The 55,498-nt window shown below is 73.2% G+C and carries 53 protein-coding genes, 1 other RNA gene and 3 pseudogenes (1 of these 57 cut by a window edge); 27 read left to right on the top strand and 30 right to left on the bottom strand.

Annotated features, from left to right (window positions below):
* The 3 genes from IH80_RS0128655 to IH80_RS44950 form a co-directional block, all read right to left on the bottom strand.
* Positions 1–555: the 5' portion of a class I SAM-dependent methyltransferase gene (locus IH80_RS0128655; RefSeq protein WP_030964352.1), read on the bottom strand. The gene continues 87 nt to the left of window position 1, outside the view; 555 of the gene's 642 nt are visible here — the first part of the coding sequence; the start codon lies at positions 553–555; the stop codon falls past the left edge of the window.
* A gap of 92 nt (positions 556–647) precedes the next feature.
* Entirely contained in the window at positions 648–782 is a 135-nt protein-coding gene (locus IH80_RS46945) for a hypothetical protein (RefSeq protein WP_267883527.1), read from the bottom strand.
* Entirely contained in the window at positions 779–1,021 is a 243-nt protein-coding gene (locus IH80_RS44950) for a hypothetical protein (protein ID WP_030964351.1), read from the bottom strand. Before IH80_RS44950 ends, IH80_RS46945 begins: the two co-directional genes overlap by 4 nt.
* Before the next feature lie 71 nt (positions 1,022–1,092).
* Here IH80_RS44950 and IH80_RS0128640 point away from each other — a divergent pair, with 71 nt between their 5' ends.
* The 5 genes from IH80_RS0128640 (at position 1,093) to IH80_RS0128620 (ending at position 7,778) form a co-directional block, all read left to right on the top strand.
* The gene (locus IH80_RS0128640) at positions 1,093–1,359 is read left to right on the top strand and encodes a DUF397 domain-containing protein (RefSeq protein ID WP_030964350.1); all 267 of its coding nucleotides are present in this window, start codon (positions 1,093–1,095) and stop codon (positions 1,357–1,359) included.
* Positions 1,360–1,394: 35 nt separating this feature from the next.
* A complete protein-coding gene (locus IH80_RS0128635) occupies positions 1,395–2,993 on the top strand; it encodes a serine/threonine-protein kinase (protein WP_030964349.1) in 1,599 nt (532 codons plus the stop codon).
* A gap of 373 nt (positions 2,994–3,366) precedes the next feature.
* Complete coding sequence (locus tag IH80_RS0128630) at positions 3,367–4,128, top strand: hypothetical protein (protein WP_030964347.1); 762 nt, start codon at positions 3,367–3,369, stop codon at positions 4,126–4,128.
* A gap of 308 nt (positions 4,129–4,436) precedes the next feature.
* Positions 4,437–6,569: an acyl-CoA dehydrogenase gene (locus IH80_RS0128625; RefSeq protein WP_030964346.1), complete on the top strand. Its 2,133-nt coding sequence runs from the start codon at positions 4,437–4,439 to the stop codon at positions 6,567–6,569.
* 12 nt (positions 6,570–6,581) lie between these two features.
* Positions 6,582–7,778 carry a thiolase C-terminal domain-containing protein gene (locus tag IH80_RS0128620; RefSeq protein ID WP_030964345.1) on the top strand — a complete coding sequence of 399 codons (1,197 nt, stop codon included), beginning with the start codon at positions 6,582–6,584 and terminating at the stop codon, positions 7,776–7,778.
* Between the two features lie 200 nt (positions 7,779–7,978).
* Here the strand turns inward: IH80_RS0128620 and IH80_RS44945 are convergent, their stop codons facing one another.
* From IH80_RS44945 to IH80_RS45440, 4 genes are all read right to left on the bottom strand, one after another.
* Entirely contained in the window at positions 7,979–8,407 is a 429-nt protein-coding gene (locus IH80_RS44945) for a hypothetical protein (protein WP_030964344.1), read from the bottom strand.
* Between the two features lie 123 nt (positions 8,408–8,530).
* Positions 8,531–8,815, bottom strand: coding sequence for a hypothetical protein (locus IH80_RS0128610; RefSeq protein ID WP_037881341.1), 285 nt, complete (start codon positions 8,813–8,815; stop codon positions 8,531–8,533).
* A complete protein-coding gene (locus IH80_RS0128605) occupies positions 8,802–9,344 on the bottom strand; it encodes an RNA polymerase sigma factor (protein WP_030964341.1) in 543 nt (180 codons plus the stop codon). The genes IH80_RS0128610 and IH80_RS0128605 overlap by 14 nt, the downstream gene beginning before the upstream one ends.
* A gap of 159 nt (positions 9,345–9,503) precedes the next feature.
* Positions 9,504–9,857: a DNA-binding response regulator gene (locus IH80_RS45440; protein ID WP_234432411.1), complete on the bottom strand. Its 354-nt coding sequence runs from the start codon at positions 9,855–9,857 to the stop codon at positions 9,504–9,506.
* A 217-nt stretch (positions 9,858–10,074) separates the two neighbouring features.
* On the opposite strand from IH80_RS45440, the gene IH80_RS0128590 reads away from it, so the two are divergent.
* The 3 genes from IH80_RS0128590 (at position 10,075) to IH80_RS0128580 (ending at position 13,067) form a co-directional block, all read left to right on the top strand.
* Positions 10,075–10,929 (top strand): MaoC/PaaZ C-terminal domain-containing protein, encoded by an 855-nt coding sequence (locus IH80_RS0128590; protein ID WP_030964339.1) that lies wholly within the window; start codon positions 10,075–10,077, stop codon positions 10,927–10,929.
* A 29-nt stretch (positions 10,930–10,958) separates the two neighbouring features.
* Positions 10,959–12,035 (top strand): Zn-dependent alcohol dehydrogenase, encoded by a 1,077-nt coding sequence (locus IH80_RS0128585; RefSeq protein WP_030964338.1) that lies wholly within the window; start codon positions 10,959–10,961, stop codon positions 12,033–12,035.
* 90 nt (positions 12,036–12,125) lie between these two features.
* The gene (locus tag IH80_RS0128580) at positions 12,126–13,067 is read left to right on the top strand and encodes a 3-oxoacyl-ACP reductase (protein ID WP_030964337.1); all 942 of its coding nucleotides are present in this window, start codon (positions 12,126–12,128) and stop codon (positions 13,065–13,067) included.
* Positions 13,068–13,071: 4 nt separating this feature from the next.
* Here the strand turns inward: IH80_RS0128580 and IH80_RS0128575 are convergent, their stop codons facing one another.
* Entirely contained in the window at positions 13,072–14,157 is a 1,086-nt protein-coding gene (locus IH80_RS0128575) for a hypothetical protein (RefSeq protein ID WP_030964336.1), read from the bottom strand.
* A 224-nt stretch (positions 14,158–14,381) separates the two neighbouring features.
* On the opposite strand from IH80_RS0128575, the gene IH80_RS0128570 reads away from it, so the two are divergent.
* Genes IH80_RS0128570 through IH80_RS0128560 form a run of 3 tightly spaced genes read left to right on the top strand, consistent with a single transcriptional unit; the run spans position 14,382 to position 17,325 of the window.
* Positions 14,382–15,239, top strand: coding sequence for a Nif3-like dinuclear metal center hexameric protein (locus IH80_RS0128570; RefSeq protein WP_030964334.1), 858 nt, complete (start codon positions 14,382–14,384; stop codon positions 15,237–15,239).
* Positions 15,236–15,979 carry a zinc ribbon domain-containing protein gene (locus IH80_RS0128565; RefSeq protein WP_199819320.1) on the top strand — a complete coding sequence of 248 codons (744 nt, stop codon included), beginning with the start codon at positions 15,236–15,238 and terminating at the stop codon, positions 15,977–15,979. Before IH80_RS0128570 ends, IH80_RS0128565 begins: the two co-directional genes overlap by 4 nt.
* Positions 15,979–17,325: a bifunctional RNase H/acid phosphatase gene (locus IH80_RS0128560; protein ID WP_030964332.1), complete on the top strand. Its 1,347-nt coding sequence runs from the start codon at positions 15,979–15,981 to the stop codon at positions 17,323–17,325. The genes IH80_RS0128565 and IH80_RS0128560 overlap by 1 nt, the downstream gene beginning before the upstream one ends.
* Positions 17,326–17,399: 74 nt before the next feature.
* On the opposite strand, the gene IH80_RS0128555 is transcribed toward IH80_RS0128560, so the two are convergent.
* The gene (locus IH80_RS0128555; protein WP_030964331.1) at positions 17,400–17,747 is read right to left on the bottom strand and encodes a hypothetical protein; all 348 of its coding nucleotides are present in this window, start codon (positions 17,745–17,747) and stop codon (positions 17,400–17,402) included.
* Positions 17,748–17,915: 168 nt separating this feature from the next.
* Positions 17,916–18,318, bottom strand: an RNA gene (gene rnpB, locus IH80_RS41070) — RNase P RNA component class A.
* Positions 18,319–18,395: 77 nt separating this feature from the next.
* Here rnpB and IH80_RS0128550 point away from each other — a divergent pair.
* The 3 genes from IH80_RS0128550 (at position 18,396) to yaaA (ending at position 20,852) form a co-directional block, all read left to right on the top strand.
* Positions 18,396–19,130: a MerR family transcriptional regulator gene (locus tag IH80_RS0128550; RefSeq protein ID WP_030964330.1), complete on the top strand. Its 735-nt coding sequence runs from the start codon at positions 18,396–18,398 to the stop codon at positions 19,128–19,130.
* Positions 19,127–19,957 (top strand): hypothetical protein, encoded by an 831-nt coding sequence (locus tag IH80_RS0128545; protein ID WP_030964329.1) that lies wholly within the window; start codon positions 19,127–19,129, stop codon positions 19,955–19,957. Before IH80_RS0128550 ends, IH80_RS0128545 begins: the two co-directional genes overlap by 4 nt.
* Positions 19,958–20,048: 91 nt before the next feature.
* Positions 20,049–20,852 carry a peroxide stress protein YaaA gene (yaaA, locus tag IH80_RS0128540; protein WP_030964327.1) on the top strand — a complete coding sequence of 268 codons (804 nt, stop codon included), beginning with the start codon at positions 20,049–20,051 and terminating at the stop codon, positions 20,850–20,852.
* Between the two features lie 91 nt (positions 20,853–20,943).
* Here the strand turns inward: yaaA and IH80_RS0128535 are convergent, their stop codons facing one another.
* Both IH80_RS0128535 and IH80_RS0128530 read right to left on the bottom strand, forming a co-directional pair.
* Positions 20,944–21,693 (bottom strand): bifunctional DNA primase/polymerase, encoded by a 750-nt coding sequence (locus IH80_RS0128535; protein WP_030964326.1) that lies wholly within the window; start codon positions 21,691–21,693, stop codon positions 20,944–20,946.
* Positions 21,694–21,863: 170 nt separating this feature from the next.
* Positions 21,864–22,475, bottom strand: a complete 612-nt coding sequence (locus tag IH80_RS0128530) for a TetR/AcrR family transcriptional regulator (protein WP_030964325.1) — start codon at positions 22,473–22,475, stop codon at positions 21,864–21,866.
* A 105-nt stretch (positions 22,476–22,580) separates the two neighbouring features.
* Here IH80_RS0128530 and ddaH point away from each other — a divergent pair.
* Positions 22,581–23,435, top strand: a pseudogene (ddaH, locus tag IH80_RS0128525) (dimethylargininase); the annotation flags it as partial.
* A gap of 46 nt (positions 23,436–23,481) precedes the next feature.
* Here the strand turns inward: ddaH and IH80_RS0128520 are convergent.
* Together IH80_RS0128520 and IH80_RS0128515 are read right to left on the bottom strand one after the other, a co-directional pair.
* Complete coding sequence (locus IH80_RS0128520) at positions 23,482–24,489, bottom strand: small ribosomal subunit Rsm22 family protein (protein ID WP_030964322.1); 1,008 nt, start codon at positions 24,487–24,489, stop codon at positions 23,482–23,484.
* A gap of 58 nt (positions 24,490–24,547) precedes the next feature.
* Positions 24,548–25,867, bottom strand: coding sequence for a Bcr/CflA family multidrug efflux MFS transporter (locus IH80_RS0128515; RefSeq protein WP_037881338.1), 1,320 nt, complete (start codon positions 25,865–25,867; stop codon positions 24,548–24,550).
* Positions 25,868–25,976: 109 nt separating this feature from the next.
* Here IH80_RS0128515 and IH80_RS0128510 point away from each other — a divergent pair, with 109 nt between their 5' ends.
* Genes IH80_RS0128510 through IH80_RS0128500 form a run of 3 tightly spaced genes read left to right on the top strand, consistent with a single transcriptional unit; the run spans position 25,977 to position 28,259 of the window.
* Positions 25,977–26,738 carry an SDR family oxidoreductase gene (locus IH80_RS0128510; protein ID WP_030964320.1) on the top strand — a complete coding sequence of 254 codons (762 nt, stop codon included), beginning with the start codon at positions 25,977–25,979 and terminating at the stop codon, positions 26,736–26,738.
* A gap of 55 nt (positions 26,739–26,793) precedes the next feature.
* Complete coding sequence (locus tag IH80_RS0128505; RefSeq protein ID WP_030964318.1) at positions 26,794–27,657, top strand: PhzF family phenazine biosynthesis protein; 864 nt, start codon at positions 26,794–26,796, stop codon at positions 27,655–27,657.
* Positions 27,654–28,259, top strand: coding sequence for a GNAT family N-acetyltransferase (locus IH80_RS0128500; RefSeq protein WP_234432410.1), 606 nt, complete (start codon positions 27,654–27,656; stop codon positions 28,257–28,259). Before IH80_RS0128505 ends, IH80_RS0128500 begins: the two co-directional genes overlap by 4 nt.
* A 4-nt stretch (positions 28,260–28,263) precedes the next feature.
* Here IH80_RS0128500 and efeU read toward each other — a convergent pair whose 3' ends face one another.
* The 6 genes from efeU to IH80_RS0128470 form a co-directional block, all read right to left on the bottom strand.
* Positions 28,264–29,124 (bottom strand): iron uptake transporter permease EfeU, encoded by an 861-nt coding sequence (efeU, locus tag IH80_RS0128495; protein ID WP_030964316.1) that lies wholly within the window; start codon positions 29,122–29,124, stop codon positions 28,264–28,266.
* A gap of 26 nt (positions 29,125–29,150) precedes the next feature.
* A complete protein-coding gene (gene efeB, locus IH80_RS0128490; RefSeq protein ID WP_030964315.1) occupies positions 29,151–30,458 on the bottom strand; it encodes an iron uptake transporter deferrochelatase/peroxidase subunit in 1,308 nt (435 codons plus the stop codon).
* Positions 30,459–30,499: 41 nt separating this feature from the next.
* Positions 30,500–31,648, bottom strand: coding sequence for an iron uptake system protein EfeO (efeO, locus tag IH80_RS0128485; RefSeq protein ID WP_030964313.1), 1,149 nt, complete (start codon positions 31,646–31,648; stop codon positions 30,500–30,502).
* Between the two features lie 187 nt (positions 31,649–31,835).
* Entirely contained in the window at positions 31,836–32,747 is a 912-nt protein-coding gene (locus IH80_RS0128480; RefSeq protein WP_078906786.1) for a heme ABC transporter ATP-binding protein, read from the bottom strand.
* A 77-nt stretch (positions 32,748–32,824) separates the two neighbouring features.
* Complete coding sequence (locus tag IH80_RS0128475) at positions 32,825–34,252, bottom strand: FecCD family ABC transporter permease (RefSeq protein WP_420708870.1); 1,428 nt, start codon at positions 34,250–34,252, stop codon at positions 32,825–32,827.
* Between the two features lies 1 nt (position 34,253).
* Positions 34,254–35,270: a heme/hemin ABC transporter substrate-binding protein gene (locus tag IH80_RS0128470; protein WP_030964310.1), complete on the bottom strand. Its 1,017-nt coding sequence runs from the start codon at positions 35,268–35,270 to the stop codon at positions 34,254–34,256.
* A 123-nt stretch (positions 35,271–35,393) separates the two neighbouring features.
* Here IH80_RS0128470 and IH80_RS0128465 point away from each other — a divergent pair.
* The 4 genes and pseudogenes from IH80_RS0128465 to IH80_RS0128450 all read left to right on the top strand — a co-directional run.
* Positions 35,394–36,791: pseudogene (locus IH80_RS0128465) on the top strand (HtaA domain-containing protein); the annotation flags it as partial.
* A 365-nt stretch (positions 36,792–37,156) separates the two neighbouring features.
* Positions 37,157–38,590 (top strand): HtaA domain-containing protein, encoded by a 1,434-nt coding sequence (locus tag IH80_RS0128460; protein ID WP_030964307.1) that lies wholly within the window; start codon positions 37,157–37,159, stop codon positions 38,588–38,590.
* Between the two features lie 19 nt (positions 38,591–38,609).
* Positions 38,610–39,275 (top strand): PhzF family phenazine biosynthesis protein, encoded by a 666-nt coding sequence (locus tag IH80_RS0128455; RefSeq protein WP_107056919.1) that lies wholly within the window; start codon positions 38,610–38,612, stop codon positions 39,273–39,275.
* Positions 39,276–39,350: 75 nt separating this feature from the next.
* Entirely contained in the window at positions 39,351–39,668 is a 318-nt protein-coding gene (locus IH80_RS0128450; protein ID WP_030964305.1) for a hypothetical protein, read from the top strand.
* 142 nt (positions 39,669–39,810) lie between these two features.
* On the opposite strand, the gene IH80_RS0128445 is transcribed toward IH80_RS0128450, so the two are convergent.
* Positions 39,811–40,458, bottom strand: coding sequence for a heme oxygenase (biliverdin-producing) (locus tag IH80_RS0128445; protein WP_030964304.1), 648 nt, complete (start codon positions 40,456–40,458; stop codon positions 39,811–39,813).
* Between the two features lie 142 nt (positions 40,459–40,600).
* Positions 40,601–41,458: a type I methionyl aminopeptidase gene (map, locus tag IH80_RS0128440; protein WP_030964303.1), complete on the bottom strand. Its 858-nt coding sequence runs from the start codon at positions 41,456–41,458 to the stop codon at positions 40,601–40,603.
* Positions 41,459–41,551: 93 nt separating this feature from the next.
* Between map and IH80_RS0128435 the strand changes: the two genes are divergently transcribed.
* Entirely contained in the window at positions 41,552–41,788 is a 237-nt protein-coding gene (locus IH80_RS0128435; protein ID WP_030964302.1) for a hypothetical protein, read from the top strand.
* A gap of 14 nt (positions 41,789–41,802) precedes the next feature.
* Here the strand turns inward: IH80_RS0128435 and IH80_RS0128430 are convergent, their stop codons facing one another.
* Positions 41,803–42,408 carry a hypothetical protein gene (locus IH80_RS0128430; RefSeq protein ID WP_030964300.1) on the bottom strand — a complete coding sequence of 202 codons (606 nt, stop codon included), beginning with the start codon at positions 42,406–42,408 and terminating at the stop codon, positions 41,803–41,805.
* A gap of 84 nt (positions 42,409–42,492) precedes the next feature.
* Between IH80_RS0128430 and npdG the strand changes: the two genes are divergently transcribed.
* Together npdG and IH80_RS0128420 are read left to right on the top strand one after the other, a co-directional pair.
* Positions 42,493–43,197, top strand: coding sequence for an NADPH-dependent F420 reductase (gene npdG / locus IH80_RS0128425; RefSeq protein WP_030964299.1), 705 nt, complete (start codon positions 42,493–42,495; stop codon positions 43,195–43,197).
* A 99-nt stretch (positions 43,198–43,296) separates the two neighbouring features.
* The gene (locus tag IH80_RS0128420) at positions 43,297–43,485 is read left to right on the top strand and encodes a hypothetical protein (protein WP_030849047.1); all 189 of its coding nucleotides are present in this window, start codon (positions 43,297–43,299) and stop codon (positions 43,483–43,485) included.
* Between the two features lie 19 nt (positions 43,486–43,504).
* On the opposite strand, the gene IH80_RS0128415 is transcribed toward IH80_RS0128420, so the two are convergent.
* A complete protein-coding gene (locus tag IH80_RS0128415) occupies positions 43,505–44,122 on the bottom strand; it encodes a DUF7691 family protein (RefSeq protein WP_030964298.1) in 618 nt (205 codons plus the stop codon).
* 60 nt (positions 44,123–44,182) lie between these two features.
* Positions 44,183–44,983: a site-2 protease family protein gene (locus IH80_RS0128410; protein ID WP_030964296.1), complete on the bottom strand. Its 801-nt coding sequence runs from the start codon at positions 44,981–44,983 to the stop codon at positions 44,183–44,185.
* A 73-nt stretch (positions 44,984–45,056) separates the two neighbouring features.
* On the opposite strand from IH80_RS0128410, the pseudogene IH80_RS46285 reads away from it, so the two are divergent.
* Positions 45,057–48,273 (top strand): annotated as a pseudogene (locus IH80_RS46285) (AfsR/SARP family transcriptional regulator).
* Between the two features lie 57 nt (positions 48,274–48,330).
* Here IH80_RS46285 and IH80_RS0128400 read toward each other — a convergent pair.
* The 3 genes from IH80_RS0128400 to panB form a co-directional block, all read right to left on the bottom strand.
* Positions 48,331–49,182 (bottom strand): ABC transporter permease, encoded by an 852-nt coding sequence (locus IH80_RS0128400; protein WP_030964295.1) that lies wholly within the window; start codon positions 49,180–49,182, stop codon positions 48,331–48,333.
* Positions 49,179–50,201, bottom strand: a complete 1,023-nt coding sequence (locus IH80_RS0128395; protein WP_030964294.1) for an ATP-binding cassette domain-containing protein — start codon at positions 50,199–50,201, stop codon at positions 49,179–49,181. The genes IH80_RS0128400 and IH80_RS0128395 overlap by 4 nt, the downstream gene beginning before the upstream one ends.
* Positions 50,202–50,357: 156 nt before the next feature.
* Complete coding sequence (gene panB, locus IH80_RS0128390) at positions 50,358–51,227, bottom strand: 3-methyl-2-oxobutanoate hydroxymethyltransferase (RefSeq protein ID WP_030964292.1); 870 nt, start codon at positions 51,225–51,227, stop codon at positions 50,358–50,360.
* Between the two features lie 288 nt (positions 51,228–51,515).
* Between panB and IH80_RS0128385 the strand changes: the two genes are divergently transcribed.
* Positions 51,516–52,544, top strand: coding sequence for an endonuclease/exonuclease/phosphatase family protein (locus IH80_RS0128385; protein ID WP_030964291.1), 1,029 nt, complete (start codon positions 51,516–51,518; stop codon positions 52,542–52,544).
* A 64-nt stretch (positions 52,545–52,608) separates the two neighbouring features.
* Here IH80_RS0128385 and IH80_RS0128380 read toward each other — a convergent pair whose 3' ends face one another.
* Together IH80_RS0128380 and IH80_RS0128375 are read right to left on the bottom strand one after the other, a co-directional pair.
* Complete coding sequence (locus IH80_RS0128380) at positions 52,609–54,363, bottom strand: NAD+ synthase (protein ID WP_030964290.1); 1,755 nt, start codon at positions 54,361–54,363, stop codon at positions 52,609–52,611.
* Between the two features lie 163 nt (positions 54,364–54,526).
* Positions 54,527–55,498, bottom strand: a 972-nt coding sequence (locus tag IH80_RS0128375; protein WP_234432409.1) for a DUF4190 domain-containing protein, incomplete at its 5' end; no start/stop codon positions are given.

Here is a 55,498-nt window from a genome sequence, read left to right as displayed (position 1 = left end):
GTAGATCCGGTACGGGGCCTGGCCGCCGGCCGCCGGGTCGGGGAACACGTCGTGGATGACGAGCGTGCCGCCCTCGGCCACGTGCGGGGCCCAGCCCTCGTAATCGCCGGTCGCGTGCTCGTCGGTGTGGCCGCCGTCGATGAAGACGAAGCCGAGCCTGCCGCCCCAGGCCGCCGCGACCTGCGGGGAGCGGCCGACGATCGCGATCACGTGCTCCTCCAGCCCGGCCCTGTGGAGGGTGCGGCGGAAGGTGGGCAGGGTGTCCATCAGTCCGACCTCAGGGTCCACGACCGTCGGGTCGTGGTACTCCCAGCCGGGCTGCTGCTCCTCGCTGCCCCGGTGGTGGTCCACGGTGATCGCGGCCACGCCGGCCTCGCGGGCGGCATCGGCGAGCAGGATGGTCGAGCGCCCGCAGTACGTGCCGACCTCCAGCAGCGGCAGCCCGAGCGCCCCGGCCGCGGCGGCGGCCTCGTACAGCGCGAGGCCCTCCCGTACGGGCATGAACCCCTTGGCGGCCTCGAAGGCGGCGAGGGTCTCCGGCTTGGGGGTGGCCATGTCGTTCCTCCTGCTGAGCTGCGTGTGGCGGCCCATGCTGCCCTACCGCCGGGTAGGGGTCCATGGCGGGGGGCTTCGCAGGTGCGTGTGGATCAGCGACCGAACAGCCGGGACAGTCCGCCGCCCGGCCCGCCGGAGCCGTCCGCGCGCCGCCGCTCCCGTACGGCTCGCCGGAATTCCGACCGGGTGTCGGAGACCTCCTGGGCCAGCCGTTGGGTGCCGCTCAAGCGGTGATCGTGTCCGGATGCTCCAGGCCCAGGACCCTTACCATGCGCGGCAGAATCCGTTCCAGGTCGGTCGCGGACTGCCGGCGGACCCGCACCGCCCGGTGGTAGGAGGCGCGGACGGTGAGGGGGTCCTGAGCGCCCAGTGCCTCGGTCAGGTCGTCGACCAGCATGGCGAGCCGGTCGGCGATGTCCGCGGGGGAGTCCGCCAGCAGCTGCGCCAGCCGACGATCCAGCATCACGCGGAGGCAGGCTGCCGCCCTCCCGCTGGAGGACTCGGTGGCGCTGATCGCCCGAGTGATGGAGGACCGCTATGGACACCAACCAACACCCGACGGGCGCGAAGGGGCGTAAGTCCTCGTACAGCGCCGACACCGGCGGAGAGTGCGTCGAGTGCGCCCCGCTCGGCTCCCTGGCCTGGCGCAAGGCCTCGTACAGCGGTGACACCGGCGGTGATTGCGTCGAGGTGGCCGCGCAGCCCTGCCTCGTCGCCGTGCGGGATTCCAAGAACCCCGACGGGCCCGTGCTCACCGCCCGCCCTGCCGCTTTCGCCGCGTTCGTGAGGGCCGCCTCTGTATGATCCGCTCCCGACTCGGGGGATGAGGGGGCAGGGGCATGGAACAGGTAGGGCCGGGGGGCCCGACGCACGTGGGGCCGTTCGAGGTCGTCGGCGTGCTCGGGCAGGGCGGGATGGGCCGGGTACTGCTGGCGGCCGGCCCGGACGGGCGGCTCGTCGCCGTCAAGCAGGTCCTTGCGCAGTTCGCCGACGACGAGGGCTTCCGGGCGCGTTTCCGCCGTGAAGTCACCGCCTCGCGCAAGGTGTCCGGCGCCTACACGGCCGCCGTGATCGACGCCGACCCGGACGCGCCCATGCCCTGGCTGGCCTCGGTCTTCGTCCCCGGACCCTCCCTCGGGGCGGTGGTCAAGGCGGTCGGGGTGCTGCCGGAGGACGTCGTACGCCGCCTCGCCGCGGGACTGACCTCCGCCCTGGCCGAGATCCACCGGGCCGGACTCGTCCACCGGGACCTCAAGCCCGACAACGTGCTCCTCGCCGAGGACGGCGTCCGCGTCATCGACCTCGGCATCGCGCGGGCCACGGAGGGCGAGGTCGAGGGGGAGCCCGGGCTGACGCGCACGGGCTGGGTCGTCGGATCGCCCGCGTACATGTCGCCCGAACAGGCCGAGGGCAAGCCGCTCACGCCCGCCAGCGACATCTTCTCGCTCGGATCCGTGCTGGTCATGGCGGTGACGGGCAGCAGCCCCTTCACCGGGGCGTCCACCCTCCGGACGCTGTACGACGTGGTGCACGCCGAGCCCGACCTGCGCGGGGTCCCGGCGGGGCTGCGCGACCTGGTGGCGCGCTGTCTGGCCAAGGATCCCGAGGCCAGGCCGTCCTCGGTGGAGCTGCGCGAGCTGATCGGTCCGGTGACGCCGTCGGGGCGCCAGTGGCCGACGGCCGTGTACGAGATGCTCGCCGCGCAGCGGACCCGGATCGACGGGCTGCTGGACGGCCGCCCGGCAGCCGCCGCCCCGGAGCCGGAGCCGGAGTCGGAGCCCGTATCGGCATCGCAGCCCGTGTCCCTGCCCGTGGCGTCCACGCAGGGCACCCCGATGCCGGTGCCCCCGCTGCCGACCGCGCCGCCCGACGCCCGTCGCCCGGAGGGTCCGCGGCGGGGCCGGCGCAGGGTCGCGGCGCTGGTGGCGGCCGGCGTGCTCCTCGTGGCCGGTACCGGTACCGCACTGTACGTACGGGACCGGATGAACACGCCCATCGCCTACACGGCCGTCCCCCGTTGCCAGGAGGCGCGCGAGAAACTGCCGCTGGACCTGCGGCCGTCGACGGCGGACGCCCGGTCCGAGGCGGCCGACGGCGCGCAGTCGAGCTGCAACGGCGGCGGCGACACCGCCGCGTCGCCGACCGCCCTGGTCCGGTGGAACGTGAGTCTCGGCGGTGACGCGGACGCCAACGCGGCCGCGCAGAGGCGGCTTTTCCAGTCGGAGGCGGCTGGTCAGCGCACGGCGTCCCGCCTGGGGTTCGGCACCGAGGCCTACTGGGGGTCGGCCGGTGCCGGCTGGACCTGCGTCCTCGGTGTGAGAGAGGGCAATCTCTCCGTCCGGGTCAGCCTCCGGGCGAAGCCGTACACCAAGGGCGCCTGCGAGGCCAAGGCGAAGGACGCCGCCCGCGCGGCACTGAAGGCCGCCCCGCGACGCTGACCCACCGCACCGCCGTACCGACCCGCACCGACCCGCGCTGACCCGCACCGACCCGTGTCGTGTCCGGCTGAACCTTGCGAGGCGACCCTGTCGTGACCTGCGGCTCGCAAAGCAGAGCGGGACGAACGCCTTGAGCGCCGTCCAGATGCACCCTGCAAGTTCGGCGGACTCTTCGACCACGGCCGCCACTCGAGAGCGGGCCGGTGTCGGCTGTGGAGGTCACTGCCGGCCTCACTTGTCGCGGGATTCCAACAGCACACGGTGATCTCGTCTCGGTGGAGATGTCGCCGGGAAACGACGGCAGTCGGGCGCGGCGCGGGTATCGCTGGTCAGGGGTGCGTGGCGTGTCAGTAGGCGCTGGCAGTCTTACCTCGTGAAGATCAACGGATTTGACGATGACTCGCTGGTGGCCGGGGAGGAACTGGTCTCCCGCCGGGGTTTCTGGGTCGCATACCTCATGTGGATGTGCTACCCGGAGACGTGCGTGGGGGAGCCTCCACCGACCCCGGAGTGGTTCGGCGCGGACTCGGCCGATGCCTACGCTGTGTCCGACGCGCTGACGGACGAGGACAACCGGCCCGTGTTCCGGGTCCCGTTCGGCGGTGGGCACACCGCGGTGGTGGTGAACGGTTCCGAAGAGCAGGGCACGCACTACCTCATCACCCACCCCGACTGGGAACGACACGGCCACCTCGCGACCATCGACGGACCCCAGGTGGGCCCTGGCCTCTCCTGGCGGGAACTGCTGCACATCGCCGAGACCCCGGACCACGCGTCCCCCGGAATCCATGACCGGCACGCCCGACTGCTGCTCCTGCTGCCCGCGATGAGCGACCAGGAGACGCTGTACGAGCGCATATACGCCATGGCGCCGACGCCGGCGATCGACGCAATCGCCGAGGCGCTGGTCCGGGTCGGCGTTCTGGCGGACAAGGCTGAGCGCATGGCGGAGATCCTCGTGGACCATCGGCTGTGGGACCCGGCCTCCTGGTCGCTGTCCGACGAGCAGCCCTTCGGCGGCATTCTCTACAGCGATGACCCCCGCAGCCCGCGACATGACGTGAGGCTCGCCCAAGGCATCACTCAGGAACAGCACGAACAGCTCGCCCGCGCACTCGGAACATGGCCCATCTGACGTCAAGAACCGACACGATGCCGGAAGTCGGCAACATGACTTTTCCGGTCTACCGGCTGCTCTCGTCCCTGAGCACCCTGTGGTCTCAGCTCTCGCCGATATGGCCACGGTGTCGTGCGCAGAGTCGATGTCAGTGCGGCGCAGGTCCGCTCGCCAGGGAACGCGAGACCTCGCAAGATCCCTCGCAACCTATGCCCGGACTTCGCAGGGTCCGGTGAGACAAGACAACCCGCGCCGGCCGGACCACCCGTGAAGAACACCTTCGTCTGACCTTCCGTCAGATTGGAACGTGTTCTAGTCTGCCGCGCATGGGCATCGGAATCACGCAGGAGCAGCGGGAGTTGGCCGAGGCGGTGCGCGGCTGGGTGGCGCGCGTCGTGCCTCCCGAAGAGGTGCGCAAGCTGCTCGACTCCCCGCCGCGGACCGGGGTGCGGCCCGGGTACTGGGACGCGCTGGCGGAAGCCGGACTGCTGGAGCCGCACCTGGAGGGCGGCACCCTGCTCGACCTGGCCGTCGTCGTCGAGGAGGCGGCCCGGGCCGCGCTGCCCGGCGCGTACCTGCCGAGCGCGCTGGCCTCCGTACTGCTGGACCGGGCCGGGGCCGAGCCGCTGGCCGGCCGGGTCGGGGCGGTCGCGCTGGGGCCGGGGACCCTGACCGCCGTGGCCACCGAGGGCGGCGGTCACCTGCTCGACGGGCTCGCGCCGCCCGTGCTCGGCGCGGGCGAGGCCGACCTCGTGCTGCTCGCCGCGGAGGCCGCGCACGGGACCCGCTGGTTCGCCGTGGACGCTGCCGCGCTGGACATCCGTACGCACGAGAGCGCCGACCCGACCCGTCCCACCGCCGAGGTGCGGGCGCGCGGCGCGGTCGTCCCCGCGGGCCGGCTGCTGGAGCTGGACGCCGCCCTCGTCCGCGACCTCGCCTGCGTGCTCTTCGCCGCCGACGCCTGCGGCACCGCCGCCCGGGCCCTGCACACGGCAGCCGAACACGCCAAGGTGCGCGAGCAGTTCGGCCGGCCCATCGGGCAGTTCCAGGGCGTCAAGCACCTGTGCGCCGACATGCTCGTACGACTGGAGCAGGCCCGGGCGCTGGCCTGGGACGCCGCGCAGGCCATGGACGAGCCGGCCGACGTGCGCTCGCTCGTGGCGGCCCTCGCCGCCGGGACCGCGCTGGACGCCGCGTACTCCTGCGCCAAGGACTGCATCCAGATCCTCGGCGGGATCGGCTTCACCTGGGAGCACGACGCCCACATCCACCTGCGGCGGGCGGTCGTCGCCCGCCAGCTGCTCGGCCCCGGCGACGGGCACCGCGTACGGGCCGTGCGGTACGCGGCGGGCGGGGCGCGGCGCGAGCTGCGCCTGGAGCTGCCGGCGCAGGCCGAGGAACACCGCGCGAAGGCCCGAGCCGCCATCGAGGACGCGCGCGGGCTCGACCCGGCCGCCGCCCGGCGGATCCTGGCCCCCACCGGCTACGCGGCCCCCCACCTGCCGCCGCCCTACGGGCTCGGGGCCGGGCCCGTCGAGCAGCTCGTCGTCCAGCAGGAGCTCGCGGCGGCCGGGGTCGGGATCTCCGACCTCGGCATCGCCACCTGGATCGTGCCCTCCCTGCTGGCCTACGGGACGCAGGCGCAGCGCGACACCTACGTCCTCCCCACCCTGCGCGGGGAGATCACCTGGTGCCAGCTCTTCTCCGAGCCGGGCGCAGGCTCCGACCTGGCCTCGCTGCGGACCCGGGCCGCGCGGCGGGAGGACGGCTCCTGGCTGGTCAACGGGCAGAAGGTGTGGACGAGTTCCGCACACACCGCCGACTTCGGGATCCTGCTGGCCCGTACCGATCCGGCGGCGCCCAAGCACAAGGGGCTCGGCTACTTCGTCGTCGCCATGAAGAACACGCCCGGTATCGACATCCGGCCGCTGAAGGAGATCACCGGCGAGGCCCTCTTCAACGAGGTGTACCTCGACGACGTCGAGCTCCCGGCGGACGCGCTGGTCGGCGCCGCCGACGGCGGCTGGCAGGTGGCCCGCAACACCCTCGGCAACGAACGGGTGCACATGGCCGACCGGATGACCTTCGACACCGGGCTGGAGGCCCTCCTGGCGCGCGCCGCCGACCTCGACGGCGCCCAGCGGGCGCGGATCGGCGCGCTGGCCGCCGAGGCGCACGCCCTGGCCTGCATCGGGCTGCGCACCACGCTCCAGCAGGTGTCGGGGCTGGAGCCGGGCGCGGGCGCCTCCGTGCGCAAACTCGTCCAGACCCCGCACCAGCAGCGGACCGCCGAGCTCGCGCTCGAACTGCTGGGGCCGGCGGGCGCGGTGCGGGAGGGGGCGGGGGAGCGGGCGGTGCACGGGATGCTCATGTCCCGCTGCCTGACCATCGCCGGGGGCACCACGCAGGTCCAGCTCAACGTCGTCGCCGAGCGGATTCTCGGCCTTCCCAGGGACTAGGAGTCATCGGGCATGAAGTCGTACATCGTGGGCGTGGGCATGACGAAGTTCGAGAAGCCCGAGTCGCGGGACTGGCAGTACTGGGACATGGCGAAGGAGGCCGGGGCCGCGGCCCTCGCGGACGCGGGCGTGGACTACGCCCTGGTGCAGCAGGTGCCGGTCGGTTACTGCTTCCAGGCCTCCACCGCCGGCCAGCGCGCGGCGTACGAGCTCGGGCTGAGCGGGGTGCCGGTCTACAACGTCAACAACAACTGCGCGACGGGGTCGACGGCGCTGATGATGGCGCGGCAGTTCGTGCAGGGCGGGCTGAGCGACTGCGTGCTGGCGCTGGGCTTCGAGAAGATGAAGCGGGGCGCGCTGGGCGGGGGAGCCGACGGAGCCGCTGAAGGATCCTTCAAGACCTCGCCGGTGGCCCGGCACTACGGGATCATGGCGGCGGGGCACGGCTTCGAGATGTCCCCGCCCACGGCGCAGATCTTCGGCAACGCGGCGCGGGAGCACATGGAGCGCTACGGGACCACGCCCGCGCAACTGGCGGCGGTCGCCGCGAAGAACCACCGGCACTCGGCGGACAACCCGAACGCGCAGTTCCAGGACGTGTACGCGGTGGAGGAGATCCTGGCGGCGAAGGAGATCCACGCGCCGCTGACGAAGCTCCAGTGCTCGCCGACCTCGGACGGTGCGGCGGCGGCCCTGGTGGTGTCCGAGCGGTTCCTGGTCGCGCACGGGCTGCACGGCAAGGCGGTGGAGATCGTCGCGCAGGCGATGACGACGGACACGGAGGAGTCCTTCGCGTCGGGCTCCTGCATCGACGTGGTCGGCAAGCCGATGACGGCGGCCGCCGCGCGGCAGGTGTACGAGGGGTCGGGGCTCGGCATCGAGGACGTGGACGTGGTGGAGCTGCACGACTGCTTCTCGATCAACGAGCTGCTCACGTACGAGGCGCTGGGCATGTGCGAGGACGGGGCCGCGGGCAAGCTGGTGGAGAGCGGGGCCACGACGTACGGCGGGCGGTGGGTGGTGAACCCGTCCGGAGGGCTGATCTCGAAGGGGCATCCGCTGGGCGCGACGGGGCTGGCACAGGCGGCGGAACTGGTGTGGCAGCTCCGGGGCGAGGCGGGGCCGCGGCAGGTTCCGGGGGCCCGCGTGGGTCTGGCCCACAACATCGGCCTGGGCGGCGCGGCGGTGGTGACGATGCTGCGCCGCTGACCGTGTGGCCCGCCGCCCGGGACGCTGCCGCCGTGCCCCGTGCCCCGTGCCCCGTGCCCCGTGCCCCCTGCCCCGTGCCCCGCGCGGCGTGGGCCGGGCCTCCGTGGCCCGGCCCCGGACCCCGTGCCTCGACCACCGGCGGCGCCGGATCCGGTGGCCGATGCCCACAGCCGGACGTGGGCGAGAAGTGCGGCGCCGGGTCAGAGCTTCTGGATGTCCTTGTGCACGACGTCGGAGCCGGGGTGGTCGGCGGCCAGACGCACCTTGAGGGGGTGTCCGGCCGGTGCCTTGATGATGATGTCGGGGTACTCGACCAGGCCGGTGCCGTTGCAGGAGGGTTCGGTGGTCAGGTGGGACCAGCCGTCCGTGCCGTGCGGGTTGTTCCACGACACCCAGGCGCAGTCGAGCTCGCCGCTGTAGATCGTCACCGACTTGATCCTGACCGAGTTCACCGCGCCGTCGACGCGTTCGTAGAGCACCGTCCCGGTGTTGTGGTGGCGGCCCTTGCCGGCCTCCAGGTCGGCCTGGAGGACCGGGCCGGCCGGGGTGTCGGCGGTGGCCGGAGCCGCGCCTGCGGCAAGGGTCGCTAGGACGAGCGCAGCGGCGGCGGGCAGGGCGGACAAGCGCATGACGGACCTCTCCACGAACCGGGTTGAGGAGCTCCATCCTGGTCCAGTACGCGGTCGGGCGCTGCGGCGGAATCCGTCAACCGGTGGCCCGGATCGGACGGTCGGGCCCGCGCCGTGCCGGGATCACCGGGCCACCGGTTTCAGCTCGCAGCGGCCTTCCGTGCACGTGCGGCGGAGCCGGCCGCGGGAGACGGTCTCGGCGAGGCCGATCGCCCAGCACATGGGGCAGCCGCGCAGGGCGACCACGCCGACGGGGGCCAGGAGCAGGGTGGCCGGGCCGAAAACCGGGATGAGGGCGAAGGCCGCTATCAGCGAGCCGAAGCCCAGCGCGCCGCGTGCCAGATGCCGCGGTACGGACGCGCTCGCGAAGCCGGAGCCGGAGGAAGCCGGGGTGTCAGTGGTGGGCACGGGTGTCTCCCAGGGTGAGCTGGAGGGCCGCGCGGGCCCGGTGGAGCCGCGACTTCATCGCGGCGGTGCTGAGGCCGAGGGCCTCGGCGGTCGTCCGGCCGCTGTGCCCCTGGACGTCGCGCATGATCAGTACGCTCCGCTGGTCGGCGGGCAGTGCGGCGATGGCCTCCGCCACCTGCCCCGCCTCCAGGTGACGCAGCACCTCGTCCTCCGCCGACATGACCGCCGTGTCCGGCAGCGGCGGCCGCTCCCGTGGCATCAGCCGGGCGCGGCGCAGGCATTCGTTGCGGACGATGCGGAACATCCAGGAGGCCAGTGCCCCGGAGGCCCTGAGCATCCCGATCCTGCGGTACAGGATGATCAGTGCCTCCTGGGCCGCGTCCTCGGCATCCTCGCGCGAGGCGCACAGCGAGTGCGCGAAGCGGCGTACGTTCGGGTGCGATCCGGCGACCAGCGCGGTGAGCGAGTCGAGGTCGCCGCCCTGCGCGGCGACGACCAGGTCCTCGCCCGGCCAGGTGCGGTCAGCCACGGGCCCGGCCCCGCCTGCGCAGGACGGCGACGGTGCACGCGCAGAGCAGGACGGCCGCGCCGGCCACGACGAGAACTGTGATCATGTCAAAACCTCCAGGTCAGGTGCCGACCTCGGCGTCGGCAACATACACAGGAGGCGCGGGAAGCCCGAAAGGATTCACCCCAGGGCCGGATCGACCACCGTCTCGCCCGTCGAGGCCCGGCGGATCGCTTCCGCCAGGTCCTCCACCCGGTCGTCCCGCAGGACCAGGCCGGCCGCGCCGGCGGCGAGTGCGGCCTCCCGCAGACCGGGGTGTGCCGAGCCCGTCAGGACGAGGATCCGGCACTCCGGATCGTCCTCCAGCAGGGCGGTCACCGTCGCGAGCTCCTCGACGAGGGCCACTTCGGGGCGGGCCATCGGATCGCGCACGACCTCGATGTCCGGCTGGAGGCCGAGCCGGAGCGCCAGGGCCGGATCGGGAGGGTCCAGCAGGACCCGCAGGGCGCGGCCTCGGCGGTGTTCCACGGGCATTTCGTCCACCGGGAAAGCCTATCTGACGGGGAGTCAAGAGTCTTCCCAAGTGTGGGGGCGTGCGTTATACATTCCCTCACCGGCCGACCCTAGAACGCGTTCTAGAACCGGCCGCCCCGCATACGACCTCGGTGCGGCCGACGGTGCGGACGGCCGCGCCGAGGTCTTCCAGGGCAGCGATTTTCCCGACCCACCGACGACAGGGAGCCGCATCCTCATGCCGATCGATGCCGCCAGGGCCCTCGCCGCAGACCCCCGCCAGGGGGACATCGGCTGGGACCACAAGGACATCCAGCTCTACCACCTCGGCCTCGGCGCGGGCCTGCCGGCCACCGACCCCGACGAACTGCGCTACACCCTCGAATCCAAGCTCCACGTCCTGCCCAGCTTCGCGACCGTCGCCGGAGCGGGCATGGCCATGCTCGGCGGCCTCGCCGCCCCCGGCATCGAGGTCAACCTCGCCCATGTCCTGCACGGCGGCCACTCCATCGAGCTGCACCGGCCCATCCCGGTCAAGGGCCGGGCCACCTCCAGCTCCAAGGTCGCCGCCGTCTATGACAAGGGCAAGGCGGCCGTGATCGTGCTGCGCTCCGAGGTCGCCGACGCCGACGGGCCGCTGTGGACGAGCGACGCGCAGATCTTCGTACGGGGAGAGGGCGGCTTCGGCGGCGAGCGCGGCCCCTCCGCCCGGGAGGAGCTGCCCGGGCGGGAACCCGACCGGGTCGAGGAGCGGCACATCCGCGAGGACCAGGGGCTCCTCTACCGCCTCTCCGGTGACTGGAACCCGCTGCACGCCGACCCCGAGTTCGCCAAGCTGGCGGGCTTCGACAAGCCGATCCTGCACGGCCTGTGCTCGTACGGGATGACCCTCAAGGCCGTCGTCGACACGGCCCTCGGCGGGGACGTCTCCCGGGTCCGCGCCTACCGCACGCGCTTCGCCGGGATCGTCTTCCCGGGCGAGACGCTGCGCATCCGGATGTGGCAGGAACCCGGCCGCGTCCTGGTCTCGGTGACCGCCGTCGAACGCGACGACGCGCCGGTCCTCGCCGACACCGTCGTCGAACACGCGTAACACTCCACACCACCGACAGGAGCCGCACCGTGCGCGCAGCACTGCAGAGCGAGATCGGCCAGGACAAGCTGGAAGTCGTCGACGACATGGAAGCCGTGGGCTTCGGCCCCGGCAAGGTCAGGATCCGCGTCAGGGCGACCGGCCTGTGCCACTCGGACCTGTCCGCGATGAGCGGTGTCCTGCCGCAGCCCGCGCCCTTCATCCCGGGCCACGAGGGCTCCGGCGTGATCACCGACGTCGGCGACGGGGTCACGACCCACCGGATCGGCGACCGGGTGCTCGTCTGCTGGCTGCCGCCGTGCGGCCACTGTCCGTCCTGCAAGCGCGGTCAGGGCCACCTGTGCCTGGAGGCCTTCGGGAACGTCGCCACCCCCAACTTCACGCGGGCGTCGAGCGCCATCTTCGGCTTCGCCGGCACCGGCACCTTCTCCGAGGAGATGGTCGTCCCCGCCGCCTGCGCCGTCCCGATCCCCGACGACGTACCGTTCGACATCGCCGCACTGATCGGCTGCGGCGTCACCACCGGCCTCGGCGCGGCCATCAACACCGCCGAGGTGGAGGCCGGTTCCTCGGTGGCCGTCATCGGCTGCGGCGGCGTCGGCATGTCCGTCATCCAGGGCGCCAAGGTGCGGGGCGCGGCCCAGATCGTCGCCGTCGACCCGGTCGAGTCCCGCCGCGAGGCGGCCCTGAGGTTCGGGGCCACCGAGGCGGTATCCCCGGAGGAGTTCGCCGACGCCAAGAACCGGATCACCGCCGGCGAGGGCTTCGACTACGTCTTCGAGGTCGTCGGCAAGTCCGCGACCGTGCAGAAGGCGTACGAGATGACGCGGCGCGGCGGCTCGGTCGTCGTGGTCGGCGCGGGCGCCCTCGACGACAACTTCCAGATCAACATGTTCTCGCTGTTCTTCGACGAGAAGAAGATCCTCCCGTCGATGTACGGCGGAGGCGACGTGCTCCGCTCCTACGAGCGCACCATCGCCCTGTGGCGGGCCGGCCGGATCGACCTGGCGAACCTGATCACCCACCGGGTGAGCCTGGCGGAGGTCAACGACGCCCTCGACCAGATGCGCACGGGCGTCGCCCTGCGCACCTGCATCGAACTCTGACCCGGCCACCGGTCCGTTCCACCGGTCTGTTCCACCGACCCGTTCCGCAGGTCCGTTCCGCAGATCCGATCTCCGAGGGGAACCGTACGGATGTCACTGCCACTTGAGGGACTCTCCGCCATCGTCACGGGCGCGGGCCGCGGGCTCGGCCGGGCCGAGGCGATCGAGCTCGCGCGGCTGGGCGCGAGCGTGGTCGTCAACGACTTCGGCCAGCCCGGCCGGGACGGCTCCGGAGAGGCCTCGGCCGCCCCGGCGCAGGAGGTCGCCGAGGAGATCCGGGCCGCGGGCGGGCAGGCCGTCGCCCACCTCGGCGACGTGGCCGACTTCGAGCAGGCGCGCGAGCTGATCGGGCTGGCGGTGTCCACGTACGGGAAGCTCGACGTCCTGGTCAACAACGCGGGCATCCTGCGCGACCGGATGATCTTCTCGATGTCGGAGGAGGAATGGGACTCGGTGATCCGGGTCCACCTCAAGGGGCACTTCAACACCACCCACTTCGCGTCCGCGCACTGGCGCGAACGGTCCAAGGCGGCGGGCGGCCCGGTCTACGGCCGGATCGTCAACACCTCCTCCGAGGCCTTCCTCGGCGGCTCGGCCGGCCAGCCGAACTACGCCGCGGCCAAGGGCGGCATCGTGGGCCTGACGACCTCGACCGCCCTGGCCCTGGCCAAGTACGGGGTGACGGCCAACGCCATCTGCCCGCGCGCCCGCACCCGTATGACGGAGGACGTCTTCGCCGGCTTCGAGGTCCCCGAGGACGGCAGGCTGGACGCCCTCGCCCCCGAGCACGTCGCCCCGCTCGTCGGCTACCTGGCCTCACCCGCCTCCGCCCAGGCCAACGGACAGCTCTTCGTCGTACACGGGGGCATCGTGGTCGTCATGGAACGCCCCAGGGTGGCCGCCAAGTTCGACACGGGCAAGGAGTCCTTCTCCTACGAGGAACTCGACGGGGTCCTCACCCCCTACTACGACTCCCGCCCGGCGAACGAGACCTTCGCCGCGCCGGAGGTCCTCGGCCTCAAGCACGGCTGACCCGCTACTGCCGCCCGGCCAGCGGAGCCTGCTGGAGGGGGACCGGGCGCGGCGAGGACGGGGGAGGGGGCGGCGCGTGCAGGTGCACCGGCGGGGGAGGGGGAGCAGGAAGGTTCATCCCGACGATCCCGCAGGGCACCTCCGCCGTCGTGCACGGCAGGTGCAGCCGGCCCTGCGGGCTCCACATGCCCGCACCGCCGAGCCACCCCACCGGGGCGGCCAGCCGGAAGACGTGCCGGTCGGCGGGGCGCCACAGGCCGATGTCCCCCTCGGGCAACCACAGGGCCACCCCGCAGGTCTCCGGCATCAGCGCCTGGCCCGGCTGGACCGCGAAGGGCAGGGCGTCCCCCAGCCGCAGGCACTCCGGGAAGCGGACCGGACGTGAACTGCCCAGCACCCCCCAGCCCAGGCGAGGCTCGCCGGGGGCGTCGGAGCGGATCAGCAGCAGCCCGCTGTCCGGCTCGGCCAGCAGCAGCCGGTCGTCGCTGTCCTCGGTGATCTGCAGCAGCGGGGAGACCTCGCCGCCGCGCCCCAGGTCCACGGCGACGGCCTTGACGGTGCCGTCCAGTTCGCGGTCCAGGGCCAGCAGCCGGCCCGTCCGGTCCAGCCACACGCCGCCGGAACAGCGCCCCGGGATCCGCGCCACCCGCTGCGGCCCGAACGCGCACCCGGCCACCTGCCACAGCGTGGTCACGGTGTCCGACGCGGCCACGGCGAAGGCCCCGGACCCGTCCGGCGCCGGCGGGAGCAGGAAGACCCGTACGCCCTCTTCGGCGTCCACCCCGCCCAGCTGGAGCTCCCCGGTGCGCGGCCCGGCCGCGGCACCCGTCGGGTAGAGCAGGGCGAAAGCGTGGCGGTCCGCGACCCGCCGGTGGATCAGCACGCGCCCGTCGGCCAGCGGGAGGAGCTCGCTGTCCGCCTCCTCGGGCTGTGCGAGGGGCAGCGGCACCGCGTACGGCTCGGGACCGGCGAGGGTCCAGCGTTCCGCGTAGCGCGCCTCGCCGTCCCCGGCGAGCCGGGCGGCGTACGACCCGTCCGCGGAGATCGTGAACGGGGCCGTGGTCGTCATCTCGATGGCACAGACAGTCATCCGGGCCGTCACCTCCGGTGAGGAAGCTAGTTTTCGGGATTCCTGCCGAACAACACGACCAAGGCGGCTTCACACGTAAGGGTGTCCGGGCGGCGATTCGTCTGTGATGGGCGGTGCGATTGTGCTGTGCGGCATCGAAAGGCAGGCGTGACGGGCGGGAGTCCGGCCGCTTCGCAGGGACCGGTGCTGACCGGGCCGGCCGCCACGGACGGTAGCCTTGGCCCGTGCCCCGTCTCTCTGAAGTCATCGCCGCGCTGGACGCTCTCTGGCCCCCCTCGCGGGCCGAGCAGTGGGACGCGGTCGGAACCGTATGCGGCGACCCCGACGCCGAGGTCACCCGGGTCCTCTTCGCGGTGGATCCCGTCCAGGAGATCGCCGACGAAGCCGTGGACCTGGGCGCCGACCTGATCGTCACCCACCACCCCCTCTACCTGCGGGGGACCACCACGGTCGAGGCCGGCACCTTCAAGGGCCGCGTCGTGCACACGCTGATCAAGAACGACATCGCGCTGCACGTCGCCCACACCAACGCCGACACCGCCGACCCCGGCGTCTCCGACGCCCTCGCCGGCGCCCTGGACCTGCGGATCACCGGTCCGCTGGTGCCGGACCCGACCGACCCGGAGGGCCGCCGCGGCCTCGGCCGGATCTGCGAACTGGACCGTCCCGAGACCCTGCGCGAGTTCGCCGCGCGCTGCGCGGCCTGGCTGCCGCCGACCGCCCAGGGCATCCGGGTCGCCGGCGACCCCGACGCGATGATCCGGCGCGTCGCCGTCAGCGGCGGCTCCGGCGACAGCCTCTTCGCCGAGGTCCGCGCCGCCGGCGTGGACGCCTTCGTCACCGCCGACCTGCGCCACCACCCGGTGTCCGAGGCCCGCGAGCAGAGCCCGCTGGCCCTCGTCGACGCCGCCCACTGGGCCACCGAATGGCCCTGGTGCGAGCAGGCCGCCGCGCAGCTCGACGCGATCTCCGAGCGCCACGGCTGGGGTCTGCGCACCCACGTCTCGCGCACGGTCACCGACCCGTGGACGGTGCACGCGCCGTCCGTCCCCTCCCCTTCTATCTCTGGAGCCCCCAACTGAACGCCGAGCCCGCCGACCAGATCCGACTTCTCGATGTCCAGGCGCTGGACGTCCGGCTGTCTCAGCTCGCCCACAAGCGCAAGTCGCTGCCCGAGCACGCCGAGCTCGACACGCTCACCAAGGACCTGACGCAGCAGCGCGACCTGCTGGTCGCCGCCCAGACGCAGGCGAGCGACACGGCCCGCGAGCAGACCAAGGCGGAGCAGGACGTCGACCAGGTGCGCCAGCGCGCGGTCCGCGACCAGCAGCGGCTGGACTCCGGCGTGGGCATCTCGGCCCGGGACCTGGCGAACCTGCAGAGCGAGGTCGTCTCCCTCGCCAAGCGCCAGGGCGACCTGGAGGACGTGGTCCTGGAGGTCATGGAACGCCTGGAGGCCGCGCAGGAGCGGGTCTCCGAGCTCACCGAGCGGGTCTCCGCCCTGGAGGCCAAGGTCGCCGACGCCACCACCCGGCGTGACGCGGCCACCGCCGAGATCGACGCCGAGGTCGCCAAGGTCACCAAGGACCGCGAGGTGATCGTCACCTCGATGCCGGGCGACCTGATGGCCCTGTACGAGAAGATCCGCGTCAAGCAGGGCGGGGTCGGCGCCGCGCGCCTCTACCAGCGCCGCTGCGAGGGCTGCCGGCTGGAGCTCGACATGGCCGAGGTCAACGAGATCAAGGCCGCCCCCCGCGACCAGGTCGTCCGTCACGAGAACTGCGGCCGCATCCTCGTCCGTACGGCCGACTCGGGCATCTGATGCCGCGTTTCGTCGTGGAGGCGGACGGCGGGTCCCGGGGCAACCCGGGGCCGGCCGGCTACGGCGCCGTCGTCCTCGACCCGGCCTCGGGCGAGACGCTGGCCGAGCGCGCCGAGTACATCGGCGTCGCGACGAACAACGTGGCCGAGTACAAGGGCCTGATCGCCGGGCTCACGGCGGCCCGTGACCTCGCGTCCGACGCGGAGGTCCTGGTCCGGATGGACTCCAAGCTCGTCGTCGAGCAGATGTCGGGCCGCTGGAAGATCAAGCACCCGGACATGAAGCCGCTCGCCGCCGAGGCCGCGCGGATCCTGCCGCGCGCGCAGGTGACGTACGAGTGGATCCCGCGCGAGCGGAACAAGCACGCCGACCGGCTCGCCAACGAGGCGATGGACGCGGGCAGGCGCGGCGAGCAGTGGGAGCCGTCGGCCTCCTCGGCCGTCTTCACGACCCCGTCGGCCCCGTCGGGTCCGCCCGGCGACGCCGCCGCGGGTGCCGCGGCGGCCCGGGCGGCCCTGGCCGCCGCCCGCGGCGGTGCGGACGCCGCAGCGGCCCGCGGCATCGCCGGAGCCGACACGCTGTTCGGCGCGCCGACCGACGGGTCGGCGTCCGCGGACGCGGGAGCCGGCACCCTCCTCGTGGTGCCCGGAGCGGCCGATCAGGGCGGGACCGCCGCCACCGCCGTCGCCCCCGCGGGCGGGCAGGGCTGGGGGCCCGACATGGGGGCCCCGGCCACCTTCGTACTGCTGCGCCACGGCGAGACCGCGCTCACCCCGCAGAAGCGGTTCTCCGGGAGCGGGGGGAGCGATCCCGAGCTGTCCCCGGCCGGCCGCCGCCAGGCGGCGGCCGTCGCCGAGGCGCTCGCCGCCCGGGGCACCGTCCAGACGGTCATCAGCTCGCCGCTGCTGCGCTGCCGCGAGACCGCCCGGGCCGTCGCCGACCGGCTCGGCCTCGACGTGACCGTCGAACAGGGCCTGCGCGAGGTGGACTTCGGCGCCTGGGAGGGCCTGACCTTCGCCGAGGTGCAGGAACGCTTCCCGGACGACCTCCAGGCCTGGCTGGACTCCCCGAAGGCCGCTCCCACAGGCGGCGGGGAGAGCTTCGCGGCCGCCACCCGCCGGATCTCGGCCACCCGCGACCGTCTGCTGGCCGCGCACGCGGGCCGTACGGTCCTGCTGGTCACCCACGTGACCCCGGTCAAGATCCTGGTCCGACTCGCCCTCGGGGCCCCGCCGGAGTCCCTCTTCCGGATGGAGCTGTCCGCGGCCTCCCTGTCGGCGGTGGCCTACTACGCCGACGGCAACGCCTCGGTCCGCCTCCTGAACGACACCTCCCACCTGCGGTAGGCCCCGCCGACGGTCCGTCCCCGCCGACGCCGTCCCATCGGCGGGACGGACCCTCGGAGGGGACGGACCGTCCTTCAGGGTGTGGGCTCGCAGTGACCGAGGGCGTCCAGAGCCCGGCCGAGGGCGCGGACCATGTTCCGCGCGTCGGCCTGGGCGGACTGGACGGCTCCGCGCACCTGGCGCGGATTCGGCTGGGGCCGTGCGCCTTCCGGTGCGGCCCAGTCGGCGTCGTCACGCCGTCCGACGTGTACCTCCAGGTGGTGCAGCGCGTCTTCGAGGTGGCGGGCGAGTTCGCGCAGGTTCGCGGTCACGGCGGTGATCTCGGTGGGGTTCGCGTAGGCGTTGCGGGGGTCGGTGGTCGCTTGGGCGAGGTCGCGGATGTGCGCGGCGGCCGAGGCCGCGCGGGCGGGGTGGTCGCTCATGAGCCCGAGGGTGCCGCATCTTCCCTGCCACCGACAGGCGTCGGCGCGGACTTCTCCCGTGGCCGGACCCGGGCCCGGGTGGGGCCTGCGGAACGGGAACGCGCCGGGCCGGAGGGGCCCGGGCCGGGCAGAGAGAACCGCTTGCCTCCCGAGCGGGAGTGGAAGCGGCAGACGAGCCGGCCTGTACGCCGGGTTCTGTCGCCCGGTGACCTCGCGGTCGCCGGGGAGACGGCCATCCATCTAGGACCGGCGTTGCCGCCGGCCTCGTGCGGTCTACCCGCGAACTCGGGCGGGCAGCCCTCAAGCGTTCGCGCAGACCCGTCCGGGGACGGATCCTCTTGACCTTGCTCCAGGTGGGGTTTACCTAGCCGCCTGGGTCACCCCAGGCGCTGGTGGTCTCTTACACCACCGTTTCACCCTTACCGAGGGCCGAAGCCCCCGGCGGTCTGTTTTCTGTGGCACTGTCCCGCGGGTCACCCCGGGTGGGCGTTACCCACCACCCTGCCCTGTGGAGCCCGGACGTTCCTCGGCGGGATCCGAGGGATCCCGACGCGGCCGCCCGGCCGACTCGTCTGCCGTGGCGACCATGTTACCGGCTGGGCCGTCGCCGCTTGACCTTGCCGCAACGGCAGGGTTTCTACTGGGGGCATGCGGATCGGAGAGATCGCCGCGGTCGTCGGGGTCACCACCCGGGCGATCCGGCACTACCACCACGTCGGGCTGCTCCCGGAGCCCGAGCGGCGCCCCAACGGGTACCGGGCCTACAGCGTCCGCGACGCCGTCCTGCTGGCCCGCGTACGCCGGCTCACCGAGCTCGGGCTCAGCCTCGACGAGGTGCGCGACGTCCTCGCCGACGACGCCGGGCGGGACCTGGCGGACGTACTGGAGGAGCTCGACGCCGACCTCGCCCGGCAGGAGGCCGAGATCAAGGAACGGCGGCGACGGCTCGCGGTGCTCCTCGCAGCCGGGCCGGGGGAGGGCGAGCCCCTCTCGCCCGCCCTCGCCGAGCTGCTGGCGAGGGCGCCGCGGACGGCCTCCCCGACCGCCGCCAAGGACCGCGAACACCTCACGCTCCTCGACGTGCCGGGCGCGGGCGGCCAGGAGATCTACGCCGCCCTCGGGACGGTGGCCGCCGACCCCACGGTGCTCGCCCTGTACGAGCGGCTGGACGAACTCGCCGACGCCCCCGTGGACGATCCGCGGATCCCGGGCCTGGCGGCGGAGCTGGTGGCGGTCGTCCCCGACGAGGTGTTCGCCGCGATCCCGCGTGACGGGACGGTCGTGAGCGGGTTCAAGGAGGCGCTGCTCGCCGAGTACGCGCCCGCCCAGGCGGAGGTCGTCCGCCGGGTCATGGAGGCCTTCATCGAGCGGGGGCGGGGATGACGCGCGCCGTACGGGCGGCACGGACGGCCGTCGCCGCGGTCCTGCCGGCGGAGCTGGCGCTCGTGGTGTGCGCGGTCGCAGGGGTGCGGCTGCCCGCGCCGGCGTGGGCAGCCGCCGAGGCCCTGGTGGTGGGGGTGCTCCTGCTGGAGGCGTGGGTGCTGCGCGGGCTGTACTCCGCCGCCCGGGCGGCCGGGGAAGGACCCGGGGCGGCCCTGCGGACGGCGGCCCGGGCCGTGGTCCCGGTGCAGGTCCGGCGGCTGCTGCGGCACGAGCTGCAGGCCGGCGCCTCGCTCGGCCGGTGGGTCCTGCGCAGGAAGCACGGGGTGCGCCCCGGCGACCTCGCGGCCGCGTACACCGGACCGCAGACGGCCATGATGTACGGCATGGTCTTCGTGTCGGTGATCGAGACCGTCGCCCTGGCCGTCCTCATCCCCTGGCCGGCGGTCCACCGGGTGGTGCTCGTACTGGACGTGTACGGGGTCGTGCTGCTGCTCGCCCTGCACGCGGCCTGCGTCACCCGGCCGCACGTGGTCGGCGCCGACGGATCGCTGCGGATCCGCTACGGAGCCCTCTTCGACCTGGCCGTCCCGCCGGACGCGGTGGCCTCGGTACGGGTGGAGCGCCGTTATCCCGAGGGACGGCTGGTCACGTTCTCCGAGGAGGGGGTGCTCGACCTCATCGTCGGCAGCCAGACCACGGTGACCCTGGAGTTGAACCGCCCGCTCGGCTTCACCCGCCCCCTCGGTGCCTGCGCGACGGCCCGCACGATCCGCTTCCACGCGGACGACCCCCGCACCCTGGTCGCAGCCCTGCGTCAGCCGGCGTAGGGGGTGCGGCGGGGCCGGGTGGTACGGGCGGGCGTCTACCCTGGCCGGGGGGCCGCATCCCCTGTGACGTGTCGTCCGAAGGAGAACCACCGTGCTCGTGCTGCTGCCGCCCTCCGAGGGAAAGGCCGCCGGCGGCTCCGGCGCACCGCTGGAGCCGCAGGAGCTGTCGCTGCCCGGCCTGGCGCAGGCCCGTGCGGCGGTGCTGGAGGAGCTGGTCGACCTGTGCACGGGCGACGAGCTGAAGGCACGCGAGGTGCTCGGCCTGAGCGAGGGCCTGCGCGGCGAGGTCGCGAAGAACGCGGAACTGCGTTCGGCGGCGGCCCGTCCGGCGGGGGAGATCTACACCGGCGTGCTCTACGACGCGCTGGGCCTGGCCGACCTGCCCGAGGTGGCACGCAGGACCGCCGAGGACGCGCTCCTCGTCTTCTCGGGGCTCTGGGGCGCGGTGCGCGTCACCGACCGCATCCCCTCGTACCGTTGCTCGATGGGCGTCAAGCTCCCGGGGCTCGGCGCGCTCGGCGCGTACTGGCGCGGCCCGATGGCCGAGGTGCTGCCCGCGGCCGCCGGGGACGGGCTCGTACTGGACCTTCGTTCGGCGGCGTACGCGACCGCGTGGAAGCCGAAGGGGGAGGTCGCGGGCCGGACCGCGACCGTGCGGGTGCTGCACTCGCAGGTGGTCGACGGTGTGGAGAAGCGGTCCGTGGTGAGCCACTTCAACAAGGCGACGAAGGGCCGGCTCGTCCGGGACCTGCTGGTGGCCGGGGCCGTGCCCGGTTCGCCGGCGGAGCTGGTGACGGCCCTGCGGGACCTCGGTTACGTCGTCGAGGCGGAAGCCCCCGCGAAGGCGGGCCGGGCCTGGTCCCTCGACGTGGTCGTGACGCAGATCCACCACTGACGCACCGTCACCGGCGCACGTCACCGGAGCGCGCCAGCGGTACACCTCACCGACGGGCCGCGGCCGGGGGCGCCGCCCCCGGCACGCCGTCTCAACGGCCGAGCGGCCAGGCCACGGTCGCCGGGGTGCGGTCGGCGTCGTCCGCGTACGCGGCGCAGGCGTCCGTCAGGGTCTCCAGCAGGGTGAGCGGGTCCGGGAGGGGGTGCTCCATGCCGCGGATCCAGGTCACCGCCTGGTCACCGGGGAGGGCCGCCGGCGGGACCAGGACGTAGCTGCCGCGGCAGTGCCAGCGCAGGCCCGGGTGTTCGTCCATGGTCTCGGGGTGGCAGTCCAGCGCGCACGGCCACCACTCGTCCTCGTCCTCGGGGGTGCCGCGGGTGGCGGTGAAGAAGAGCATCCGGGCCTGGTCGCCGGTGCCGCCCGATTCGGCGACGGGGCCGACCTTGATGCCGGCCTCCAGGAGCCGCGCGAGGGCGGCGGCGCCGGCTTCCAGCGGGACGTCGAGCACGTCGTGGACCATGCCGGTCGCGGTGATGAAGTTGGCCTGGGGCTGATTGCGTGCCCACCGCTCGACCTGCGCGCGGTCGGTGGTCGACTGGGTCTGCCAGGCGAAGGAGACGGGATGTCGTGCGGGGGTCGGACAGCCGATGCGGTCGCACGAACATCGATAGCCGGCGGGATGGGCGGCGGGGGCGAGCGGCAGACCGGCGGAGGCGACGGCCAGGAGGAGCGCCTCGCGCTCTCGTGCGGGGTCCTCGGCGGTGGGTTTCTGCCGCCGGCGCAGCCACTGGGAAATCCTGCTCTGCTCGCCGCGTTTGACGCGGCCGGACTCAGACCCCATCTATCCCCTCACCTCACCGTTGCCCCGGCAGACCTTCACATGGTCCCACCATCCTGCGCCCCGGGTGACCGCTCCGGATGACCGGGGGGCCGGAGATGGGTGAGCGCCAACCCCTACATACCCACAGAATCGGGGCGAACATGCCCGGGTGAACGCAGGTTGTCCGGCGGCTAGCGTGCGGTGACGTTTGCCACCCCGCCGAGCACCCGGTCCACCAGCGCGTCGGTGAAGGCGTGCGTCAGGGGCGCGGTGCGCAGCAGCCAGCGGTACGTCAGAGGCCCGAGCAGCATCTCGACGGTCAGCCGCAGGTCCGTGTCGGGCGCCAGCTGCCCGGCCTCGCGGGCGGTGCGCAACCGGGCCTCGTACAGGGCGAGCTGCGGCTCCAGCAGCTGCTCGGTGAACTTGGCGCCGAGCTCGGGGTCGGTGGCGCCGGCCGCGGTCAGGGCCCGCGCGGGGGCCTCGTACTTCTCGTCGTTGAACTCGTCGACCGTCGCCCGCAGCACGTGCTTCAGGTCGGCGGCGAGGTCGCCGGTGTCGGGGAAGCCGGTCCACTCGGCGTCCGTCTCGGCGTCCCCGGCCAGGGCGAGGGAGGCTTCGAGGAGGACGGCGGCCTTCGAGGGCCACCAGCGGTAGATGGTCTGCTTGCCGACGCCGGCGCGGGCCGCGATGGCCTCGATGGTCAGCTTGTTGTAGCCGACCTCGCCGACCAGGGCGAGCGCGGCGTCGAGGATGGCGCGCCGGGAGCGGTCGCTGCGGCGCGTGGCGTCAGGGGTCTTCGTCATGCTCCGAAAATACCAAAGCGAGACGTCTCGTCTTCTCTTCTTCCATCGTTTCGGTAAACCACCCCATCGGTCCACTGCGTCCGCCACGTCCAGGAGAGACGATTCACTCCAGCACTCGTCCCGAGTCGTGAAAGTCGTGAGGAGCCTTCTTTGCGCAGAGACGCCACACCCCGGCGCTACCTGATGTGCCCACCCGCACACTTCAAGGTCACGTACTCCATCAATCCGTGGATGGATCCCACGAAACCGGTGGACCTGCCCCTCGCCCAGGCGCAGTGGGAAGACCTCAGGGACCGGTACCTGTCCCTGGGCCACACCGTCGAGACGCTCCTACCCGACCCCGGACTGCCCGACATGGTGTTCGCGGCGAACGGGGCCCTCGTGGTCGACGGCCGGGTCCTCGGGGCCCGTTTCGCCCACCCCGAACGCGCCGCCGAGGCCGAACGGCACCTCGCATGGTTCCGCAGCCACGGCTACCGGGAGATCCACGAGCCCTCCCACGTCAACGAGGGCGAGGGCGACTTCGCCGTCACGGCGAGTTTCATCCTCGCCGGCCGCGGCTTCCGCTCCAGCCCGCTCTCGCACGACGAGGCCCAGGAGTTCTTCGGCCGCCCCGTCATCGGGCTCGACCTGGTGGACCCGCGCTACTACCACCTGGACACCGCGCTCAGCGTCCTGGACGGCGACGAGGTCATGTACTACCCCGACGCCTTCTCGCCCGGCAGCCGGGGCGTGCTCAGGCGGCTCTTCCCCGACGCGCTGATCGCCGACGGCCGGGACGCGGCCGCCCTCGGCCTGAACGCGGTGTCCGACGGCCGGCACGTGCTGCTGCCGCAGGCGGCCACCGGCCTGTTCGGCCCGCTGCGCGACCGCGGGTTCGAACCGGTCCCGATGGACCTCGGGGAGCTGCTCAAGGGCGGCGGCAGCGTGAAGTGCTGCACCCAGGAGCTGCGCCCGTAGGGCCGGCGGGAGCCGTCGGACCGGGCGGCGCCCGGCCCTCGGAGTCCTAGGAGGGCGGCGGCCAGGCCTGACCCCAGTCGACGTCCCGCGCGGCCTTGTAGAGGTCGCCGTGGCGCTTGGTCACGTTGACCCGGGTCAGGCCCGCACCGTCACCCTGCTCGGGGCCGCACAGCTCCAGCAGGACGAGCCCCTTCCGGATCTGCGGCTTGCGCGTGATCCGGGAGGTGGCCGGCTCCACCGGGAAGCGGGTGGCGGCGACGTAGCTGAACTTCTCGTCCTCGTAGGGGAGCGAGCCGCCCTTGACCTGCCGGTGCAGGGAGGAGCGGCTGACCCGCGCCGAGAAGTGGCACCAGTCCTTGCCGACCTCGATGGGACAGGTCCCGTCGTGCGGGCACGGGGCGGCGACCCGCAGCCCGGCCGCGATCAGCTGGTCACGGGCCTCGCGGATGCGCAGGTACCCCTCCGGCGTGCCCGGCTCGATCAGCACCACCGCCTGCCCGGCCCGCGCCGCCTCCGCGACGACGGCCGTGCGCGCCTGCTCGGTCAGCTCGCCCAGGACGTACGACACCGTCACCAGGTCGGCGTCCGGGACGGTCGTCCCCGAGCCGATGACGGCCCGCTGCCACTCGGTGCCGCGCAGCGCCTCGGAGCCGGAGGCCGCCGCGAGTTCCCGGCCGAGGGCCAGCGCGGGCTCGGCCCAGTCCAGCACCGTGGTCCGCCGCGGGCCGTCCCAGGTGGCGTCCACCGCCCAGGTCGCCGCGCCGGTGCCGCCGCCCACGTCCACGTGCGAGGCGGGCGCCCAGCCGGGCGCCGCCTCGGCCAGGGCGTCCAGGGCGGCCCGTACGGCCTCGAAGGTGGCGGGCATGCGGTAGGCCGCGTACGCCGCGACGTCCGAGCGGTCGCGCAGGACGGGCGCGTCGGTGGGGGTCCGCCCCCGGTAGTTGGCGATGAGCCGCTCGACGGCGGCCGAGGCCTGCCGGGGCGGGAGTCCGTCGAGCAGCCCGCCGAGCGTGCTGCGGAGGGTCTCGGCGGTGGTGGGGGCGGAGGCGTTCACCTGCCGAGTTTACGGTGGGCCGGGCCCGGCTCCGGCCGCCGGGCCCACTCCTCGCGGCTCAGTTCCCGGCCGGAGCGGGGGCCGCCGGAGCGCCCCGCTTCTGCCAGGGCCGGCACAGGGCCAGGAAGCAGCTCGCCGAGAGCACCGCGCACACCAGCTGCACCAGGGCCATCGGCACCGCCGTGTCCTCGCCCGCGATGCCGACCAGAGGGGAGGCGATCGCACCGACCAGGAACGAGCAGGTGCCGAGCAGCGCGGAGGCCGATCCGGCCGCGTGCGGGGTCCGCATCAGCGCCTGCGCGTTGGTGTTCGGCAGCACGATGCCCATCGCCGACATGAGGACGAACAGCGCGGTGGCGATGGGGATCAGCCCGACCTCGCCGAAGACGCCCGTCGCCATCAGCAGCAGGGACACCGCGGAGGCCAGGACGACCGCGAGGCCGACGGCCAGCACCTTGTCCAGGCGCACCCGGCCGACCAGCAGCTTGCCGTTGATCTGGCCGACGAGGATCAGCCCGACCGAGTTCAGGCCGAAGAGCAGGGAGAAGGTCTGGGGCGAGGCCCCGTAGATCTCCTGCACCACGAAGGGGGACGCGGAGATGTAGGAGAAGAGGACGGCGAAGGCGAAGCCGCCGGTCAGGGTGTAGCCGGTGAAGACCCGGTCGCCGAGCAGCCCGCGCATGGTCCGCAGCGCGGATCCGACGCCGCCGGTGTGCCGCCGCTCGGGCGGCAGGGTCTCGCCGAGGCCGCGCCAGACCATCAGGGTGAGGACCGCGCCGACGCCGGTGAGGACGACGAAGACGCCCCGCCAGTCGGCGAAGCGCAGCACCTGGCCGCCGATGAGCGGCGCGACGATCGGGGCGGCCCCGGATATGAGCATCAGGGTGGAGAAGAAGCGGGCCATCTCGTCGCCGTCGTACAGGTCGCGCACGACGGCGCGCGCGATGACGACGCCGGCGGCCCCGGCCAGGCCCTGGAGCAGCCGGAAGGAGATCAGCAGCTCCGCGGTCGGGGCGAGGGCGCAGATCGCGGTGGCCAGGACGTAGACGGTCATGCCGACGAGCAGCGGTCGGCGGCGGCCCCACTTGTCGCTCATCGGGCCGATGACGAGCTGGCCGAGGGCCATGCCGGCGAGGCAGGCGGTGAGGGTGAGCTGGATCGTCGCGGCGGGGCTCTCCAGGGCGTCGGTGACCTGCGGCAGGGCCGGCAGGTACATGTCCATGGAGAGCGGGGGGAGTGCGGTCAGCCCGCCGAGGATGAAGGTGACGAGCAGGCTCGTGCGGCGTGTGCGCGCCAGGGACGCGGTGGCGGTGGGGACGGAGGGCGATTCGGGCGACGAGTCGTTCGAGGGGGCCGTCGCGGGGCCTCTCTCCGACATGGGGGACTCCAGTCTTCTCATCTGCTCTCAAGCACCCCGGACCGACCCATGTTCTCAGCAATCGGAACGTCCGGGGACCGGAGCGTGCTGTGACGTAGCCTGCGGCCCCATGGACGAACGTACGAAGAAGATCGCCGTGGTGACCGGCGCCGGCTCCGGAATCGGCCGCTCCGTGGCCTTGGTCCTGGCCGCCGCGGGCTGGTCCGTGGCCCTGGCCGGCCGCCGGGCCGAACCGCTGGAGGAGACCGCCGCCGCGGCCGGGCCCGGCGCCGACGTGCTGTGCGTGCCCGCCGACGTGAGCGACCCGGACGACGTGACTCGGCTGTTCGAGTCGGTACGCGCCCGGTACGGACGCCTCGACCTGCTCTTCAACAACGCGGGCACCTTCGGGCCCGGCGGCGTCCCGCTGGAGGACATCACCTACGAGGCCTGGCGCTCGGTCGTCGACGTCAACCTCACCGGCGCCTTCCTGTGCGCACAGGCCGCCTTCCGGCAGATGAAGGGGCAGGAGCCCCAGGGCGGCCGCATCATCAACAACGGCTCCATCTCCGCCCACGTGCCCCGCCCGAACTCGATCGCCTACACCGCGACCAAGCACGCCATGACCGGCCTGACGAAGTCCCTGTCGCTGGACGGACGGCCCCACCGGATCGCCTGCGGCCAGATCGACATCGGCAACGCGGCGACCGAGATGACCGAACGGATGCAGACCGGCATCCTCCAGGCCAACGGGCAGCTGGCCGTCGAACCGGTCATGGACGCCGCCGACGTGGCCCGCACGGTCCTGCACATGGCCGAGCTCCCGCTGGAGGCGAACGTGCAGTTCGCGACGGTGATGGCCACCTCCATGCCGTACATCGGCCGGGGCTGAGCCGCCCGCCCGGCCCCCATTGCCACGACGCGGCGGCGGTGCCGATCATGACCGCATGACCGATACCGAGGTACTGCGCTACACCGCGTTCTCCGGCGACCCGGACGGCGGCAACCCCGCCGGCGTCGTGCTCGACGCCTCCGGGCTGGACGAGGACGCGATGCTGGAGATCGCCGCCGGACTGGGCTACAGCGAGACGGCCTTCCTCACCGCCCCGCCCGAGGGGCTCGGCGGCCGGGAGGGCCGCTCCTTCACCGTGCGCTACTTCAGCCCGAAGGCGGAGGTCCCCTTCTGCGGGCACGCCACCGTCGCCACCGCCGTCGCACTGGCGGAGCGCATCGGACCCGGCGAGCTCCTCCTCGCCACCCGCGCGGGAACCGTGCCGGTGTCCGTCACCGCCGAGGACGGCCGCCTGCGGGCCACGCTGACCAGCGTCGAGCCGCACACCGAGGAGATCGCCGCCGACGACCTCGCCGAGGCGCTCGCCGCGCTCGACTGGCCGCGGACCGACCTCGACCCGGAGTTCCCGCCGAGGATCGCCTACGCCGGAGCCCGCCACCTGGTGCTCGGCGCCGCGACCCGGGCCCGGCTCGCCGACCTCGACTACGACTTCGCCCGGCTGGAGGCGCTGATGCGCCGCCTGGACCTCACCACGGTCCAGCTGGTGCACCGGGCCGGCCCGCGCGAGTTCCACGTACGCGACCCGTTCCCGGTCGGCGGCGTCGTCGAGGACCCGGCGACCGGGGCCGCGGCGGCCGCCTTCGGCGCGTACGCCCGGGAGCTCGGCCTGGTCCCTCAGCAGGCCGTGCTGACCCTCCACCAGGGCGCGGACATGGGCCGCCCCGGCCTCCTCACGGTCGAGCTGCACGCGGGCGACCCCCGCGTGCGCGTCGGCGGCACCGCCGTGCGCATCGCGTGAGCGGCACCCCTGGCGGCACCTCTCCCGGGGGCGTGGCGCTGCGGGTGCTGGGCTTCGCCGAGGTGGAGGTGCCCGGGCGGCTCGCCCGACAGGTGGCCGACCTGGAAGGAGAGGCCTGGCCCGGCTCCACCCCGGGGCACGATCCGGCGCTCGCGCCGCGCACCCTCCTCCTCGTCGACGGGGAGGGGACGGTCGCCGCAGCCCTGTCCCTGCTCCGCAAGGAGATCCGGTTCGGCGGGCGTACGTACCGCGCCGCCGGCCTGAGCTCCGTCGTCACGCGGACCGCGGTGCGCGGGCAGGGGCTCGGCGGGCGGCTGGTGGCCGCAGCCCGTGCGGAACTGGCGGCGGACCCGGCCGTGGACCTGGCGCTGTTCAGCTGCGACCGGCACCTCGCCGCGTTCTACGAGGCGGCCGGCTTCGCGCCGCTGCCCGGCACGGTCCTCGTGGGCGGCACTCCCGAGGACCCGCTGGCCACCGACGCCCCCGGATTCGACAAGGCCGTGATGGCGGCCTTCTTCACCGCCGCCCCGGCCCGGGACCGCGAAGCGTTCACCGGGGTGCGGGTCCCGCTGCACCCCGGGGGCATCGACCGGCTCTGGTGAACCGTCAGGCGGTGGGGGCGGGCTTCGGGGCGTCCGACGGCTTCGGGTCCGCCCCCGCCGGGCGGCTGCCGCGCTCGGCGAAGAACAGCACCAGCACGGGGACCAGGTACAGCGCCCACACCGTGAGCTGGAGGACGGTCGGGTCCGGCTGGAAGTTGAAGACGCCCTTGAGGAGCGTCCCGTACCAGCTGTCCGGCGGAACGGCCGTGCTCACGTCGAAGGCCCTGACGTTCAGACCGCCCAGGAAGCGGGCCTCCTGGAGGTCGTGGACGCCGTACGCCAGCACGCCCGCCGCCACGACCACCAGCATCGCGCCGGTCCACCGGAAGAACTCCGCCAGGTTGATCCGCACGGCACCCCGGTAGAAGAGGTACCCCAGCACGATCGCCGTCGCGATGCCCAGCAGCACACCGATCAGCGGCGCCGAGGAACCCTCGCCGCTGGCCCGCACCGAGGCCCACACGAACAGCGCGGTCTCCAGGCCCTCCCGGCCGACCGCCAGGAACGCCGTCGCGACCAGCGCGCCGGTGCCCATGGCGAGCGCCGTGTCGAGCTTGCCGTGCAGCTCGGCCTTCAGATGCCGCGCAGTGCGCTTCATCCAGAAGACCATCCACGTCACCAGCCCCACCGAGATGATCGACAGGCTGCCGCCCAGCAGCTCCTGAGCCTCGAACGTCAGCTCCTGGGAGCCGAATTCGAGCAGCGCGCCGAAGCCGAGCGAGAGCGCGCAGGCGATCCCGATACCGAGCCACACCGGACGCAGGGCGTCCCGGCGGTCCGTCTTCACCAGGTACGCGACGAGGATGCAGACGACCAGGCTGGCCTCCAGCCCCTCGCGCAGGCCGATCAGATAGTTGCCGAACACGGTGGTTCTTCCTCTCCGGCGGGGACTTACGCGAACAGCGCCCGGCCCCACCAGTCGTCCTTGTCGCGGACGCCCGGCGGGACGGCGAAGACGGCCGAACCCACGTGCTGGATGTATTCGTTGAGGACGTCGGACTTCGCCAGGTTGCGCTGGATCGGGACGAAGCCGGTGCGGACGTCGCGCTGGTAGGCGAGGAAGAACAGGCCCGCGTCGAGGCGGCCGAGGCCGTCCGTGCCGTCGGTGAAGGAGTAGCCGCGCCGCAGGATCGTCGCACCGTTGTTGCTGTCCGGGTGCGCGAGACGGACGTGCGCCTCCGGCTTCATCGCCTTCAGGAAGGGCTCGTCGCGTTCCTTGGACCTGCCCACGGCGGCGCCCTCGCCCTTGTCGCGGCCGAAGATGTCCTCCTGCTCCCGCAGCGGGGTCCGGTCCCACGTCTCGATGTTCATCCGGATCCGGCGCGCCACCAGGTACGAGCCGCCCGTCAGCCAGTCGCTGCCGTCGCCGGCGCCGACCCACACGTGCTTGTCCAGGGCCGCCTTGTCGGTGCCCGAGATGTTCCGGGTGCCGTCCTTGAAGCCCATCATGTTGCGCGGGGTCTGCTCGTCGGGCGTCGTCGAGGAGGTCTTGCCGAAGCCGAGCTGCGACCAGCGCACCGCGACCCGGCCGAAGCCGATCCGGGCCAGCTGACGGATGGCGTGCACGGCGACCTGCGGGTCGTCGGCGCACGCCTGGACGCAGAGGTCGCCGCCGGAGCGGGCCGGGTCCAGGTTGTCGCCGGGGAAGAGCTCCAGGTCCACCAGCGCCTCGGGGCGTCGGCCCTCCAGCCCGAACCGGTCCTTGGCGAACAGCCCGGGCCCGAAACCGACGGTCAGGGTGAGCCGGGAGGCCTTCAGTCCGAGGGCCTCGCCGGTGTCGGTCGGCGGGGCCTCCGGCAGGCCCTCGTACACGTCGCCGACCGGCAGGCCCGCCGTCATCAGACGGGCCGCCGCGGTCCACTCCTTCAGGAGCTCGACCAGCTCGGCACGGTCCTTCGTCTTCACGTCGAAGGCCGCGAAGTGCAGGCGGTCCTGCACGGCGCTCGCGATACCCGCCTGGTGCGCGCCGTGGAAGGGCACGGCCGCGCCGGCCGCCGACGCCGAGACCATGTCCGAGCCGCCGCCGAAGGCCGCGGCCGCACCGCCGGCCGCGGCGGCGCCGAGCGCGAGCCCGGCCCCTCCCCAGCCGAGCACGGCACGACGGGAGGGGGCGGCGGTCCCCGGGGCGGTCCCCGGCGCCGCGGCGGGGGTGCCGCCGTCCTGCTGCGGCTGTCCGGACGCCGCGTCCGACTCGGTCATCGTCTGCTCCCGTCTGCTTCCGTCTGCTTCCCTCGTGTCCGTTACTTGGCGACCGCGGCGGCGAGCTTGGAGAGCGGCTCGGCGAGCGCGTTCACGCCGTCCGAGAGCTCCTTGCGCTCCGCCTCGCCGACCTTGTCGTACGAGGTGAACTCGTAGGAGGCCTTGTCGGCTCGGTACTTGTCCAGAAGGGTGTTCAGCGCCGCGAACTGGGTGTCGAGCTGCTTGGACAGCTCCGGGTCGTTCTTCTCGGCGATCGGCTTGAGCAGCTCGTACGCCTTCTGCGCGCCCTCGACGTTGGCCTTGAAGTCGACCAGGTCGGTGTGGGAGTAACGTTCCTCCTCACCGGTGACCTTGCCGGTGGCGACCTCGTCGAGGAGCTCCTTGGCGCCGTTGGCGATCGAGGTGGGCGTGATCTCCGCCTGGCCGACCTTCTTCTGCCAGTCGGTCAGGTCCGCGATCAGGGTGTCGGCGAGCTTCTTGTCGTTGTCGTCGATCTTGTTGTCGGCCCACAGGGACTTCTCCAGGCGGTGCCAGCCCGTCCAGTCCTTCGCCGGGTCCTGGCCGGCCTCCAGGCCGTCCTCGCGGACGTCGACCTTCGGGTCGATGTCGCCGAAGGACTCGGCGACCGGCTCGGTGCGCTCCCACCCGATGCGGGAGGGCGCGTACGCCTTCTTGGCCGCCTCGACGTCGCCGGCCTTGACCGCGTCCGCGAAGGCCTGCGCCTTGGGCAGGGTCTCCTCGGCCTGCGCGACCACGTACGCGCGGTAGGCGGCGACGGCGGCGTCCGCCTCCGGGCTGCGCTTCTCCCCGCCGCCCTGGGCGCCGGTCGCCTTGACCTTCTGGGCGATGCCGTCGCCCTTCATGCCGGGCTTGCAGACGATCTCGTAGTCGCCCGCCTTGATCTCGGCGGTGATGGAGGCCTTGGTGCCCGGGCCGATGTTCTCGCGCTCGGTGACGATGCGGGCGTCGGGGAAGAGGACGTAGACCTCGGTGACCTTGGAGCCCTTGTTCTCGACGTCGATCTGCACCTTGCCGGCCGGGAACTCCGTCTTCGACACGTCGCAGGCGCTGTCGGAGGCCGCCACGCGGATCGCGTCGTTGCCCGCGTCGCTCTTCTGGGAGCAGCCGGTGGCAACGGTCAGAGCGGCCACCACGGAGGCGGCTGCGACGGTGAGGCGGGCGGGGCGCATAGGGGGCTCCTGGGCGTCGGACGAGGGCCGTCCCAAGGGGGAGAGGCCGGTGAGGCGGACCTAACTTAACCGAGCCTTACTTCAGGCATACCCCCTCGTGCAGTGATTCGGCTCTCACGTTTCCGGCCTGGGACACGAGGCCGTCACGAGCCCTCCACGACAAGCCCATGGCCCGGTCAAGCCGGGGTCAAATGGCCAGACCGCCCGGTATGCCGGCGCGCTCCGGGGCGCAGTCCGGTGCCTGGTCCGGGGTGCGGCCCGGGGTGTGGTCCGCGGCACGTACGGGGACCACCAGCGGGGCCCCCGTGCGCGGGTGCGGGAGCACCTCGACGGGCTGCCGGTACACGCGGCTGAGGAGGACGTCCTCGAACACCTCGGCGGGCGGGCCGTCGGCGGCGATCCGTCCGTCGTGCAGGACGGCGGCCCGGTCGGCGTAGGCGGCGGCCAGCCCCAGGTCGTGCAGGACGACGACGACCGCGTCCCCGGCCGCGGCCCGCTCCCGGCAGACGCGCAGGACGAGTTCCTGGTGACGCAGGTCGAGGGCGGCGGTGGGCTCGTCGAGCAGCAGCAGCGGGGCCCGCTGGGCCAGTACGCGGGCCAACGCGACCCGGGCCCGTTCGCCGCCGGAGAGCGCGGAGAAGGGGCGTGCGGCGAATGCGGTCACCTCGGCGGCGGCCATCGCGGTGGCGACGGCCTCCTCGTCCGCCTCGGCGAAGGGCGTCCCGGCCCAGGGCGCGCGGCCCATCCGGACGACGTCCTCCACGGGGAAGGGGAAGGACAGCGAGGCCGACTGGGGGAGGACGGAGCGGCGCAGGGCGAGGTCCGGGGCGCTCCAGTCGCCCACCGGGCGGCCGTCGACGCGGACTTCGCCGGAGCTGGCCGGCAGGTCGGCGGCGAGGGCGCCGAGGAGGGTGGACTTGCCCGCGCCGTTGGGGCCGACCAGGGCCAGCACCTCACCGGCCCGGGCGGTCAGTTCGATGCCGGCGAGGACCTCGCGCCGCCCGAGCCGGACGTGCAGGTCCACGGCCTCGGCGAGGGCCGCGCCGGGGGCGGGGCGGGGCGGGACGGTGCGGCGGCCGCGGGCGAAGAGGCGGGTCAGGGGGCCGGTGGGTGTCCTGGTGGCGGTGACGTCTGGGATGGCGATGGCGGTGTCTGTGGTGGTGCCGGTCGTGCGGGTCACGCCCAGCCTCCTTGCTTGCGGCGGGTGCGACGCAGCAGCCAGAAGAAGAACGGGCTGCCGATCAGGGCGGTCAGGACGCCGAGCGGCAGCTCGGCGGGCTGGGCGAGGGTCCGGGCGGCGAGGTCGCCCGCGACCAGGACCACGGCACCGGCCAGGGCGCTGCCGGGGACCAGGAAGCGGTGCCCGGGGCCGTTGGCCATGCGCAGCAGGTGCGGGACGAGCAGGCCGATGAAGGTGATGACGCCGGCGACGGCCACGGCGGCCGCGGTCAGCAGCGCGACGACCAGGATGAGGGCGAGGCGCAGCCGTTCGACGTCGATGCCGAGGTGGCGTGCGGGCCGCTCGCCGAGCGAGAGCAGGTCGAGCCGACGGGCGTAGAAGGGGGCGACGAGCAGCCCGGCGACGGCGCAGGGGAGGACCGCGAGCACCTTGGGCCAGGTGGCCTGGGCGAGGGAGCCCAGCTGCCAGAAGGTGATCTGGTTGACCTGGCCGCTGTCCGCGAAGAAGACGAACAGGCCGATGAGGGCCCCGGCGAAGGCGTTGACCGCGATGCCGGTGAGGATGAGCGTGACGACCTCGGTCTTCCCGCCGTTGCGGGAGAGGAGGTAGACGGCGCTGACGGTGACGAGGCCCGCGACGAACGCGCACGCGGTGATGGTCCAGTTGCCGAGGAAGCTGAGGCCGAGGCCGATGGCGGCGACCGCGCCGACGGCGGCGCCCGCCGAGATGCCGATGACGCCGGGCTCGGCCAGCGGGTTGCCGAAGACGCCCTGCATGAGCGCGCCCGCGCAGCCGAGGCCGGCGCCGACGAGCAGCGCGAGCACGACGCGGGGGAGGCGTACGTTCCACAGCACGCTCTCGCCGACCCGGTCGAGCGGAGCCCCGCCGAGGCCCAGGCGGTGCTGGGCGGATGCGAGTACGTCCGCGGTGGGGATGCGGTAGGCGCCGGTGCCGGCGGAGACCAGGGCGAGCAGGATCAGGGCGGCGACGAGGGCGAGGGTGAGGAGGAGGGCTCGGCGGCGTCCGCGCCGTCCGCCTGCGGCGGGCTCGGCAGGTTGCCTGGGTGCGGCGGCGTGCTCGGCAGGTTGCCTGGGTGCGGCGGCGGGCTCGGCAGGTTGCCTGGCTGCGGCTGCGGCTGCGGCTGCGGCTGCGGCTGCGGCTGCGGCGGGTTGGGCGGGTTGCCTGGTGGCGGCTGCGGCGGGCTTGGTGTGTTCCGCGGCTGCGGCTTCCGCGGCGGCTTCTGCGGGGGCCGGGGCGGCTTCGGTGGGGGCGGGCGCGCGCCGGGGCGTCGCCTCGGGGGCCGGACGGTTCTCCGGGGTGGACAGCGCGGCGGCGGTGCGTTCGGCGCCCTGCGGGGATCGCCCCGGCACACTCCCGGCCCCGGCGGAGTCGGAAGGCACGGCGGGGTCGTAGGAGAGGGGCACCTCAGGCTCCCTTGCCGTAGAGCTGGCTGATCAGGGAGGACAGCACCTGGTCCGTGCGGGGGCCGTAGTTGAGCAGGACGCCGTCGTCGACCGTGACCACGCGGCGGTCCATGCCGGCCGGGGTCTGCGCGACGCCCGGGATCTTCACCAGACCGTCGACGCCGCCGACCGATTCGAGCCCCTTCGTCATGACCAGGATCGCGTCGGGGGCGGCGGCCGCCAGGGCTTCGCTGGTGATCGGGGTGAAGTCCTTGCCGAGACCGGACTCCTTTCCGGTGTCGACCGCACCGGCCGCTTCGAGGAGCGAGGCCGCTCCGGAGTCCGAGCCGCCCAACAGGTAGACGGAGGCGGTGCCGCGCAGGTAGAGGAAGGCCACCCGGGGCTGCTTGCCCGCGGCTGCGGGAACGTTCTTGCGTGCGGCGGCGATGCGGTCGGCGGTGCGCTGGTTCAGCTGTGCGCCGGCCTCCTTGACGCCGAGTGCGGCGGACACGGTGTCGATCCGCTTCGGCACGTCCTCAAGCCCTTTGGCCGGAGGGACGACGAGGACCGGGATGCCGGCGTCGCGGATCTGCTGGATGGCCTCGGCGGGCCCGGTGGTGGTCTCCGCCAGGACGAGCGTGGGGCGCAGGGAGAGCACGCTCTCGGCGGAGACGTCGTGGCCACGTGTCACCACCGGGAGTGCGGCGGCCTGTTCGAACGTGGCGGTGATGTCGCGGGCGACGACCTGTCCGCCGAGGCCGAGCGTGTGGACGATCTCGTTGAGGCTGCCGGTCAGCGGGATCACCCGGTCGGCCGAGGTGACGGTGACCTGCGCGCCGTCGGCCGAGGGGACGGTCACCGGCAGGGCGGGCCGAGGCGTCGCGGCGAGCGGCTCCACCCGGTCCGGAGCGGCCGCGGCGGCGGGGGCGGATGAGCCCGGAGGGGTGGCCGTACCTCCGCAGCCCGTCAGCGCGAGTGCCAGTGCTGCCACGGCAACGGCGAGACGGGGGAAGCGGTGTGACGGGGCGGGCGTAGGCACGAAGGCACCGTCCTGATCGTCCGACTGAGGTTCTGAGGTTCTGCGGACCGGGGGGTTTCCATCCGGCCTGCACGTAGCTTAGGTTAGCCTAACCTTGCTTACTAGACCCTGGAGGGGGCGTTCATGCCCGCGAGACCCGTCCGTGCGCTCACCATCGCCCTGCTGGCGGGCCTGTTGGGGGCCTTGCTCCCGGCGACCGCTGCTCACGCGGGCACCGTGCAGGGGGGTCGGCTCGACTGGGGCATCAAATCGTCCTTCCAGAGTTATGTCACCGGTCCGGTGGCGAAAGGCGGTTTCAAGCTGAAGGGCGGAGCCGCCACGGTCGGCGGCAGTCTGTTCCGCTTCCACTCGGCGACCGGCTCCTACGACCCCGGAACCGGCGCGTTCGAAGCCTCGTACTCCGGTGGAGTGACCTTCCAGGGCCACCAGAAGCCGGACGGCGTGTACGAGCTGGACATGACCGTCAGCCGACCGACCGTCAAGATCAGCGGTGGTGGCGGGACGCTGTACGTGGACGTCTCCAGCAAGGCCAAGGACACCGGCGCGGTCAGCAGTCAGAGCCAGGTGCCCTTCGCGACGCTCGGCGTCGGCGGGATCGACATGAAGGGCGGAGCCACTCCGCTGACCCTCACGAACATTCCGGTCACCCTCACCGCCCAGGGCGCCCAGGCGTTCGCCGGGTACTACCCGGCCGGCGCGCAGCTCGACCCCCTCTCGCTCTCGGCCGACGTGCGGACGGCCCCGGCCGCGGAGCCCTCGCAGCCGCCGGCCGCGCAGCCGAGCGCCCCGGCCCAGGCGTCGCAGGCGCCGGGCGGCTTCGCCGACGCCGCCGTCGACTGGGGGGTGCGGCGTACCTTCCGCGAGTACGTCACCGGTTCGATCGGCCAGGGCAAGTGGACCCTCGCCGAGGGGGCCCAGGACGGCGGCGCGCTGTTCCGCTTCCCGCAGGGCAAGGGTGCGTACGACGGCCGGAAAGGCACCCTCGACGCGGCCTTCGCGGGCACGGTCCGGTTCACCGGCGCCCACCTGGATCTGACGCTGGGCAAGGTGGGAGTGAAGGTGGAGAACGGCCGGGGCGTCCTGTCCGCGGACGTCACCACGGCGGGCACGACGAAGAGCGCCGTCCCGCTGGTCGAGTTCGACGCCAAGGGTCTGAAGACCGAGGGCGCGCTGGTCACCCTGGCCGAGGCCCCCGCCACCCTCACCGAGGGCGGCGCGCAGGCCTTCAACTCCCTGTACAAGGCCGGCACCGAGATGGACCCCGTCTCGCTGGCCGTCGCCCTCGACGCCACCGCGGCGCTGCCGGCCCTGCCCGACCTGGGCTCCACGGCCGCGCCCTCGGCGGCCCCCGCTCCCGCCCCCGCTCCCGCCCCGGCCCCGGCCGCTGAGTCCGAGAAGTCCTCGAACACCGCCCTGTACGCCGCCCTGGCCGCAGCCGCCCTCCTCCTGGCCGCCACCGCCACCACCCTGACCGTCCGCAACCGCCGCAAGAGCTCCACCGCTCTCGCCACCGCCACGTCGCCCCCCACCCCGCCGGCCGCCGCAGCCGCTGCCGCAGCCCCGGCCGCAGCCCCGGCCAGATCGGCTGCTGCCGGTACCGCTGCCGGTACCGCTGCCGGTACCGCTGCCGGTACCGCTGCCGGTACCGCGGCCCCGACCGAACCGGCTGCTGCCGCTGCCCCGGGACCGGCCGCCGCCGACAACGCCGCCCCTGCCGGTCCGGCTGCTGCCGCTGCCGCTGCCGCGGAATCGGCCCGTGCCGCCACCGCCACCCCGGCCCCGGATTCCGCTGGCCCCGCGGGAGCGAGCTCGGTCGGCGACGGGTCCACGTAGCGGTCCGCGGCTCCCGCCCCCTTTTCCCTTTCGTCCTCCAGGAGTTCCCCGTCATGTCGTCCATCCGCCGCCGCCCCGTCTCCCTCGCGGCCGCCGTCCTGACCGCCGCCGCCCTCGGCACCACCGCCTTCGCCCTGCCGGCCACCGCCGCCGGCGGTCCCCCCACCGGGCCAGTGAAGATCGTCGGCGGCTCCCTCGACTGGGGCGTCCTCGCCGGCTACCGCGCCTACGTGACCGGAATGGCCAAGGGCACCATCGCCGTCGCCGACGGCGCCGTGCAGAACGCCGACGGCACCCTGAAGTTCATCGACGCGACGGGCCAGTACGACCCGGCCGGCGGCCACGTGGTGAAGGCCGCCTTCAAGGGCAGCGTCACCTTCTCCTCGCCCGCCCCGCCGACCGGCCACGGCTTCGAGGTCAAGCTCTCCGACATCCGTATCGACACCGGCACCAAGAAGCTGACGGCGGACGTCACCAAGTCCGGAGCCACGGCCCAGGACGTGCCGCTGGCGACCGTGGCCTTCGCCGGCCAGGCGATGACCGGCCTCGCGACGACCCTCACCAAGGAGGCCGCGGAAGCGCTCGGTTCCCCGGGCTACGAGAACAAGGCCGGTGACCCGCTCACCGCGGGCCTGAAGTTCGAGGTGCCCGCCCCCGAACCGACCCCGACGAAGCCGACCCCCACCAAGGACCCCGCCCCCACCAAGGACCCCAGCCCCACCGCCCCGGCCGACGGCACGCAGAAGGTCATGAACGGCAAGCTGACGTGGGGCGTGAAGGAGTCCTTCCGCCGCTACGTGCTGGGCGCGGGCTCGATCACCCCGGCCGGCGGCGCCGCGAAGAACGGCGACCTCTTCGACTTCGCCTTCGGCAAGGGCGAACTGGACGTGAAGAGGCAGAAGCTGAACGCCTCGTTCGGGGGCGACCTCCGCTTCCAGTACGCGGCCCACGGCATCGACATGACCTTCGCCAACCCCCGCGTCGACGCCACCGGCAGGACCGGCACCCTCTACCTCGACGTCAAGAACGCTGCCGGCAGCAGGACGGGCGTCGCCTTCGCCACGCTCGACCTGTCGAAGACCGACTACAAGACGAAGAACGGCGTGCTGGCGCTGAACGCCGTACCGGCCGCCTTCACCGCCGACGGCGCGGCCGCCTTCGCCAACGACACCACCGGCTCCATGTACAAGGCGGGCGACCCGATCGACCCGCTCACCTTCTCCGTGGCCGTGGACAAGGACGCCACCCTGCCGTCCACGGGCGGCACCACCACCGGCGGCACGACGGGCGCGGGCACCGGCGGAACCAGCGGCGGTACGGGCGGCACCGTGGGCGGCGGTTCGGCCGGCGGCTCCGTCGGCGGGAACCTCGCCGATACCGGCGCCGAGATCCCGGCCGGAGCCCTGCTCACCACCTCCGGTGTCGTGATCGCGGCCGGCGCGGGCGCGATCTTCCTCGCGCGCAGGCGTCGTACGGCCCAGGTCTGAACCGTGCTTGAATTCCCGCGTGAACGATCTCGATGTACTGAGGGTCTTCTGCGCGGGTGACGGCCGGTACGGCAACCTGCTCGGTGTCGTGCGCGACGGCCGGACCTGCCCCGGCGACGCGTCGCGGCAGGCGCTGGCCGCCGAACTCGGCTACAGCGAGACGGTGTTCGTCGACGACCCCGAGCGCGGGGTCGTCGACATCCGCACCCCCGGCACGCGGATGTCCTTCGCGGGGCACCCGCTGGTCGGGGTCGCGTGGTTGCTGGACATCGAAGAGCTCCAGCCGCCCGTCGGATCCGTATGGGCGCGCGACGACGGCGAGTTCACCTGGATCACCGCCCGGCCCGAATGGGTCGAGGGCAAGCGCACCCAGCAGTTCGGGAGCGTCGCCGAGGTCGAGGCGCTCCCGGCGCCGCCGCCGGGCGAGGGCTGGCTGTACGCCTGGGCGTGGGAGGACGAGGCCGCCGGCCGCGTCCGGGCCCGGGGCTTCCCGCGCCGCCCCGACGGCGTCATCGCCGAGGACGAGGCCACCGGCTCGGCGGCGATCCTGCTGACGGCCCAGCTGGACCGCGCACTGAACATCACCCAGGGCGCCGGCTCCCAGATCCTCACCGCCCCCGGCGCCGACGGCACGATCGAGGTGGGCGGCCGCGTCCGCTTCGCCCAGTCCCCGGCCGCCCTGTAGGGAGTATTCCGCGCACCGTTGAAGTGAGTACGCGCGCGCTGACGCGCCCACCGCGCGCCGCGGTGCAATGGGGCCATGACGACGAACTCGACGCCCGGGCCGCCCTACGCGCGGCGGCAGTGGCCGGCCGTGGCGACGCTCTTCACCGTGCTGGGGCCGGCCGCCGCGTGGCTCGGCCTGGCGCTCTCCTACGGGCCCGGTGTCCCGAGCCCGTACACCCTGTTCTACGTCGTCCCGTTCGCGCTGGTGGCCGCCACCTGGATCCCGCCGCGGACCGACGCGCAGCGCCGGAGGCGCCTCGCGATGGGGAGCGCCGGCTGCCTCATGGCCTTCTGCTACCCGAACGTGCTGCTCGTCGTCTGGCTCGTCCTGTGGGCGGTGGCGGGCTCCTGAAACGGCCACGGGGCCGTGGCCGGGTGCACAGTGCACCCGGACCGGCCCCGTCGCCCGTGCCCGTGGCCGGGCGCGAGGTCAAGCGGTGCGGCGGTCACACGGCGAGGCGGTCATGCGGTACGGCGGTCACGCGGTGCGGCGGTCACGCGGTGAGGCGGAACTCCTCGCCCAGCTCGCGGAAGACCGCTCCGTTGAAGTCGAAGGCGCGCTTGCACTCGTCGATGATGCGCTGCTTCTCCAGGTCGTCGGCGGCGATCGCGTCCAGCAGCTCGCGGTAGGTCCGCTTGAAGGCCGCCGGGTTGGAGATGTCCGCGAAGACGTAGAAGCGGACGCCGTCGCCCTTGCGCTCGAAGCCCCAGGTGCGCTCCGCCTTGTCGCGGATGATCTGCCCGCCGGAGAGGTCGCCCAGGTAGCGGGTGTAGTGGTGGGCGACGTAGCCCCCCGGCCACTCGGCCGCGCACTGGGCCACCCGGGCGGCGTAGGCCTCGGTCGAGGGCAGCGCCACCACGTTCTCGCGCCACGCGGGACCCAGCAGGTGCGCGAGGTCCCGCTCTATCTCCGCGACGCGCATCAGCTCGGGCCGGATGAAGGGGCCCGCCACCGGATCGCCCTTCAGGGACTCGGCCGCATCCTCCAGGGCCCGGTACACGAACCACAGCTGTTCGGTGTAGCGCGTGTACGCGTCCACGCCGAGCCGTCCGCCCAGCAGGTCGCTCATGAAGGTCGACGTCTCGGCCTCGGTGTGCTGCTCGTGCGACGCGATGCGGATGACCGTAGAGAAGGCGTCCAAGGCGGACCTCCGATCAGAGGAAACAGGCGTGGCGGTAGTACCGCCACGCCTGATACTCCTACTTAGGCTTGCCTAAGTCAATGAGTTCCCGACGCCCTGTCGGTAAAAGGGCCTCCGGCCGGAAACCGGTCAGGGAAACCGGTCAGGGAAGGGTCAGGATGTCCGCCCCGGAGTCCGTGACCACCAGCGTGTGCTCGAACTGCGCGGTCCGCTTCCGGTCCTTCGTGACGACCGTCCAGCCGTCGTCCCACATGTCGTAGTCGTGGGTGCCCAGGGTCAGCATCGGCTCGATCGTGAAGGTCATCCCCGGCTCGATGACCGTGGTCGCGTGCGGGCTGTCGTAGTGCGGGATGATCAGGCCGGAGTGGAAGGACGAGTTGATGCCGTGGCCGGTGAAGTCCCGGACCACGCCGTAGCCGAAGCGCTTCGCGTACGACTCGATGACACGGCCGATGACGTTGATCTGACGACCCGGCTTGACGGCCTTGATCGCCCGGTTCAGCGCCTCACGGGTGCGCTCCACCAGCAGCCGCGACTCCTCGTCCACGTCGCCGCACAGGTAGGTGGCGTTGTTGTCGCCGTGCACCCCGCCGATGTACGCCGTCACGTCGAGGTTCACGATGTCGCCGTCGCGCAGGACGGTGGAATCGGGGATGCCGTGGCAGATGACCTCGTTGACCGAGGAGCAGAGCGACTTCGGGTAGCCGCGGTAGCCGAGCGTCGAGGGGTAGGCGCCGTGGTCGCACATGTACTCGTGGGCGACCTTGTCGAGCTCGTCGGTGGTCACCCCCGGCGCGATCAGCTTGGCGGCCTCCTCCATCGCCTGGGCGGCGATCCGGCCGGCGATGCGCATGGCCTCGATGGTCTCGGCCGTCTGCACCTCCGGTCCGGTGTACGGAGTGGGCGCGGGCTTGCCCACGTACTCGGGCCGGCGGATGTTTCCGGGAACGGAACGGGCGGGAGAGAGCTCGCCTGGTACGAGCAGCGACTGACCGGACATGCAAGCGAGTGTATCCAGCGGGGATGGGGCAGCATGGCGGGATAGAGCGGCACACAGCGGCTTGCGGAGGCATCGAGAGGAGCCTGGACGACGATGGCCCTGTTCAAGAAGCGCCAGGTGGGCAAACCCGGCGAGTGGTACTACTGCCTGGTCCACCAGAAGGTCGAGGAAGGCCCCGAGTGCCCGGCGAAGGACCGGTTCGGCCCGTACGGAACGCCCGAGGAGGCCGCCCACGCCATGGAGACGGCACAGGAGCGCAACCTCGAGTGGCAGAACGACCCCAAGTGGAACGACAGGACCCGCGAGGACGAAGAGGGCACGGCCACCTGACCCGCCCTCGGTGACTACCAGCGGCTGGGCGGGGGCGCGATCAGCCGGTCGGCCAGCCCCGCCAGCCGGTCCCGCAGTCGGCGGGAGCCGCGCTGCGCCGGCGGGCCGTTCTCCCCGACCGCCGCGCTGACCAGGTGCTGCACGGTGTCCAGGTCCAGTTCGGCGCCGGCGTCCGGCACCGACAGCGCTTCGTGCGCCAGCGCCCCCAGGTCCCGGTCCCCGCCGTCCAGGGACAGTACGGTCGCCCCGGCGCGACGGGCGTCGTGCACCCGCTCCAGCAGCCCCGCGCCCGGCTCACGGGGCGCCACCACCAGTACGGTGTGCCCGCGCCCGGCAGCCGCCAGCCGGCCCAGCCCCACCGACAGGTGCGGCGGCTGCCCGGGCCGGACCCGGTGGCGCACGAGCGTCGGCGCCAGCTCCGGCAGGCCCGACCAGGCGGCCTCGTCGACCAGGTGCGCCGCCAGGTGCCAGGGCTCGTAGCCCTCGGTCCCCACGAGCAGCAGCTTCCCGCCGACCGGAACGACGGACCGGCGCAGCGAGCCGGCGAAGCGGCGCGCGTCGCCCGGCCACTGCGTACCGGCGAGCACCTCGCGCAGCAGGGCGACCCTGACGGCATCCATGGCCGCATCCTGCCGCATCGGGCCGACACGGGGGGCGCTTCCCGGCTCTTCGACTGTGAGCTACCCGGCAGTACCCTCGCCCCCATGACTTCCTCAGACAGCACGCAGAAGCCGCAGGCCAAGGACCCGTGGGACCTGCCGGACGTGTCCGGCCTCGTCGTCGGCGTCCTCGGCGGCACCGGCGACCAGGGCCGCGGCCTCGCCTACCGGCTCGCCCGCGCCGGCCAGAAGGTGATCATCGGCTCCCGTGCCGCCGACCGGGCGCACACCGCCGCCGACGAACTGGGGCTCGGCGTGGAGGGCGCGGACAACGCCGAGTGCGCGCGCCGCAGCGACATCGTCATCATCGCGGTGCCGTGGGAGGGCCACGCCAAGACCCTCGCAGCACTCCGCGAGGACCTCGCGGGCAAGCTCGTGGTGGACTGCGTCAACCCGCTCGGCTTCGACAAGCAGGGCGCCTACGCCCTCCAGGTCGAAGAGGGCAGCGCCGCCCAGCAGGCCGCGGCCCTCCTCCCGGACTCCCGCGTCACGGCCGCCTTCCACCACCTCTCGGCGGTCCTCCTCCAGGACGAGTCGATCGACGAGATCGACACCGACGTCATGGTCCTCGGCGAATCCCGCGCCGACACCGACATCGTCCAGGCCCTGGCCGCCCGCATCCCCGGCATGCGCGGCATCTTCGCGGGCCGCCTGCGCAACGCCCACCAGGTCGAGGCCCTCGTGGCGAACCTGATCTCCACCAACCGCCGCTACAAGGCCCACGCAGGCCTCCGCACGACGGACGTCTGACCCACCCCAGCCGGCGGAGCCCTTTACGGCAGCACTGCGGGGCATGGGGGACACTGGAGGGGCTCGACCCCCCTTTCGTGTCCCCGAGGAGCTTTTCCCATGCCCCGCCTTGCCGTCTTCGCCGTTGTCGTCTGCGTCCTCGCTGTGGCCGCAGCCGTCGTCGCCTTCGTGGAGGGCAGCTTCCTCGGGATCGTGTGGGTACTGCTGGCGGGTCTCACGTCGAACATGGCCTGGTACTACATGCGCAAGGCCAAGGCCGAGAAGGCCGCCACCGCGCGCAACGCCTGAGAGGGGCGGCCCGCGCCGCTCAGCCGAGCCAGAAGAAGAGGGTGTCCTCCGTCCGGCCCGCCTCCTTCGTCCACTCCCACTGCTCGGCCGCGTCGCGCAGGGGCTCAAGCAGCACTTCCGTCGTCTCGCGCACCTCGGGGTCGAGCCGGTCCAGGACCGCCTCGTACGCCTCGACCAGTTCCGCGGCCCGGGGGGCCGGGAAGGTGCCCATCGACGGGTGGGCGTCGCCCGGATGCGGGAGCGGGACCGGCGGGCCCGTGAACAGCAGCGCGGCGGGCGCCAGGTCGGACGGGACACCGCAGCGGACCAGCTCGTCGTCGACGGTGTGGAACCAGGACGGCCGCCGCCAGTGGCCGAGGTCGTAGGGGTCGGAGAAGTTCTCCGCCACCAGCGCCTGGAAGGCGTACCGGTAGCCCGGCTCCATGTCCGCACCGGGGCTGCCGGCCAGCAGTTCCTCCAGGGCCTGCGCGACCGGTACGCCCAGCGCGATGCCCTGGCGTGCGAAGCGGGCGTCGGTCCCCGCGCACCGTTCCCGCACGAGGCCGAGCACCTCGTCCTGTTCGGGCGTCCGCTCCACCGCCGTCAGCAGCCGAACCACGTCCCGCATGTCGCCGGTGCTGATCTCCAGGTTCCCCATGGCCCCGTTCCCTCCGCGTCTCGGCATTCATGATCGCCGACCCCGGGAGGCCCGGTCGACCTAGTCCTGCGGGATCGCGCAGACGCCTGCGCCGTCCTGCCAGAAGCGGTAGAGGTCGCGGCCGCAGTACGTCTCCAGGTCCGACACGCCCAGCGCGGACAGCACGGCGTCCACCGCGTCGAAGAACACGGCGTTGACCGCCGGGATCCACAGCAGCGCGAAGACCGCGATCAGGCCGAACGGCGCCAGCGGCTCCAGCTCGCGCCGTACCCGGTACGACAGCCAGGGCTCGATCACCCCGTACCCGTCGAGCCCCGGCACCGGCAGGAAGTTCAGGATCGCCGCCGTCACCTGGAGCATCGCGAGGAAGCCGAGCGCGTAGCGGAAGGCGAGCGGCACCCCGTCCAGCGCGTCCAGCCAGAACGGGGCCGTGCAGACGACCGCGAAGGCCACGTTCGTCAGCGGTCCCGCCGCCGAGATCAGGCTGTGCTTCCAGCGGCCCCGGATCCGGTCGCGCTCGATGAAGACCGCACCGCCCGGCAGGCCGATCCCGCCCAGGATCACGAAGGCCACCGGCAGGACGATGCTGAGCAGTGCGTGCGTGTACTTCAGCGGGTTCAGCGTCAGGTAGCCCTTGGCGCCGACCGTGAGGTCGCCGCCGTGCAGGGCGGTGCGGGCGTGCGCGTACTCGTGCAGGCAGAGGGAGACGATCCACGCCGACGTCACGAAGAGGAACACGGCGAGGCCGGCGCTCGTCGAGTACCCCGTCCACACCGCCCAGCCCGTGACGGCCATGACGGCGAAGATCCCGAGGAATACCGAACTGATCCGCCGCTCGTGGCGGGTGCCCTGATGACCCATGCGGGGAAACCTATCCCGGGGCTCGCACGGAAAACTGTTCGGGGCCGAGCCGGGGTCCGGGGACAATGGGCCGGTGCGTTACGCGATTCTCGGCTCCGCCCAGGTCTTCCGCGACGACGGGACCCCCGTGGCCGTCGGCGGAGCCCGCCTGCGTGCGCTCCTGACCGCGCTCGCGCTGCGCCCGGGGCGGGTGGTACCGGCCCGGCTGCTGGTCGACGAGGTGTGGAACGGCGACCCGCCGGCCGACGCCGTGGCCGCCCTGCAGGCGTTGGTGGCGCGGCTGCGACGGGCGCTGGGGCACACGGCCGTGCTGTCCGCCGCCGGCGGCTACCGGCTGGCCGCCGAGCGCGAGGACGTCGACCTGTACCGCTTCGAGCGGCTGGCCCTGGCCGGCGCCGAGGCACCGGACCCGGCCGAGGCGACCGCCCTGTACGAGGAGGCCCTCGCCCTGTGGCGCGGCCCCGCCCTCGCGGACCTGCCCGACCCGGCCGCGGAGGCCGCGCGCTGGGAGGCCGTACGGATGGAGGCGCGCCGGGGCCGGCTCACCGCGGCCCTGGCCCTGGGCCGGGCCGAGCACGCCCTGCCGGAGCTGACCGAGCTGTGCGCGCGGCAGCCCCTGGACGAGCCGCTCCAGGCGCTGCGGATCCGGGCCCTGCGCGACGCGGGCCGCGCCGCGCAGGCGCTGTCCGCCTACGACGACGTACGCCGGGACCTGGCCGACCGGCTCGGCACGGACCCCGGACCGGCCCTGCGCGCCCTGCACGCCGAACTCCTGGCCCCGGAGGGCTCCGGCCCGGCGACCCGGCCGCCGAGGTTCGCACACCCCGGCGGCCCGGCCCCGGCCGACGGCCCGGCTGCGGGCCACCGCCCGGCCCCGGCCGACGGCCCGGCCCCGGGCCACGGCCCGTCCCCGGTGCCGGGCCACGCCCCAGCCCCGGTGCCGGGCCACGCCCAAGCCCCGACCCATGCCCCGGCCCCGGCCGACGCCCCGGCCCCGGGCCACGCCCACGGCCCGACCGGCGGCCCGGCCCTGGCGCCCGGCCACGCGCCGGTCGTCGGCCGGGGGCCCGTCTCCCGGGCCGCCGGTCCGCAGGGCGGAGCGGGTGCGGGTGCGGACGCCCGGCCCGGCGCCGCCCGGCCCACCGCACCGGCCGGACGGGGGAGTGGCAACCTGCGGGCCCGGCTGACCACCTTCGTCGGCCGCGAGGACGACATCCGCGTCATCGGCGACGACCTCGCGCGGGCACGCCTCGTCACGCTCCTCGGGCCTGGCGGCGCCGGCAAGACCCGCCTCTCCCAGGAGGCCGCCGAGGCGCACGAGCCGCACGGCCGCTGGCCCGACGGCGTGTGGCTCGTCGAACTGGCCCCCGTCGACGACCCCGAGGACGTCGCGCACTGCGCGCACCGCAGCCTGCTGCTCGTCCTCGACAACTGCGAGCACGTCGTCGAGGCCGCCGCCGAGCTCGCCGAACGCCTCCTCACCCACTGCCCGGGCGTTCAGATCCTCGCCACCAGCCGCGAACCCCTCGGGGTGCCGGGGGAGTTGGGACCTCCTCGACGAGGCCGAGCGGACCGTCCTGCGCCGCCTGTCGGTCTTCGCCGGCGGCTGCGACCTCGCCGCCGCCGAAGCCGTCTGCGCCGACCCGTCCGGGGACGCCGGCTACGACGCCGCCGACGTCCTGGGCTCCCTCGTCGACAAGTCCCTCGTCGTCGCCGCCCCCGGCCCCGGCGGCTCCGGCATGCGCTACCGCCTCCTGGAGACGGTCGCCGAGTACGCCGCCGAGCGCCTCACCGAAGCCGGCGGCGACCGCGAAGCCACCGCCCGCCGCCACCTCGTCCACTACCGCGAACTCGCCCGGACCAGCGACCCCCTGCTGCGCGGCCACCGCCAGCGGGAGGCGGCCGAGCGGCTCGCCACCGAGTACGAGAACCTCCGTACGGCCCTGCGCCGGGCCGTCGCCACCCGCGACGTGGACGAGGCCCTCTGCCTCGTCCACGCCCTGGGGTGGTACTGGCACCTGCACGACCAGCGGACCGAGTCCCGGCACTGGGCGGAAGCGGTCGCGACCCTCGGCCCCAACCCCTTCGCGGCCGTCCCCGTCGTCCCCGCCCAGCCGGTGTACGGGCAGCTCGTGGACTCGCCGCCGCCCTACCGCGGTGAGGTGCTCGACGAGGCCTGGCGCGCCCTGCACCTGGTCCGGCTGGCGTCCCGGGACCAGACCAACAAGGACTGGGACGACCCCGAGGTCCGGGCCCTCGTCGACGGGGTGATCGCGACCTACCGGCCCGGGCTCCCGCAGACCTGCCGCACACCGGCCTCCCTGTGGATCTACGCCGTCATGATCGCGGGCGATGCCGGGATGCTCAAGCGCGTCGTCGACGCGACCGTCGCCACCGCCCGCACGCTCGGCTACCGCTGGGAGCTCGCCTCCGCCCTCCAGCTGCGCGCCAACATCCTCGCCAACCGCGCCGACTGGGCCGGCGACGCCTCCCGCGACGCCGACGAGAGCCTGGAACTCTTCCGGGAACTCGGCGACGACTGGGGCTGCGCGGAGGCGCTCTCCGCCCGCGCCGAGTCCCGGGAGCGGCGCGGCGAGCACGCCCTGGCCGCCCGCGACTACCGCGAGGCGATCGCGTATGCCGAACGCCTCGGCGCGAAAGCGCAGGTGACGGTGTTGCGCGTCCGGATGGCCGGCACGCTCACCGAGAACGGTGAGATCGCGGACGCCGAGCGGATCCTCACCGAGATCACCGCCACGGTGCAGCAGTTCGGCAACGAGGCGATGCCCGCCGCCCGGATGTTCCTCGCCGGCATCCTCGGCCGCACCGGCCGGATCGACGAGGCCCGCGTCCAGATCCGGGTGCTGCGCGAGGAGTTCGCCTTCGGCGCCTACGCGATCTTCGACGTGTTCCTGCTCGCCACGACGGCCTGGCTGGACAACCAGGACGGCCGCTACGAGGACGCCCTGCAGCGGGTCCGCGAGACCACGGCCGCCTTCCGGCACCCGCTGGCGCTGATGGTCGCCCCGCACCTGCCCGCCACCTTCCTGCTGACCGCGGCCGTCTCCCTGGTGTCGCCCGGCGGTCCGCAGCGGGAGTACGACGGTGCCCGGCTGCTCGGTGCCTACCGCGCCCTGCTGCCGCCCGCCCACTTCCCCGTGACGACGGAACGCGAGGACTTCGCCTTCGCCGAGAAGCAGGCGCGGTCGGCGCTCGGCGACACCGCTTACGAGGCGGCGTACGCCGAGGGCGGCGGCCTCACCCTGGAGGAGGCCACCGCCCTCGTCTGACCCGGCCCCCGGCCGGTGCCCGTCCGGGACGCGATCCGGAGTGGACCGGTCCGCGGGTCAGGTCTTCTGGCGGAACTTGCGGACCGCGAGCGGCATGGTGACCGCGGTGATGGCCAGCGACCAGAGCAGCGTCATCCACACCGAGTCACCGACGGGGGTGCCGTTGATCAGGGCGCGGGCGGCGTCCGCAAGGTTCGACAGCGGGTTGTAGTCGGTGAAGGACTGCAGCCAGCCCGGCATCGTCGACGGCGGGGCGAAGATCGAGCTGCCGAACTGCAGCGGCATCAGGACCAGCATCGCCATGCCCTGGACGGCCTGGGCGGTCTTCATGGTGAGACCGAGCAGGATGAAGATCCACATCAGCGCGCTGCCGAAGACGGCCGACAGTCCGATGGCGAGGAGCAGGTCCAGCACCGAGGACTTGATCGACAGGCCGAGCATGAAGCCCACGCCCAGCAGGATCGCGATGGCCACCATCATCCGGCCGAGCTCGACGACGATCTTGGCGAGGAGCACGGACGACCGGGCGATCGGCATGGACCGGAACCGGTCCATCACGCCCTTCTTGAAGTCGTCGTTCACACCGGTGCCCACCGCCATCGCGATGTTCATGCCCATCATGGCCATGAGGCCCGGGACCACGTAGTTCACGTAGTCCGCCTGGTTGCCCTTGCCGGAGATCGCGCCGCCGAAGACGAACACGAACAGCAGCGTGAAGATGATCGGCATGAACAGGACGTCGAACATCGACTCCGGGTCCTGCTTGATCTGCAGGGCGTTGCGGCGCACCAGGGCGCCGATGTGCCGCAGGTTGGCCCGCAGGCCGATCCGTCCCTCACCGTGCGCGGCGGCCGCCGGGGCCGGGCCGGGCGCGGAGGGAGCGGGCTTCGTCGTGGTTACGGTGCTCATGCCGCGACCTCCTCGGTCTTCTCGGTGGGAACGGAGTCCTCGACGAGAGTGGGCTTGTGGCCGGTGATGGCCAGGAACACCTCGTCGAGACTGGGCAGGTAGGTGCCGAGGTCGGCGATCGCGTACCCGCGGGCGGCCAGCAGCCCGACCACGGCGGTCAGCTGCTCGTCGCTCAGGATCGGCACGAGGAGCACGCCCTCGTCCGGCACTGCCTGGGAGCCGGCCACGCCGTCCAGTCCGGCCTCGGCCAGCGAGCGGGCCATGCCCGGCAGGTCCGCGGCGGACACGGGACGGATCTTCAGGGTGCGGCCGCCGACGCGGGCCTTCAGCTCGTCGACCTTGCCCTTGGCGATGACCTTGCCGCGGTCGATGACCGTCAGCTCGCTCGCCAGCTGCTCGGCCTCCTCCATGTACTGCGTGGTCAGCAGCACGGTGGCGCCCTCCGCGACCAGGCGCTGGACCTCGTCCCACACCTCGTTGCGGGTGCGGGGGTCGAGACCGGTGGTCGGCTCGTCCAGGTAGATCACGGCAGGCCGGCCGATCAGCGACGCGGCCAGGTCGAGCCGGCGCCGCATACCGCCGGAGTAGTGCATGGCGGCCTTCTTCGCCGCCTCGGTCAGGGAGAAGCGCTCCAGCATCTCGTCCGCCCGGCTGCGGGCGTCCTTGCGGGAGAGGTCGAGCAGCCGCCCGATCATGTAGAGGTTCTCCCAGCCGGAGAGCTTCTCGTCGACCGAGGCGTACTGGCCGGTCAGGCCGATGGTGCGGCGCAGCTGCCGCGGCTGGCGGACCACGTCGAAGCCGGCGACGGTCGCCGTGCCCGCGTCCGGGGTGATCAGGGTGGAGAGGCAGCGCACCAGGGTGGTCTTGCCGGCGCCGTTGGGCCCGAGGACCCCGAGGACCGTGCCCTCCCGGACATCCAGGTCGACACCGTCGAGGGCCTTGGTCTCGCCGTAGTGCTTGACCAGCCCCCGCACCTCCACGGCGTTGGGGTTCTTGTCGTTTCGCGTCATGTCCACCATGGGACCAGGCGCCACTGACAAAGCTCCGACAGGCGACCGACAAACGTACGACAGACATACGACAGCCCGCCGACACGCGGTCGGCGGGCTGTCGGAACGGTTCACCTCACATCAGCGGGGCGCGTCCGCATCAGCGGGTGCGTCCGCGGAGCGGTCTCAGTGGAACGCGTGCTGCTCCTGCGGGAACGTGCCCCCGACGACGTCCTCGGCGAAGGCCTTCGCCGCGTCCGTCATGGTCTCGCGGAGCTTCGCGTACTGCTTGACGAACTTCGGCATCTTCCCGCCGGTCAGGCCCATCATGTCGGTCCACACCAGGACTTGCGCGTCGCACTCCGCGCCCGCGCCGATGCCGACCGTCGGGATCTGCAGGGACCGGGTGACCTCGGCGGCCAGCTCGGCCGGGACGAGCTCCAGCACGACCGCGAACGCGCCCGCGTCCTGCGCGGCCTTCGCGTCGCGCAGCAGCCGGTGCGCGGCCTCGTCGCCGCGGCCCTGCACCCGGTAGCCCATGGCGTTGACCGACTGCGGGGTCAGGCCCAGGTGGGACATGACGGGGATGCCCGCCTGCACGATCAGCTCGGTCTGGGCCAGCGAACGCTCGCCGCCCTCCAGCTTCACGGCGCCCACCCCGGCCTCCTTGACCAGGCGGGTCGCGCTGCGCAGCGCCTGCACGGGGCCTTCCTGGTACGAGCCGAACGGCATGTCGCCGATGACCAGCGCACGGCTGGTGCCGCGTACGACGGCCGCCGAGAGCATGGTCATGTGGTCCATCGTCACCGGGACGGTGGAGTCGAAACCGAGGTGGCAATTGCCCATCGAGTCGCCGACGAGGATGACCGGGATGCCGGACTCGTCGAAGACGGACGCGGTCATCGCGTCGTAGGCGGTGAGCATGGGCCACTTCTCGCCGCGTTCCTTGGCGAGGGTCAGGTCGCGGACGGTGATGCGCCGGGTGCCCGTGCCTCCGTACAGGGTGGGGGAGGCCGCGGCTGCGGGTTCGCGGGCAGGCGAAACGGCGTGCGTCATTGCAACTGCTCCTTGTGTCATCTCGAGGCACCCTCACGGTGTCCCCGGACTCACCCACCATGGTGGCATCCCCGGGGGCGCGGGCGGAAGTGGTGCGCGGGGTCCGCCGGTCCGGGTACGCCAATGTGCGCGTTTCGTGACAAGCGGAACCCTCTGCGTACGGCCGTTCGTCCTCCCGGACGTGCGACCGCGACGGACGGTCGTGACGTACGGCACGGAAGGCTCCGCTTCATCGCCTAGGGTCAAGGGGCGGGGACGGAGCGCGAGCACGGCAGTGAGGGCAGTGGCATGGCACAGGCGTACAGGACGGAACCGGGGAACGGCGGCTCGGAGCCCGAGCCCTCCGAGTCCCGTTTCCGGCGCCGGCTGGCCGAACTGCGCAGGGATCCAGGGGTCTGGCGGCGGGGGCTGGTCCTGGCCGGGATCGCCGTCCTGCTGTCGCTGGTGATGATCCTCCACGCGGAGCTGCCCAACGACGTGGGCAACCTCGGCAGCCTCACCGAGACCTTCCTGCCCTGGCTGGGCCTGGCCGTTCCGGTTCTGGTGGCCGGCGCGGTCCTGCGCCGGTCCGCGACCGCGCTGATCGCGGTCCTGCTGCCCGCGGTGGTCTGGCTGAACCTCTTCGGCGGCCTGGTCTTCGACAAGTCCGGCACCGGCGGCGACCTGGTCGTCGCCACCCACAACGTCGACGCCGACAACCCCGACCCGCGCGGCACCGCCGCATCGGTCGCCCGCTCCGGTGCCGACGTCCTGGCCCTCACCGAGCTCAAGGGAAGCGTCGTCCCCGTCTACGAGAAGGCCCTGGCGGCCACGTACAAGTACCACTCGGTCGAGGGCACCGTCGGCCTGTGGAGCAAGTACCCGCTGAGCGGCAGCGCGCCCGTCGACATCCGGATGGGCTGGACCCGGGCCATGCGGGCCACCGTCGCCACGCCGCAGGGCGACGTCGCGGCCTTCGTCGCGCACCTGCCCTCGGTCCGCGTGAAGCTGAACGCGGGCTTCACCGCCAACCAGCGCGACGACAGCGCCGACGCGCTGGGCGCCGCGCTCGCCGCCGAACCCCTGAAGAAGGTCGTCCTGCTCGGTGACCTGAACGGCACCATGAACGACCGCGCCCTCTCCGAGGTCACCTCGCAGATGCGCTCCACGCAGGGCGCGGCCGGAGACGGCTTCGGCTTCAGCTGGCCGGCGCAGTTCCCGATGGCCCGCATCGACCAGATCATGGTCCGCGGGATCCGGCCCGAGGCCTCCTGGACCCTGCCCCGCACGGGCAGCGACCACCTGCCGGTCGCCGCGCGGCTGACCGTGAACAAGTAGCGGCCGCCCGGAGCGGCACGCGGGGCCCCACCGCACCAGCGGTGGGCCCCCGCGCGCGTGCCGCTCAGGCCCGCTCGCGCCAGCCGTTCGTGATCGGCAGCCGGCGGTCCTTGCCGAAGCCCTTCGCGGAGATCTTCGTGCCCGGCGGGTACTGGCGGCGCTTGTACTCGGCCGTGTCGACCATCCGCAGGGTCTTCGCGACCAGCTCGGCGTCGAAGCCGGCGGCCACGATCTCGTCCAGCCCCTGGTCCCGGTCCACGTACCGGGCGAGGATCGCGTCGAGGACCGGGTAGTCCGGCAGCGAGTCCGTGTCCACCTGTCCGGGGCGCAGCTCGGCGCTCGGCGGCTTCACGATCGAGTTCTCCGGGATCGGCGGGGTCTCCCCGCGCTCGGCCGCTGCCCGGTTGCGGTACCGGGCGAGCCGGAAGACGTCGCTCTTGTAGACGTCCTTGATCGGGCCGTACGCGCCGACCGAGTCGCCGTACAGGGTGGAGTAGCCGACGGCCAGCTCCGACTTGTTGCCGGGGGCCAGCACGATGTGGCCCTCCTGGTTGGAGAGGGCCATCAGCAGCGTGCCGCGCAGCCGGGACTGGAGGTTCTCCTCGGCGAGGCCGGTGAGGCCCAGCGAACCCATGTAGGCGTCGAACATCGGCTCGATCGGCACGGTCCGGAAGTTCAGGCCGGTGCGCTCGGCCAGGTCGGCCGCGTCGCCCTTGGAGTGGTCCGAGGAGTACTTCGAGGGCATCGAGACGCCGTACACGTTCTGCGCGCCGATCGCGTCGCAGGCGATGGCGGCGACGAGCGCGGAGTCGATGCCTCCGGAGAGCCCGATCAGGACGGAGCGGAATCCGTTCTTCTTCACGTACGCGCGCAGGCCCACGACCAGCGCGTCGTAGACCTCCTCGTCGTCGTCGAGGCGGTCGGCGTAGCCGCCAGTCACGACGGGCTCGTACGGCTCCACCGGCTCCTCGGACAGGACGACGCGGTCGATGCGCAGTCCGTCGTCGACCACGCCCTCGGGGGCGTCGGCGCGTGCGGCCGGCAGGTCGAGGTCGATCAGGACGCAGCCTTCGGAGAACTGCGGGGCGCGGGCGACGACCTCGCCGTCGGCGCCGACGACGATCGAGTCGCCGTCGAAGACCAGCTCGTCCTGTCCGCCGATCATCGCCAGGTAGGCGAGGGTGCAGCCGGCCTCCTGGGCCCGCTTGCGCACCAGTTCGAGGCGTACGTCGTCCTTGTTGCGCTCGTACGGGGAGGCGTTGATCGAGACCAGCAGCCCGGCTCCGGCGGAGCGGGTGGCCGGGACCCGGCCGCCCTCCTGCCAGAGGTCCTCGCAGATGGCCAGGGCCACGTCGACGCCGTGCACCCGGATCACCGGCTGCGTGTCGCCGGGCACGAAGTACCGGAACTCGTCGAACACGCCGTAGTTGGGCAGGTGGTGCTTGGCGAAGCGCAGCACCACCCGGCCGCGGTGCAGGACGGCCGCCGCGTTCTCCGGGGAGCCGGCCGGGCGCCCGAGGCGGGGCCTCGCCTGCTCCGTCCGGTCGAGGTAGCCGACGACGACCGGCAGCTCGCCGAGCCCCTCGGCGGCCAGCCGCTCCGCGAGTCCGCGCAGTGCGCTGCGGGAGGCCTCGACGAAGGAACTGCGCAGGGCGAGGTCCTCGACGGGGTACCCGGTCAGCACCATCTCCGGGAACGCCACCAGATGGGCGCCCTGCTCGGCGGAGTGCCGGGTCCAGTGGACGACCGAGTCGGCGTTCGCGGCGATGTTGCCGACGTGCGAGTCGATCTGATTCAGAGCGAGGCGTAGTTGAGGCACGGGACCCAGTCTAATCGTCTTTCTGACGCGATGTCCTGGGTCCCGCCTGTTTCCCGGGTTCCGCGGCGTGGCGGGGGGCTCCCGCGGGGCCGCCGCGGGCTTGGCGCGGGGCCCTGCGTGCGGCCTGCTGCGGGCCGTACGCAGGGCTCGCCGAACGGCCGTGTCAGCCGATGGGCCCGGCGTACTTCACGTCGTCGAGCAGGGTTCCGGCGGAGATGTCCGCGGTGATGCTCGCGGTGCCCTCGGGGACCTCGAACGCCACGACGCCGCTGGCGGATTCGCCCGGCAGGATCGACCCCTGCACCATCTTCGGGACGCTGCTGCCGCCGCCGCTGTCGAAGACCATCTCGGCGGTCATGCCCTTGTCGTCACGGACGTTGGGCACGGCGTAGATCACCTCGTGCGGCGCGGTCGAGCCGTTGGTGATGGTGACCGTGATCTGGACCGCGTTCTTGACCTCCTCGCGGGCGATGATGCCCTTCGGCTCGTACTTCGTCGGCTTCGAGAGGCTCACCTTGACGCCGTTGGAGTAGGTGAAGGTCTCGCCGAACGGGAGCGCGCTGGTCAGTCCCGGGACCTGGGAGGGTGAAGGGGACGTGGACGGCCACGGCTCGCTGCTGGGGTACGGGCCGTCCAGGTCCAGGTCGTCCTCGTCGATGCCCGCCTCGATGCGGTCGGAGGTCCGCTCGATCACGGCGACGGTCAGGAAGAAGCCGCCGATGGAGGCGAGGACGCCGACCCCGGCGAGAACGGTGCCGAGGATGGCCATCGACCTGTTCGGGGCGCCCTTGTTGGCGCGCACGATGGCGCCGATGCCCAGGCCCAGGCCGGTGACGGCGATGATGCCGCCGAGCCAGAAGAGGAGCGGGACGAGGCCCAGCACGATGCCGAAGCAGCCGACGATCAGGGCGGCGACGGCCAAGCCGTTGGTGGCCGGGGCGGTCTGCGCGTAGCCGCCGTACGGGGCGGAGCCGTAGCCGTAGCCGGGGGCGCGCGCGGCCCACGGATCGCCGGGGCCCCCGGGCGCGTCGAAGGCGGCGGTGGGAGCGCCGAGGGTCTCGGGCGCGCCGTAGGGCCTGTCTCTTATACACATCTGACGCTGCCGACGAATAGAGAGGGGTAGATCTCGGTGGTC

The organism is Streptomyces sp. NRRL S-378 (genome assembly GCF_000720645.1).
GTDB lineage: Bacteria > Actinomycetota > Actinomycetes > Streptomycetales > Streptomycetaceae > Streptomyces.
The sequence above is the reverse complement of the archived record's forward strand: the minus strand, read 5'-3'. Positions and strand labels throughout refer to the sequence as shown.

Bases quoted from the DNA above. Each gene is read 5' to 3' on its own strand.
- IH80_RS0128640 (WP_030964350.1), top strand. From the start codon at position 1,093: ATGGACACCAACCAACACCCGACGGGCGCGAAGGGGCGTAAGTCCTCG.
- IH80_RS0128635 (WP_030964349.1), top strand. From the start codon at position 1,395: ATGGAACAGGTAGGGCCGGGGGGCCCGACGCACGTGGGGCCGTTCGAG.
- IH80_RS0128625 (WP_030964346.1), top strand. From the start codon at position 4,437: ATGGGCATCGGAATCACGCAGGAGCAGCGGGAGTTGGCCGAGGCGGTG.
- IH80_RS0128620 (WP_030964345.1), top strand. From the start codon at position 6,582: ATGAAGTCGTACATCGTGGGCGTGGGCATGACGAAGTTCGAGAAGCCC.
- IH80_RS44945 (WP_030964344.1), bottom strand. From the start codon at position 8,407: ATGCGCTTGTCCGCCCTGCCCGCCGCCGCTGCGCTCGTCCTAGCGACC.
- IH80_RS45440 (WP_234432411.1), bottom strand. From the start codon at position 9,857: ATGCCCGTGGAACACCGCCGAGGCCGCGCCCTGCGGGTCCTGCTGGAC.
- IH80_RS0128590 (WP_030964339.1), top strand. From the start codon at position 10,075: ATGCCGATCGATGCCGCCAGGGCCCTCGCCGCAGACCCCCGCCAGGGG.
- IH80_RS0128580 (WP_030964337.1), top strand. From the start codon at position 12,126: ATGTCACTGCCACTTGAGGGACTCTCCGCCATCGTCACGGGCGCGGGC.
- IH80_RS0128575 (WP_030964336.1), bottom strand. From the start codon at position 14,157: ATGACTGTCTGTGCCATCGAGATGACGACCACGGCCCCGTTCACGATC.
- IH80_RS0128560 (WP_030964332.1), top strand. From the start codon at position 15,979: ATGCCGCGTTTCGTCGTGGAGGCGGACGGCGGGTCCCGGGGCAACCCG.
- IH80_RS0128555 (WP_030964331.1), bottom strand. From the start codon at position 17,747: ATGAGCGACCACCCCGCCCGCGCGGCCTCGGCCGCCGCGCACATCCGC.
- IH80_RS0128550 (WP_030964330.1), top strand. From the start codon at position 18,396: ATGCGGATCGGAGAGATCGCCGCGGTCGTCGGGGTCACCACCCGGGCG.
- IH80_RS0128545 (WP_030964329.1), top strand. From the start codon at position 19,127: ATGACGCGCGCCGTACGGGCGGCACGGACGGCCGTCGCCGCGGTCCTG.
- IH80_RS0128535 (WP_030964326.1), bottom strand. From the start codon at position 21,693: ATGGGGTCTGAGTCCGGCCGCGTCAAACGCGGCGAGCAGAGCAGGATT.
- IH80_RS0128530 (WP_030964325.1), bottom strand. From the start codon at position 22,475: ATGACGAAGACCCCTGACGCCACGCGCCGCAGCGACCGCTCCCGGCGC.
- IH80_RS0128515 (WP_037881338.1), bottom strand. From the start codon at position 25,867: ATGTCGGAGAGAGGCCCCGCGACGGCCCCCTCGAACGACTCGTCGCCC.
- IH80_RS0128510 (WP_030964320.1), top strand. From the start codon at position 25,977: ATGGACGAACGTACGAAGAAGATCGCCGTGGTGACCGGCGCCGGCTCC.
- IH80_RS0128505 (WP_030964318.1), top strand. From the start codon at position 26,794: ATGACCGATACCGAGGTACTGCGCTACACCGCGTTCTCCGGCGACCCG.
- efeB (WP_030964315.1), bottom strand. From the start codon at position 30,458: ATGACCGAGTCGGACGCGGCGTCCGGACAGCCGCAGCAGGACGGCGGC.
- efeO (WP_030964313.1), bottom strand. From the start codon at position 31,648: ATGCGCCCCGCCCGCCTCACCGTCGCAGCCGCCTCCGTGGTGGCCGCT.
- IH80_RS0128460 (WP_030964307.1), top strand. From the start codon at position 37,157: ATGTCGTCCATCCGCCGCCGCCCCGTCTCCCTCGCGGCCGCCGTCCTG.
- IH80_RS0128450 (WP_030964305.1), top strand. From the start codon at position 39,351: ATGACGACGAACTCGACGCCCGGGCCGCCCTACGCGCGGCGGCAGTGG.
- map (WP_030964303.1), bottom strand. From the start codon at position 41,458: ATGTCCGGTCAGTCGCTGCTCGTACCAGGCGAGCTCTCTCCCGCCCGT.
- IH80_RS0128435 (WP_030964302.1), top strand. From the start codon at position 41,552: ATGGCCCTGTTCAAGAAGCGCCAGGTGGGCAAACCCGGCGAGTGGTAC.
- IH80_RS0128430 (WP_030964300.1), bottom strand. From the start codon at position 42,408: ATGGATGCCGTCAGGGTCGCCCTGCTGCGCGAGGTGCTCGCCGGTACG.
- npdG (WP_030964299.1), top strand. From the start codon at position 42,493: ATGACTTCCTCAGACAGCACGCAGAAGCCGCAGGCCAAGGACCCGTGG.
- IH80_RS0128420 (WP_030849047.1), top strand. From the start codon at position 43,297: ATGCCCCGCCTTGCCGTCTTCGCCGTTGTCGTCTGCGTCCTCGCTGTG.
- IH80_RS0128415 (WP_030964298.1), bottom strand. From the start codon at position 44,122: ATGGGGAACCTGGAGATCAGCACCGGCGACATGCGGGACGTGGTTCGG.
- IH80_RS0128410 (WP_030964296.1), bottom strand. From the start codon at position 44,983: ATGGGTCATCAGGGCACCCGCCACGAGCGGCGGATCAGTTCGGTATTC.
- IH80_RS0128400 (WP_030964295.1), bottom strand. From the start codon at position 49,182: ATGAGCACCGTAACCACGACGAAGCCCGCTCCCTCCGCGCCCGGCCCG.
- IH80_RS0128395 (WP_030964294.1), bottom strand. From the start codon at position 50,201: ATGGTGGACATGACGCGAAACGACAAGAACCCCAACGCCGTGGAGGTG.
- panB (WP_030964292.1), bottom strand. From the start codon at position 51,227: ATGACGCACGCCGTTTCGCCTGCCCGCGAACCCGCAGCCGCGGCCTCC.
- IH80_RS0128385 (WP_030964291.1), top strand. From the start codon at position 51,516: ATGGCACAGGCGTACAGGACGGAACCGGGGAACGGCGGCTCGGAGCCC.